The following is a 44,106-nucleotide window of genomic DNA, read 5'->3' on the forward strand; positions in this document are numbered from 1 at the left end:
TACTACATACCAGCCAGGGATCTCTTTGGGTTCACTATCATACGGCAAACCGACTTTTCCGCTTAAGATACTTGGTTCCGCCAGTTGATTCCCTTCGGAATCCTGATACTTCACAGTAACTGGTGCCGCATCACTACGCTCATACACGTACACCACTTCTTGTGGATCTTCTGTAAATGCCCCTGACGCATTGTCTGGTGTTTCTACTACATACCAACCAGGGATCTCTTTATATTCACTCTCGTAAGAATCTCCTAAAAATCCAGATAAAGTAATCGCTGTTATTAAAGCATTACCCTCTCGATCCACATACCTTACGATCACATCTCCTGCAGATGCTTCCCAAACATAAGTATCTGGAAAACTCCCGTCATAAGCTGACATAAATTGTGTACTGTTACTATAAACATTTTTCGTATTCTTTCCGACCCATCTTCCTGAGAAGCCAGAGCGATTAATGATTGGTAACCCCGTATTCGCATTATTCCTAGAAAACAGACTATTTTCACCCAGGTTTATTTCACTTAAACTTGTTGTTGAAGCAAATATATTTGAAAATGTTGTCAAACTTGAGGTATTCCAGCTAGAAATATCAAGCGAATTTAATCTAGTCATTCCAGAAAACATTTGTTGCATATTGGACACTCGTGATACATTCCAATCGGTCAAATCCAAGTTTGTGAAAGCAGTCGAGCGAAATAAAAACCCCATATCTACTACATTAGATGTATCCCAGTTTTCTGCACCCAGTAATGAGCTTAAATTTCTACTTCCATCAAACATCTGTTGAAGTCTAGTAACTTTACTTGTGTCAAAATTTGATAAGTTCAACGAAGTAAGAGCAGTGCTCATAAACATACTATTCATCAGTGTGACATTTCTAGTATCGAACCCAGACACATCGATAGATTCCAATTCTGACATAGAGCCAAACATTCTTGACATATTCGTTACACGGCTTGTGTTTAAACTTGAGAGATCTAAATTATTGATTTTAGCACTAAGAAACATCCCTTCCATGTTTGTCACATTGCTTGTATCCAAATTTTCTAACCCTTCAATTTCAGTAGCGGATAGTGATTGAAAGAGAAAGCTGCTATTGGCATTCGCAACAACTAGGCCATCAAAGGTTATTTTGGTAATAGTTGCTCGATAACTCCACCAAGGGCCATTATTAATGGCGGATACACCAAATCGCCCAGCACCAATGTGAAGCACTCCTTCTTCTGTTATATACCACGCTGAAGTCCCAAAGGTACCTGAAGCAATAGAAGTTGCCTCTCTATTCGGGGTCCCATCATAATCATCTAGGTAATCCTCATCTTGAATCAATGGATCTGAGCTCATGGTGGTTTCTTCTTCAATATCTTCTTTGCTTGATTGCTCACTGCTTACGATCGTATCTTGTGTACTTTCTGACGCCTCAGCGTACCGATTTCCCTCTGGAACAGCTACTAATTCTTCCCGAGACTCTGATTCTGTCTCCTCCAAACTTTGGTCCGTACCTTCCGAAACAAACGTATTCTCTGAGCTCTCGCTTTCACTTGCTTGGGCGTTACCCATTACAGGAAATTGAGCACCCAACATACAAGCAACTAGTATACAGCGTAATAGTTTATTCATTTTTTCTCCTTAATTAGTATCATTGTTTGTTGCAGACTCAAAAACTCCCTGGCTGATGTCATCATCTATTTTTATTATCAATGACAAGTACCGAAAAAGTCTATTTATTTAACCTGATAAGTACCCTTCATTTTGAACTAAATTTTCTCCAAATAATATACTACTTGAAATTTAAGATACTATGTAATCATTTTTTACCTGAACCCATGAAATAATTGACGGTTTCCATTCAGTCACATTAAGTTTATTAAGGGGTTTCTGTTATTATTTTTCTTATATACGTGTCAAATAATTCCTGTCTCTTATACACATCTAGATGTGTATAAGAGACAGATCATCATCTCCCTGGCTGATGTCATCATCTATTTTTATTATCAATGACAAGTACCGAAAAAGTCTATTTATTTAACCTGATAAGTACCCTTCATTTTGAACTAAATTTTCTCCAAATAATATACTACTTGAAATTTAAGATACTATGTAATCATTTTTTACCTGAACCCATGAAATAATTGACGGTTTCCATTCAGTCACATTAAGTTTATTAAGGGGTTTCTGTTATTATTTTTCTTATATACGTGTCAAATAATTCTAATTTAGGTATAAACTACTGATTCATAAGTATTTATTTAAATTAAAAATAGAGTCAAAAACTTTTAAGTTTCTGACCACGATTTTTATTTCTATAGAATTATTAATACATTGCCGATCTAATTGATATCCTCTTTGGTTGATAAAATGTAGGCAAAATTTTAAAAAAATAAACACACAAACAGCTGTAAAGTTTGTGCGCTTATTTTTGAAATTTCTTTGTTTTTGCCAGAGCTAACAAATTAGAAATGTACCGAACCTCATCAAAATGGTTACTGCCTACTTATATCGGTAACAAGATTTTCAACGGTTACTTTCTCGCTATCAAAATCCAAATTTTTGTACTGACCATCCCTATCAAAAATTAATAAGCTTGGTGTATATTCGATATTGTATTTCTCAATAAAAGTAGCTAGTTCGGGTGAATCATCGGCATCTACATCTAAGTAGTATACCGAACTATTTGCTTTAGCTACAGCATCGTGAAGCTTAGGAGCAAAAATCCGACAATATGGACAACTTTCCTTACCAACGTATACGATTATCTCTTTTTTTTCACTTAACAGTGCCAATAGTTTTTCTGCGTTAATTGAATTTAAATTGCTAATACTCTCGGTATAAGAGGTAGACAAACTTTCAACAGCAGGCGCATCGTTTTTTTTACACGAAACTAAAAAAAGAAATAAAAAACAGAGGAGACAACTAAAGACTTTACTTTTCATAGGCTAGGGTTTTAATGAATGCTAAAATACTATGTCTAGAAGTAAATCCAGAAATAACTATAGCAACCAGCAGTATGATTTCTGCAGGAATATTCGTATAGAAAATTAACAATGCAGCGACAACTAAATAAACAACAGTGAATAATAATTGTTTCAACCAAATCATTTAACTCACCTCACTTGGATTATTTCACAAATTTATATTTCACATAGGTTCGTCTCGAATAACCATCCCATTTAACCTTAGAACAATTGTACTCTTTTGCCTTATAACCCTGTTTCCCTTTTGAAATTAATGTATTTGATTGAACATTTGCAGAGTACATCATAGTTGCAGCTCCAAAAGCAAGGTATTTTCCGATGAGAGGAGTCATGCTGCTAACTGCCCCGGCAAATGTAAGCTTACCAGACATTTTTGAATAAGCATCCCCCATTTTCTTTACTTCACTAGCAGAAAATGTTTTAGTCAAAGTACACTTAGCTTTACTCATTCCGGTCCCTTCATAAAAGGAATCGGCAGAGACAGGTACAGCTTGAAAAATACCAAATAGTAATGAAAAAATTATAGCAAAACTTGTTAGTTTCTTTTTCAATAAAAACCCTCCTTGTAGAAATATAATAATTAAGTATATGTTTCATATTAAGGTAGTATTTTTATGTTTTCAACTAACAGTTTTGTAATGTTAACTGTTCTTTTCATTTTTCTTATTTATCTAAAAAAATAATATCATTGAAGGCTTCTTTTTGCTAAAATCAAGCTACTAAAAGAATTGTTGAATTAGGAGAAAAAGGAGTCAAAATTTTTAAGTTTCTGACCACATATAGTTTTTAGTTATATTCACTAAAAAATTCCATCCAACCTCTCATTGGTCAATTGAATCACTATTGGTAGAAACAAATAAATATTGTTCACCCATTTTAGTATAGATTAATTCCAGGCTCTCAAGAGAAACAGATCGATCTTTATAACCATATGGATCATTGACATATATTGTTTCTCCTTCGATTCCCGTTAGAATAACAGAGTGAACAAGAGGTGTAACTTTTATTTCCCCGGCCTTTGTATACCAAGAAATAAAGTCATTTTCCGTTGGTATCTGAAGCTCTAGTGTTGCAATAATCCAGATTGGTGTTCCTGATCGTAAAACATCTAGCAGCTGATCAAATGGCTTTTCTCTACCACTTATTACGTGATGTTTATTGGAAAAAATTTGCTTAGCTACCTCTGCGATCGGTTCAACATCTACGCCCATAGCACCATAACCTTTATATATGTTTCCTACGAAGCCAAGGCGTGGATCACCATGATGATCATTATCTATAAATAATGGTTGAAATGCCAAGAGCTCAATCAAATCTGATATATCGACTTGATAACCATAGTAATTTGCCAGCATTGTTAAAGCTGCAATCTCACAGGCATTTTGATAGTGAATAGGTTCAAATTGATTAATCAATGGAACATCTAGTCGAATATCATTCCGTAACAAGTGTTCATCTGAACTTAGTTCATCCCCTTCAGCAACTATTGTTGCGGTTAGTTGATCAGGAAATGGCGTGAGTCCATTTCGATAGTCAAAGAATAAAACAAAAATGATCGTTCCTATAGCACAACTTGTAATGACGAATCGTTTGAATTTGATCTTCATGCACGTACTCCTATTGATTGATCTGAATAAAAAGGTTGCCTAGAAAAGCAGTCTATCTATCATTCAAGAATATGATATACTGATAGAGAAACTTGTTGCCCTTCAGGTGTAGTACTGTTCGGTCGTGGTGACCCCAACAACTTTACAATTTCTTTTTGAAACGTTGGTTGTAAGGAGGTCTGCCAATGAATCACAGTGGAATGGGAAAGGTTACGTTCTGAAATAAAATGTTGCAAAACATTTTAGCAATCCTAACAATCATTAACTTGATTTTAGAGATTGCGAACAAAATAAAAAGCTTAAAGGAATAATCCTTTAAGCTATCTCATCTAACTACTGCCGAAACAGTTTTGTAAGAGGTGTTACCAGCACCTTTTACCTACACCTGAAGTATAACAAGTTTTTTTGTTTACGTCAAAAGTAACAATAGAATCTATCATCCAATTGTGTCAAATTTTTCTATATCTTTCAATCATAGCTTGCACTTTTTTGTATCCTTGACTCTTCAATTGAGTTTCCTTTTCTGTTAGATCCTCATGACATATGAAAAAACCAATCATATCTTTTACTTTTAAAATATCCTGTCGGTCTGTGACACAACAATACTCTTTTACTGATTTATCAACAATAATCGCATGGTCATTGTAAAAGTAAATTCTTTTTAAATCAAATTTTGAAGCCAATTGAATTCACCTCACTACGTCTTTTCATCAGTATCTACTAAAACAAACCGATTGGTGCCAGTGATTAGTTGATACCTTCGTTGACAAGTTTTACAGTGATAAAAATCAGTCGGGTACATAAACTCATACTTTCTTTCATTTACTTGTTGTGCGAGTTCTCCGCAATCGCATTTCACCCACTTTGGTGGCCAGTACAACCGTTTGTTGTATGGTGTAATCGGTACTTTCCATTGACCACCGTAACATTTTCTTTCTTGTGACAAGTCAACTGCTCCTTTCATTGAGATCCTAAACGCTTAACCGTTCTTTTTCTGTAAAGCGAATCCCTTCAGCGTAGCCTGAGTAGAACGCTTCATTGTTCTTTGCTTGATGGGAAGTATCTTTTCCAGGCACCAATCCCATTCGTTCGACTTCCTCTTTAACGATTTCAGGTACCTGCAAGGCGATTTCATAGCCGTTTGTTCGTACTTGATTCCTGAAGGTTTTAGACAATCCAACCAAATATCCTTCAATATAATCTTGCTTTAATTGCCACTTACGCTTGTATTTCCGTCTGATTTCGGGCAACTGTAGGAACTGTCTTGCGCAATAACCAGCACTTCCTCTGGCATACTCAAAGATGATTTGCGCAATCTGAACGTCTGATTCTATCCCCACAAAGCGCAATTCTATCGGAGAACCTGACACGTAATACGTGCGGACACGAAAGTTTTCTGCAATGATAGACGCTAGCCGATAGAGCCATTTTTGCGGACGTCCTTGGTAAATAACCGTATCAATCACTGCTTCTGATTTTTGCTCTTGCTTGTATTCAAATACGTCTGATTCATCGATATTGTGTTGTAGCATCAACTCTTGGGCTTTCGCTAAAGCAGACATCGACTCTTCATCGCTGGCATCATTCGCTAAGGCAAGCAATTTTACGATTTTCTGTTTGGCTTTTTCGTTCATTAACCGCCTACTCTCTTTCTATCAACCAGTACAAATTGCATTCTCGGTCATCTGAATAGGTGTAGCGTAAATGGTAACCGGCACTGCGTACCAGCTCTTTAAAGACATCAGTTGGACCATGATTATCCAGTGGTCCCTCTTTTTGCCAAAGTGGCACACGTAACGTATTTGCAACGTCCCTTGACAACGTTCCTTTGTCAATCAGGACATCTAGCACCTGATTCACCGTCAAATAGTTAATCTCTGATTCCATTAGTCACGTCCTCCTGATTATCAGTGATCAATGTTTCTTCTAGTGTAGGGTAGTGGGTTTGTTTCGCCGCAAAGGCTTCTGCTTCGCTTTTTGTTAGAAAGCTAGCAGCGACCTCTCCTCTCACATAAACCACGAATTGACCGTTTTCTTCTTTGATTTTGACCATTGGTATCGCTCCCTTGTCTTTTTATTTTAGTCTACCATAGTGATAGACATTGTTTGCACCTTTATTTTTTGCTATAATAAAGGTGCAAATACAATGCTAAATCGTTACCTGCTTATCTTAACTTCCGATTAAGATAAGCTTTTTTTGTGTCTTGAATGACTAGGCAACATACTTTTTCTCCTTTGTTTTGGCTCGTTCATTGACAATGTGTAACCACTGATTGACTGTTTCTAGTAGGTATTCATCTGGACTTTTGTTGTTTGAACCCGATATTTGCACAAGTTCTGAATCTTGATACTCAAGAGTGTAATACGGCTTATCTGGTTCAGACGCTTTACGGACAAATACTATTGTCGTATCTCCATCTGCATGTTCATCAATATAACTATTTGTCCCCACGCAATGCTCCAATTTTTTCCCTTCTTCTATTAACTCGTTGGCTTCTTTAGGTAAAATGAATTTCACGTCATTTAACGTCATTTCAAGAAAGGCTTCCTCGACTGCTCTTTTTTCAAATTCCTTTCGAATAACCTCTCGTTCCATCGCATTTAGTGTTTCTACGGCTTTGTCATGTGCCTTTTCAAGGTCTCTTGGTAGGCAATTCATTGAGTTGAGTGGAATATTTAAATCCCTAAGTGCATTGAAATAGTCACGATAGTAACCTATCTTCTTCTTTTGCTTTATGAGGTAATTTTGAAGAGTGATTGGCTTGACCTCTTTTGGTATCTTCTTTACATCATCTGCGCCCATAAACGCTTCAATACCCGCAATATATTTCGTTCCCAATGATTCTAGTGCTTGCTTTACTTGATAGGCTTGATAGCTTCGATTGCTGTTTCTAAAAAATACTTTGTTTCGCTTCAACCACTTCATCGTGATTGACCGCATGTCTAACTTTCTTTCTAGAATCTGCTTGGCTAACTCTAGTGCATTGATTCGTTGTGCATACTCAATTCGCTGTCTGTATTTGTAAATAAAAGCAATTTCACTTTCACTTATATCATCTAGTGAGAGATATCGTAACTCTGAAACAGACAGTAGGCGGTCAACCCATTGGTTATTATAAAGGGGCGGACGTTCGTGATAGGTGGCAAACATACTACCTATCTGAATCAATCGAAAATCATAGGCAAAATCAGAAACTGCACCGACTTTGATATGGTTATCATCACTAAAGTGTTCCAAATTCACTAATTTCACTTGAAAGTATTGCTTGCCTTTTTCAAATAAAGAACGGACTTCATAAGTTTGTATCTCAATCCGTTTACTGGTCGAGAGAATAATTCGGTAGTGGTCTCTGCGGTCGAAGAATGTTAGTCGAGCGTTCTTCGTGAGCCGTTTCTCATACGTTAAGAAATGCTTTCGTTCAGAAGCAACGATTGTCTGTTGTTTGTTTGCCCACTTATAGGTGGGCATATTGTAGTAACACCATTCAAAGAATGCCTTTGGTGGGTTCAAGCAGTTTTTGGCGTAGTCATTAGCGGTTTTCATCTTTCTCATAACATATCTAGCAAACTTAATTGCTCTCCTTCCATCATTTTTGGCTTAGTCTTCGTGCTGTTTGTTTCTTTTGTTGCTTTTTTCTTCGATTTCACTTGATTGATATTTTGCGGTTTCTTAGGCTCCTCTTGCTTTGTCTTGCTCTTTTGAACCATTTCTTTGGCAAAATCATTAGTAACTACGGTAACTGGTTTTTTAAAGTAGTGCGCTATCCATAAGTAAACCAATTCGTGATCGATAATGGCACACCCGCCGACTTGATACTGTACTGCTTGTGAGTAAGCATATTGGTGAGCCTTTTTAAGCGATTTTTCAGGGTTCAAAATACCTTGGTACAATGCAATGTCCTTTTGCTTACCTAACCATTCAAAAATCAATTTCTCGCTAGGTGACGTTTGTTCAGTCAGTTCGTTTGTTAATTTTTCAAGCGCTACACGTTTGATTCGATTCATCGTTTTCCCTCCAAATTTTTAAGATTTGTGTGCTTTTCTAACTGGTAGAAAAGCACACTCAAAATCATAACTTGCCTTCTTCTCGATACGAGTAGTAATCATCACTGCCAACGATGATGTGGTCTAATAATTCAATGCCCATTAGCTTTCCTGCGCGTACCAATCGTTCGGTCACTTGGTTATCTGCAAGACTTGGTTTCGGGTTTCCACTTGGGTGATTGTGGGCGATTAGAATGCGAGAAGCGTTTGACAATAACGCTCGTTGAAATAGATTCTTCGGTTCGACAAACGTTTGATTGATGGTTCCTTTATGAACGACTGAGTAACTGGTCAAGTTGTTTCTCACATCCAAGCAAAGTAGAACGAGGTTTTCTTGTGTGTCCAATCCGATTTCATTTTGAAGCCATGTCGCTATCGTATAACTTGAAGTGGTATTTAGTGGAACAAACTTTTCCATTGCACAAATTTCTTGATTGACTTTGACGATTTCATAAACTGTTTCCATATCATTCACTCGTTTCTTTCTTTTTTTGTTTTGGTCTTTACAAATCCATTTGAGTTAAGCGATTTGTGGGTGGCGAAAAAATTTGATTTGAAGAAATGTCACTGGGCATTTGTTTATACTCCTCCTTTCTCGTTGTTTGATCTTCGAACATTCGAGCATAGCTGATAGCGGTTTGGCGTGCTTAGCCCTTACACCTGAAGCAGGCGGAAAAAAAGGGAGTGCTGTAGGAAAAAGTTTTGCGCTTTTTGCGAAAGTTTTTCCGCCCCTTTTTTTCTGACTGCGTAAGGTGTATAAGCACTCTCGCCAATCCGATAGCAGCGTGATCGAGTGGTCGAAAACAACGAATAGGAGTTGAAACAACTGCCCAGCGCTCTGACATTTCTTCAAATCTAACAAAGATTCCGGAACGGAATCTTTCCACCTGCGGATCTCATTGCTTTAGCAAGGAGGTTCCGCTTCTCTTTTCTCTTGAACTTGTTCTTTTGACCTTGAGTGATCTATGGGTTTGTGGCTTTTCCTGTCTGATAATCGATCGTTACACCATTTTGAACGTTGTGGATCAAGATATTGAATTGAACGTCATTGTTTTCAATGCTTTGTGCTTCCATTTGAATCGCCCTGGGCAACAATTCTCGCTCTCTAAATATCGGTGTGACCCGATAGCGTACGTGGTTATTGGTTTTTCTCAAATAGTTGGCCACTTCATTTTCAAATTGAACCATGTGGATCTGGTTCAGCTGTTGAGTGCCGGTAAACAAATTTTTCCAGTTATCATTTTCACCGGTCATTTGAAAACCGATTAAGTGACTTCTATTATAGAGCCAAACATTATTTTCAAGCTTTTTCTGATTCCATCCTGTGGGATATACGTTTGATATGTCGCCTCGTTCTTCTGTAGGCATCATCGATCGGTGTAGCATTGCATTTGCGACACCGACACGATTTAGGGAATCGAGATCAGAAAAGGTTTGCCAAGACCCTGCATCGATCGATGCCTCTTCAGCTGTAAAACTTGGTCGGTTTCCATTTACTTGTATGACAACGTTCTGACCGTCATAATCAGGAAGATTTTCAATCTCTTCAGCTGAGATTTGTTCCTGGGACGTCCATTCATCGAAGAAAGCAGGCAACTGAACATCGACTTCTGATAAATCCACCAATGAAGCGGTGAATCCAAGTAAACTGATCAACGCTGCAAGGATAAATTTTGACTTGTGTTTCATAACAATCTCCTTTTATAAGTATTAGTGCATTAGTCATTTATTTTGGTGGATTGCGTAATCCTGTTTATTGAATAGCCCATTCTTCAATCTCCACTGAATCGTACTCCTCGTGTTCTTCTAAACTTTTTGCAGCTTCATAAGCGGCACTCCACTGTTTGTAGATTCCACAGATTTCCATTTCTCCGCCTTCAAAACCTTTTACAACATGTACTTTATTCATACTGGTTCCTCCATTGCTGTCATCTATTAATGGCGTAATTTAAAATCAATTTCGCTACTATAATTGAAACAGGAATAGATAATAAAGTTATAGATATTCTCCACCAAATATTTTTATAATAAAAAATCTCAATTTCATCTTTTACAATCGCAGCTCTTTTTCCGTACGGTAATGTTCTCTTGTTCTCAACCGATAGACCTTTTTTATTAATTAAGAATTCTACGACTTTTCCACTTGCAAAATATACGACAGGTGTAATACCTATTAAAACTAGTAATGATATTATTGAGAGTAGAATTTTAATAACCATATCCCCCATTCCATTATTTCTGTCAAATAGTTCCTTTTTCTATTTCCATATACAAGTCCATAGCCATAAACATATACTCAGGTTTAACCCATTTTTTAAAATCATCGAAATTTTTGAATATAGATATTTCGCTGTTACCACATTCCCTCCGTGGTAGTAAGGGATCATACGTATATCCTCTATAAATAAAATTTTCTTCATCACTATTATTTTTTATGAAATGAATCATCTCATTCTCCTTGAAAAAAAAGATCGTGCTAATTTCATTTTCATCTAAGTCATACTTTTTAACTGCGTGTAGCAGTATTACTGTATTTGAACTCATTGAGTATCTATCTCCTATTCTTTTATTTCTTCCTTTAGATGACTAGGCGTATCCCTGAGTATCTGCATATTTTTGCCAAATTCCTTCGTCATAATTACCGCAACGATAAATGGCACCTCTTAATCCGCTATCACAAAAAACATAAATCATCTTGGATTGATCCTTAAAGGACTGATAAATTTCATCTAAGGTAAATCGACTGACTACGTCATTTGGAAAGTAAACTCTCTCCAGTCCAATTTCGGTCTCCAAATATATATCTACTGAGCAGCCAACGCAATCAATTACGGTGTCTTTAATCTCTTTCATTTTTTCCTCCATTGTATCGATTATAGGTAACACTTTACTATCGTTTTTTATCTACTATTTTTCCTGTCTAAATAAATATTACCGTCATCACCAACTATTTCGACAACTTTGTCTTTTAAATAGTTACTATTACAAACTCTATATTCTCTGATTAATTGCTCAAGCTCTTTTAAATTTTTTGCTCTAGCTTCAACATCTACCGTGGCTTTGTGTCCGTTTCTATTTAATTCTGTAACATCTACACAAAATGATGTTTTATGAAACAGTTCTTTTAGCAGTTGCAAGTCCGCTTCACTTTTGCAGTCATAATGCAAAGTTTCGTTTGTAACAAGGTAAGTTCCATCTGACCAAATTTCTATACATAAGCTATCATCAACGACATCGTTGTACTTATTTTCATATAGTTCATAAGATTTTAGAATTATGGTTTTGTATTTATCTGTAATGTAATCAGTAAAATCTTCTATCGTTCCTAAAGTTTTTAAAAAAGATTCAGTACTTTTTATTCTTCCATCCTGATCTTCTTCAGCATGACCTTTCAGAGTTTTGTATGAATCAATTCCCTCGTTTTGTTCATCTGTAATCTGGTTAAAAACAGTACTTTTGTTAAACTGATCTGTCATTTTTCGTCCTCCTAGTTTGCTTAATTTAGATTTTGGCAAAGAAGAAGGAAGCTTTGCGCCCTTCTTCTTTCCGTAAAATCAATTAAAACAATGCGAGTTGTTCAGCACCTTCAGGAATGACCCAAACATCTGGTTCTTCTTTTTGTCTCCTTTTTGGTTCTATTGCTGGCTCCTGTTTCTTTCTCGTGATCCATGCGGGATTTATCATGTGAAACGGTGTGTACCAAGTAGACGTTTCCTCACCCGACATGGAATTTTTCACTTTACATACGGCGTTGATCCCGCATAACGAAAGCTGCACATAAGCCATCAGTAAGCAATTTTCGTCAATGTCTTCACACTCCACTCTCAGTTGTTTCTGGTAGTTATAACCACCGCTTTCCATTGCGACCGCAAAAGCGAGAACCATGCTACCAGCGCCAATACAAGGCTCATAGTAGCCAATCCAACCCTTTTCCTCTAGTAACGGCTCATTGTTGGAAAAAGTCATTCTAGCCATCAAATCTGCGATATGAGAAGGCGTAAAAAACTGGCCTGCATTTTTACTGTTTATGTTTAATTCCATGTAAATTACGCCTAGCCAATCTTGTACCTTGTATTCAAACGCCATGGTAAGCAATCCTAAGCAATCCCCAAGCAGACAAGCTTCTTCCCTCGTATATTTGCCGACAGTCGCTAAATAGGCGGCTTCTCGCTCCTCAAACTGCGCCTTATCGGCGCTGTTTGAGAAAGCATATGCCATCATATGCACCCAATCGAAGAAAACGGTAGAAATATTTCGTTTTCCTGATAGACTCTGTAATTTCGTAGTGATCATTTTTTGATAGTTTCGCTTGTCTTTCATGTTTTCCTCCAATAATTTCATTTGTTTTTTACGCCCTTTTTCTTGCGTATCAGAAAATAAATTAATCAAATGGCAAATCCAAACCCAAATATTCAGCTTCTTTAAACCACTCTTCATGCAATTCTAGATTCTCACACGACATCGTTTCCCAATTTCTTAAATAGGCGGTTTTTGTTTGGTATTTTGCGACATTTCCGATTGCAACGATATACAAAAATCGGTACCTCTTACCGTTTCGATACCACCCTCGGTCATACTTTTTGTCATAGTAAGTTAACTCTTCAGCCATCTGTTTCACGTCTCCTTTTTAGAAATATCAGTCAACCGCCGAAGCGGTTGACTATTTTATATCCTCTTACAAGCTGTTATCAATCGCGATTTCTCCCACTTCGTTGTAAGAAACATCGACTAGTTGGAAAAGATTAGAATCGTCTTCAAAACCAAAACTATCAATGAATTCAGTGAATTCTCCTCTTTTACTTTCAAATTCCTTGTATCGGTCACTTCCTTCCAACGCACCAGTCATGCTGATAAAAAAGGTCTGATAACCGATTGGATTGGTTACTAACGGTGTAACCGAATCCTTAAATAGTGCTTTTGCAAAGCCGTGTGCCTTCTTCACCTCATTTTTGAAACTTGGTAGCGCCGTAACAATCATTGCGTTATTTGTGATAAATTCCATTTAAAATCTCCTCCATTTTTTGTTTTATTATGAAACCCGATACAACTGATAATCGTCCATGAAATCAACGCCTAATGCTTTAAGTGCGTTTATAATGAAACCTTCAGGGACTTTTCCGTACTTAGGAATCGTTAACTCTTTTATGATTTCAGTGGAGCTGTAGTACATCCCTGCACCGATATCGTGTAGTGCCGAAGCTTGCTTATACGCTTGTTCAGCGTGTTTTTCAACCGCTTCACGATACATTTTGTATTCCGCCAAGGTCATATTCTGGTCTTTGCAATATTTTGAAATTCTCATTCTGTTTGCTCCTTTCTATTTTTTTTGGTCTTCAACAATCCATTTGAGTTAAGCGATTTGTGGGTGGCGAAAAAGCTTTGATTTTAAGAAATGTCATTGGGCATTTGTTTTTACTTCTCCTTTCTTCGTTGTTGATCTCGGACATTCGAGCATAGCTGATAGCGGTTTGGCGTGCTTTGAACTTACACCGGCGGTAGGCAGAAAAAAAGGGAATGCCGTAGGAAAAAGTTTTGCGCTCTTTGCAAAAGTTTTTTCGCCCCTTTTTTTCTGACTGGCGCTGGTGTATAAGCGTACTAGCCAACCCGATAGCAGCATGATCGATGGACGAAACAACGAACAGGAGTGAAACAAATGCCCAACGCCCTGACATTTCTTCAAATCTATAAAAGATTCCGGTACGGAATCTCACCTTCTGCGGAAATCATTGCCCTAGCAATGAGGTTCCGCTTCTGTTAGATTTTTTGTTTTTATGTATACGGTCAACCGCCAAAGCGGCTGACCTCCTTATTGTTCTCCTATGGTTTTATTAGAAAGGCAAATCATCGTCTGAAATGTCCAACGTTGAGCCTACGGGCATGTCTCCATCGCTTGGGAAGCCCGAAGACACTGGTTCATTGTAGTTCTGACGATTGGCTTGCTGATTGGATTGACTCGGTTGTGTGCTTTGACGTTGCTCGCTTGTTGCCTTAGATTCCAACAATTGAAAACTCTCTGCTACAACTTCAGTTACATAGACACGTTGCCCTTGTTGATTGTCATAAGAACGTGTTTGGATTCGTCCGGTCACTCCAAGCAATGTACCCTTGCGAGCATAATTAGCAAGTGTTTCCGCTGGCTTTCTCCAAATCACACACTGAACGAAGTCTGCTTCACGCTCTCCGGCTTGGTTGGTAAAGTTTCGATTGATAGCAAGGGTAAACGTCGCTACCCCTGTACCGTTTGCTGTGTAGCGCAAATCTGGGTCTTTTGTTAAGCGTCCTACTAAAGTTACGTTGTTTATCATAATTATTTCCTCTTTTCATCTGTTTTATTTTTAGTCATCTTCTGGGTGTTCTTCTTGCATTTTTTGTAACAATTTTAAAAATAGTTTTTCGTCTTCAGCCGAACCCTCGGCGTGGATTGGTAACCCACGCCCAAGGTTTTGACTTTCAGACTTTCCTTCTTGATTTGTTGGAGTATATTTAGCTGTCAAAGTTCATATTCACCTCTTAGTTTTTTGGCACACGGTGCGCATACATACCCAACGCCCCAAGCACCGCTTGGGTATTCGTTTAACATGTAGCGACATTCTTCACACTCGCCGTAATAAGTCGCTTCACTCTCAAAATCAATCAATTGTTTTAAGCGTGCCAAGTTGATTTCAATCGTTCTGAGCCGTTTCATACCTTGGTCATCTTCACGATACACGTCGCAATAGGCTACTGGTGATTCGATATGATTGACACCAATAACATCCCCTCTTGCAATCATTTCCTCTTGAAAGACAAAAGAACTTTTACATTTGTACTTTTTACCATCATTTATCATCATTTTTTTGTAAGAAAGGGTTATGAAACCCTTTCGTACGCCTCCTTTTCCGTTGTTTTGTGTTGTTCTTTGTGCAAGTCCTTCAGGGATTCGATTGCCTGCTTGATTCCCTCTAATTCGGTCAATGTATATTTTTCGCCTAACTCTATCCAATTTATTGGCATTTCAATCATTCCTTTCCTGATTCTTTGGCTTAGAGTTTCCCAAAATGTCCGATCGTTTCGAGGAAAACAAGGGCATGTGCTAAATCGTAAACGCTGTTTAAGGTGTGTCTGCGGTAATGAATCGAACTAGAACGGTCTTTCATCATCAATAAAATTGATTTGTCTTTGAAAAAGGCAACGGCTCTCATCGTTTCAGTTTCAAATATTTGTTCACCATCGTATGTGTCTAACTGTTCTAAATGCTGATAAATGACCTCTGCTTGCGCATATCTCGCTTGAATCGCTTGCTCTATAACATCGTCATCATAATCGCAAAACACGTACGTATTGCAGCCTTCTAATATTTCACCTTGTACTTTTTCGTCATAGCGAATGCTCCCCCACCGTTTTTGGATTTCATAACGAACTTTTTCCGTTTCAAGCGTTAAATCATGTAATGTTACTTTGATAGAAGTGCTACCATAGCCCACCATTTCAACCCGAATGCGTACCTTTCTCGTATCAATTCCTTGCTCTCTCAAACTCTTTTTGATATTTACTGCGGTAATTTCCATGTGAATCTCTCCTTATTGGTCGTTTTTGTTCCTGACAAGTTCATTTCAGTTAAGCGATTTGTGGGTGGTGAAAAAATTTGATTTTATTGACTGTCTGCAACGATTTGTTTAGAATTCTCCTTTCTTTGTTGGTTGATATCGATCATTTCGAGCTGAAGCTGATAGCGGGTTGGCGTGCTTAGCCCTTACACCTGTAGCAGGCAGAAAAAAAGGGAGTGCTGTAGGAAAAAGTTTTGTGTTCTTTGCAAAAGTTTTTCCGCCCCTTCTTTTTCTGAATGCGGAAGGTGTATAAGCACTCTCGCCAGACCGATAGCAGCTGCTCGATAGGAGCGAAACCGACAAACAGGAATGAAACAAATCCGTTGCTCTCTGACAGGCAATACAATCTAAAAAAGATTCCGGCATCGGAATCTTACGCCCTGCGGAAATCATTGCTTGTCAATGAGGTTCCGCTTCTCTTATTACTTGAACTTTGGTTTGATTCTTTTGACCTTTTAGAAGTGATCACATGGCTTCTTCCGTAGCGGCGGTGGCGGTTGGAGCGAAGGAAGAAATACGTCTATGAAACAAAGAAAAAACCAGTCCAAATGCCTTAGAATTAAGGATTTAGACTGGTTCATATGGTATAATAATAGTTGACAGTAAAGTTTAATGACGGTGGCTATCCATTGAAAGTGAGGTGGTGCGTATGAGCGTACTTCCAATATCTTATGAAAGGAGACGCCTTTTGTCTGCATACGAAACAATTCAGACCATCCTTGGCTTTGGTATGTTTACCATTGCTTTGATCAGTCTGGTTGTCAAGTTGCTTAAAAACGACAAAAAGAAATAGCCGTCACTTTAGCGAGCCGACTAGCTATTTCCTTTTGTAAATAGTAAGTTTTATCGTCACCGTTCTTTAAACGGTGCTGTCACAAGGGGAGTTGTTAGCGCAACTCCTCTTTACATACTTATTATACCATCAAACCGTTGAAAAAACTACATAAACGCCGAAACTGGAAAGCTTGTCTTTCCTTTTTTTGTTGCCCCGTAAGCGGTGGAGGCGGTCGGAGTGTCGGGGCAACAAAAAAAATCCACCTGAAAAGAAGAAAACTTTGTGTATGTCTTAGTAATAGATCAGGTGTCATCATTTAGTTACTTGGACTTTCATCAGGAATGTCAATCACTTTCTTGAAGCGTCGCTTCGAGTTTTTTAATCGATAGGTTACTTCCAGCCACTGACAAGACAGACTCTCATTTCTTTGTAAAGATTCTAAAATAATCACACCATTATCTGGTAAATAGCTCCGAAAAAGACAAGCATAAAGGCCTACGCGGTCATCGGAAATCTCCTCGGTTATATTTTCTAGTCTTTCTGGCAGATCCCAAATCGTATCTGCTCTTACAATCGGCTTCAAGTATTTACGCCATAAGAATACTGTGTTGACTTTTACAGATATCATAATCAATAAGCAGATAGCCACTCCAATCATGAGTTTACTTTCAGCCCCCTGATAAGAAATACTAACTAACCAGGATACAATGATTAAAATTAGACTAACCTTAATTGGTCTATCCATTTTACCTCCCTCCATTAGCATAATGACTGAAACCATAAAAATCGCTACGAGATTGACGATAAAAAAAGATAGTATTATGTTAATACCATTATTCATAGACTCAACGCTCACTAGCTCTCCATTTAACGATAGATCATTCATAGAAGCAAATGAAATGAGCTCTTCTTTTATTGTCGTACCATTAGAAGCTATAAGAAGTGTACACAAAACAATAATTATCTTGCGTGCGACCACGTTGCTGCTTTCTAATAAAATTCCCGGCCAATAGATTGATTTTAGTTTTTCCATTAATTTGTTTTCGTACATGATTGTATCCGCTCCTCTTTATTCATTTTTCGACTATCTGTACGCCCGTATAGGTAGTCAATGCTTACATTGTAAAAATCACACAGAATGATCAGCCGTTGACCCTTGGGATACATATGACCATTTTCCCAATTACTGACCGTACTTTTACTTACAGGCGGATCAAAAAGTTCACTAATATCACTCAACGTCAAATATCGTTCTTCTCTAAGAGAAGATAATCGCTGACTGAATATTGTTTTCTCCTTCCTTACCACTATTTTGGTGTCCTCCTTACTATATTTGTGTTTTTATTGCAATTAGGTTATACGCCATGTGAAGCAGAATTGGCATGGCGATCGTTCCACTTTTTTTCATTGTCCACGAATAAATGAGTCCATTTATTAAAAAGGGCAAAAAGTTCGTTTGCCCATGAAGAATGGCAAAAATGATACTAGAAATTCCTGCACTTATTTTCCAAGAAAAAACCTTTTGTAGCAGTGATACTAGGTATTTCCTGAAAATCATTTCCTCGGTCACCGGTACCCACGTAATGCTTCCGATCAAACTGAAGAAACTTGCTGAACGTGCGATATTTTCAAATGGCGGGACATCGAAAAAATGGTTAGCTGCAGACGTTGCGATCCACGAGGAGCCAACTAGTAATCCCAAACTGAAGACAAATAAACCCCAATTCAAATTATTTTTTAGATAGAACAATTCTTTCAGGTTTTTTCTTATGAATTTTGCGCTCATTTTCTTTAGTCGGCTTCTCCTTTCCAGTTTTTACAAAGGTTGTTACAAATTTCGAGGGCTCTCCTGGGCGATTGTGGGAATAATAATACCCATGAAGATTAGGAAGCCGCTTGATCTTATTTGGATTGATCACAAATTCGTCTACCACATTATTCGAACTTTCTCCTGTGTTTCCTTCCTCATTGCTACGACTGGTTTGCTTCACTTGTTTTTCTGTTCCAATGAATTTTGATAATTCATTTGCTGTATCATCGTCCGTACGTAGAATGACAAAATTAGTTAAATTCCCAAGAATCTGTTTCGTTAATTCTTCCGAAACTTTGTTCACATCAGCGATTACCTGCATAGCTACGATAGTTTTTACACTAAAGGACGCGGTTCTATTCAGTAAAGCTTCAAACGATTCATCAACGTAAACACCCAATTCATCCATTACTAACAATGCTTCTGTTTGGTCGTCTCTTTCAGCTTTTTGACTCAAAAACAATTTGTACTCTGCGACAACCAGCTTTCCTAAACTTCGTGCAAAATCACTGTATTTGAATTCATTTAAGTACACGACAACGACTGCGTCTTCCTCATAGGCTTGACGTAAAGTAAACCCATCTTGACCAAAAAGATAGCGGCCGTCTCCATCGTTAAAAATCGCTAAACGACCGATTGCTTGGACGACAGTATCTTTACAAGAAGCTAATACTTGTTTTGCTCTGCTGTACAATTCCTTAGAAATAATATCTTGACTATACAGTCCTTCAATTAAGTTTTTAAAATTTGAGGGATCAGAATACTTAATAATACTTTGAAAGCTATACTGAATGTCGGCCGCTCGCATGACACGTCCCATTACTTGCCAATAGGTAAGTGCTTGAATCCGATAATGTTCTTCGGACCACTCGGTTAAACTAGACAATAAATCTTTTAATTCTGTCTCAGTTATGCCTTTAAATGGATTGTACGGATTCGTTTTTGAAATTTCTGATTGATTAATGACATATAGCTTTCGATTGTATTTCTTTGCCAATTTTTCGGTGACTATATTCAAATCGTAGTTCGAAGTCCCCCCTTTACCGTCGATCACGACGGTAAATTGTCCTTCACGAATGGACTGTTCGATATAATGCAAAATAGTTGCGGTCTTCCCTGTACGAGTAGATCCGAAAGCACCAACGTGCCCCTTGTCATTAAAGTTGATCCCTCCTCGACTATTCAACATAACTTCTCTTCTTGTTTCCTGTTTGACAGTTTCGTGCATAAGAATTTCTGAAGAACTTTTCTGTAATAGCAATCCCAAACTGACGATCATCACCCCTATACCCCATCCAAACAAATTGATTCCCAAAATCCATTGAATTGTTGACGGTATGAAATGTTCTCGAAAATATCCGTCAGCTGTAACGTATGCCACCATACTTGCAAAGCCATCTTGGTTTGCAATGAGTTGGGTATAGATCAGGCTTAATAAGCCGATTGAACTTCGACTCATTTGTTTCTGATTCAAATAAAAAATACTTACCACAATTAGGAAAAAACCCAAGGTAAGTATCATCAACTTTGACGATTTTTTTTCATAGTATTCCTGAATGATCAAATACGAAAGCAAAGCAAGTGATCCTGGTAATGGAAAAAGAAATATTCCAATGCAACATAAGACGATACCTGCTTTTGATAATCGGCTTCGCCAAACAAAAACGACATCTTGATACATACATTCACCTTTCTTTTCGTTTAATAAGGGGTATGGAACAAGTCCATTTCCCTATGTTCAGAATAAGAATAAAACTCCTCAATGAGGGCATCGATAGGGGTAGTAGAAAGAGTCGCAAGACGCTTTGACGGTCTTTCTAAAACCTTCTCAACCTCTTCAAAAGTGAGCAGTTTAAATTGAACATCATCAATCCCAACATATTCTTTGGCTTCTACTAATCTGTTGTAAATTAAAGTCTTCATTTTGGGATAGATCCAAATTTGACCATACGCTCGATTTTTATTTGCACTTACATTTGTTTGTACTCGAAAGGCTTCTTTCTTCTCTTTCTCGTATTCAACTATCCACCAATCATTTCCGACTTTAAAAGTTAAGTCACCTTTTCGTGTCATTTTTTTATAACCACCATAATTATCCTTTTTGTACTCATAAGTTCTGAAGTCACGATCGGTAATGATTGAATGATAATCTAATTTTGCTTCTGGAAAATACTCCCGTAAAAAACAAGTACATGTTAAAACACCCAATTCATGTCGAACTGTTGCGTCACTTACTTTGCCAATACCAGATATTTCAAGCACTTCCTTACCTTTAGTACCTAACGAGTAAATTTGCGCCTCTCTTCCTTGGCGCAAGTCTCGTTTCAAATAGCCATTTAACTCTAACTTGCGAATTCTCTTGCGAACATATTCAATAGACGGAAAACCTAGTAACGAACAAAAATGTTTCGGCTGCGCAATCCTCCATCGATTGACAACTTCAAGCATCATCAAATCCCTATCGGTTAGTTCAAGTCGATTGTTCAGTTGCATATACTTTCTTCACCTTTCCAATAAAAAAAGAAAATAGTGAAACTATTTTCTCCCTTCTGCGGAAATCATTGCATTAGCAATGAGGTTCCGCTTCTTTCTATTCGAACAACATTTCTTCTCATACTTAAACTTAGCTAGCTGCACTCTTTTAGGTTCTCGATTCGAATCAAAACACATACTCAAATCCAACCATCGATTATATGATCTCATTCAGGTTTATGTATCGAACAAGACAACATGCCAATCTAACCATCAGTCATACAGTCACTTTTGGTTTTATGGTTTTAAGACAGCCCCTTCAAGATTTGGTGAAGGGGCGTTGGCGCTAGGGGTAGTTGTAAGTTCCCTCTTTCAACGATTGAAAGAGGGCGGAGGGAGTTAGTTCGAGACCCCCAAGACTGGGGGTAGGGGGTTGATCTTTTGACCTTGACCTTATCCCTTTATTTTCTCTCTTCCACACCCATTTTTATTTTTATATATCCTATCTTTTTATTTTTTTTGCCACTTTATATCATCTCTTATCTTAGCCGCCCGCCCCCGCAAATATGCTTTGTTATACCATGTTGCCGGTAATCAAATTTGCAAAATTTTATTATTGTTGGGTGTGGGGGGTTCTCGATCGAAGAGCGAGAACCCCCCACACCCAACAAAGGCGGTATAACAACGTTCTGCATAATTTGCGGGGGCGGGCGGCGGGTCCACGGCAAAGACCCAAGACCGGACCCCTAAATTACCTCAAATCAGATACCGGACCCAAGACCAGACCCTATATAGGACCCTCTAAAATAAAGGGAGAGTTAGTCAAGGTAATTGAAACCTTACTGTTGAATTTCTTCGATTCTTTTTTCTAGTAACTTAATACGTTCGCTTGCCTCATTTCTCAAATCTTTTTCTATTTCTAATTGATCATTTAGATTTGAAACGGTACTTTTTATCGCGGATATTTTACCTTCTGTTTCTTGTAAAACACTTCCTACTTGGAATCTTTTTTCTTCCGTCAATTGTTCATATTGATCTAAACGAAGGGCAATATCTTGATTAATTTCTTGACTATTTTTTTCACTTTCTTCGATTATTTTTGTCTGAATCCGGATATCATTTTGAATGGAATCGATTTGTAATTCATTTTCTTTGGTATTTAAAATTGATTCCTTTTTCAATTTTGATTGCTCTTTTGAGGCATAAAATCTCAAGGATTGATTCATGTCTTGTGTCGTATAATAAGAAATATCCAACCTTACAGTCGCTGCATCTGGTTCAATTCCTTCCGCTATTAATACAAAATAGCGACTAGTAACAGGAATAACTTTTACCTTTATTTGTTCCTCTGGGTTCTTATCTGTGACCAAATCAGCTTCTATTTTTCTTTGTAAATCATCGACGGATTGGGACGTTGGTTCAAAAAACAAATCCATTCGGAAGCTCTTTTCTTCTTCATTGAAGACCTTTTTAACAACCGATAAGGCTCCTTGTTGGACCAAATGTTCTTCAAATAATTCGACTTCTTGGTAATCCAAATCCGATTTTTGGGACATGCCATGCACAAAAACAATGATTATGGAAAGGAGAAAAACGAACAGCGTTTTGAAATATACTTGGCTCTTTGTACCAAAATATTTTTGCTTAAATTTTTTAATTGCCCCCATTACTCTCCCCCATTTTCAGTATCGTTAGTTCCGATTCGTGAAAGATTTCAATGTCATCTGTATGAAAAAAAGTGACCGTAATCGGATTATCTTTTTCTTTTTTTATGCTAGTAACACGCCCAATGTGTCCAATTAAATAGCCATTTGTTGTTTTAAATTCATCTGAAACAATGACGATATCGTTTACTTCCATTGCACTTTTTCCTCTCTATTCTGTGATCTTACTCTTGATTAGAAAGAATAACTTCGAACCCTATTTGATCAATTACCCATCCATCTGATTGAACCATTGAAACTGTCACAAGCATTTTTTGTGGTATATTATCGACCTTCATTGAAAGAATATTGATTACAGTTCCTTGGATATGATCAACAGTTTTTACGATCGATTCAGTTTCTAAATCTTCAATGTATGGTTGGAATACTTGGCCACTTTCAGGCATTTCTTCTTCCTCAAAAACAGATTCTGTGACTAACTCTTTCAGCTTGGCATTTCGTTCTCTTGGTTCTAAGTTTCCATAATATGCAGTAATGAATGACTCGTTTACTTTCTTCATTTCTCGTTCATATTCTGATTTTTGTTGCCACTCGATATACGCATTGTCTACATCTGATTCTGGGATCACTTCTAAACTTTCAGGTGTCGATTCTTCTGTTTTTTCTTCCCCTAGTATTTCTTCTAATAAAGATTCTTGCGTGCTATCTTCTGTAATTTGAGTGGACGTTTCAGAAGAAATGGTTTCCTCTGTGCGACTCTCAACGGTACTTGGCTCTTCTTCATTATCCGAGCGAAAGAATCCTGTCATAGCCAGTATCGCTAAAATAACTACACCTACACCTACGCCAATTCCTATGATCTTTTTCTCGTTTTCTTTCATTTATTTTTCCTTTCATCGACTGATTCCCAGAACCTCTGCTGGGTCTAATAAGCTTGCGGCTGTCAAATCTCGTGACGTGGATATTTCCAAATGAAGGTGAGCGCCGAAACTATTTCCAGTGTTTCCAACATGACCAATAATATCCCCTTGTTTCACCTGATCGCCGACTTTTACGTTGTTTGAAACATTGTGTGCGTACAGGCTACAATAACCATTGGCATGTTCGATACGGACGTAATTCCCCCAGGAATTATGGTATTCAGACGCAATGACGACACCATCAGCGATTGCCTTTATTGGTGTACCTTGCGGATGGCCAAAGTCGATTCCTCGATGGAATTGTTCTACTCCGCCCAGAATACGCATACCAAACCATGAAGTTATGTTTGGTGGACTCAACGGTAAAATGAACCCTTCGTTTCCGCCAACTTCACCTTGGCTTAGATACTGCCTAACCAAGTCAACATAATGGAAATTCCCCCCATTCCAATACAAATAGGGGCGTCCATTCGCTTCTGAAACAGCATTGACATAGCGATACGTACTTCCTAAAACATTGCCTAAAGAAGGAGCTACCACGTCCCTTGAATAGGCTTCTGCTAAATCGATCGTATGATTTTTCCCTCGTTGCGACACGTAGCCGATATAACTTGTCCCGAAGTTATAAGCTTGAACAACGGTCCATTTATCCGTACCTGCGGCTTCTGATAACTGTAATGCACTCGCGTAGTGTTTCACCCCTTGAGCGATCGAATCGGGTTCATTATCGATCGTGTTCATCGGCAATCCAGCACTCTCTGAAGACTGCATGATGTCTGGCAAACGTCCGCCCGTTTCAACTGTCGTGATAGCCATAAGAATTGGCACATGATCCACAATATCGTATTTTTGTGCTTCTCTGACAAAGTAGGATTCCCACTTTAATACATCCGCCGGTATATTTTGAGCGCTCCCTACCCCTTCATCTTTTGACGAGTTCGTCATGGAGACAATCATAGTGACCGACACAAAAATAAACACTAAAAAAAGACCGCCGGTAGTAAAAAACAAACTTCCGAAAGCCTTTAATGCAAGCATGAATTTTTCCCTTTTCGTTGCTTCGCCAGTTATGACTCGTAAAATTTTCCTAAACACAATGCCCTCCTTTCCTCAACTAAATCTGAGTATTAATGTCCCCCAGCAAATCGTATCAATTGTTTTTCATCAGGATCTGTTGTGATTTTATAGTTATTCGTTCCACCCAAATTGATAAATACTTCACCTTGTTCCATCATTGCCAAATCATTGTATTGCCCTTCAGTTAAAAGACTCCCCATCGCTTTTCTCATCGTGCCTGCAACGGAAGCATCTAACCCTAAGAAGAACTTACTTGAACACAATTCAAATACCTGTTTGATTTTTGAGATATAATCATCAGAAGAATTTTCAGGTAACAATTCTTGTGGAGATTGTGTCGCAAAGAAAGCACCAGCTGAGAATTTTCGCATTTCTTTTAAGAACTTCACAACTTGAGTAACCACGAATACAGTGTCCGGACTAAGAATCTCCTGACACTCATCTAAGAAGAAAGCAAAGAAGACGACATCGTCGATCTCGATTTCATTATTCGCAAGTGCGATTTTTTGTCGCCGACCGTTATTCAGTGCTTGATTCCAAACAATGTTCATAGCAGTAAACAATAGGCACTTGTAGATTTCTGTATCAAAGTGACCGATCGTTTCAATATCGAAAAACAATACCTGTTCATCATTCAAATTCTTAAATGATGTAGTACCATTGAATATCGAACCATACTGGTTGGTCATTGAATCTATGACTGATAAAAAGTTCTCCATTTCGACCATTTTTACGCTCGTCACTCGATCTTTGTAGCCATTATTGACGTATTCGTTTAAGAAGGCATTAAATTCACTCATGATTGGATACTGTTTGGGATCTAAACCAATGATATTAATATTCATTTGATTTTCTTTTGCCATATAATTGTCTGGTAGAAGTCCTTTTTCAATGTAAAAAGCGTCAAGTATCTTTCCAAAATCGAGAACATCAACTGAACGCATGGACGGATTCAAGAAGCGAATTTGATTGAAGAATTTCGCTCGATGTTGCAAATAACTATTGAGCTGATCGATCTTCGTTCCGGTATCATCCGTAATTGTGGCCAATGGTTCCAAGGGGTTTAGCATGCCGCCTCTTCCAGACAAATCAACGATTCTGCCCTTTTGGTGTCCGATCGTCTTTTTCCAGTCACCATTTTTTTCAAATCCGCGTATACACGTATTTCTACCGAACAGGCCCTCCTCAATCAGCTTGAGGAGAGTGGACTTTCCCATTCCTGGTTTTCCTAGAAGGATTGAGCTGAAGGATTTACGTACGCTGGTTACGTAAAAAGGATCATAAATGAACGGTCCACCTGTGTCTGTTTGACCCAAATACTGCCCTCTTGGATCAACTAGATACTTATGATTGAACGGGTAACTACCGCCGATTGCTGTTGTACCGACGGTAAGTCCTGCTCTTGCCCCAGGCATCTTCTGTTGCTCGGTGTAGCTTTGAGCAAAAGCAAGCCATTCGGTGAGCGGTTTTCCAATAAACGCCACAACTTTGTAGTCTGAAGCTTTGAGTGATTTTCTAAGGGTAGTAAATTCCTTATCTAGTTCCTCTTGTGTATCGGCGACTAAATAGATCCGGATATCAACTAATTTCGTTACCTCTCCCCCTTGCTTGATTTCTGAAGCATATCGTTCTAACGATCGATACTCAGCTGCGGCGTCGTTTCGATCAGTCTGTGTCCGTCCTTCTGTTGCTTGTTCGCGATATTCGTTCAAGGAATTGTTGATATCCTTCAAGGCTCGCTCTTTTTCTAAAGGGGCAATATCCACCTTCGTTACTGTATTCCGGTTTCCCATAAGGGCAGTAAGCCAAAAAGGTACTGGATTTTTCGGAAGCTCATAAACGTGCAATGTCGCATACACGCCGTCACCAGCGATAATTTTGTCTTCCGTCGGCTTAAATCCCCCCTGGGGTTGAATTCTAGAAATAAAGTCTAAGTCATAGCCCTTTTTTTCTAGATCCAATACTTCTTTTCTCGATAGCATAATTTCCTCCTAAATCGCTGTATTCATATTAAACAGTTTTGTAAGAATTTTTTCTGTCTGGCCTGCACTCACATCTCTAATTTTTAGAAGTGATCCACCTGAACGTTTCATTAACGTTTTGGCTAACATGATGTCTTTTTTTGTTTTTCCATAGACCATACAGTAAAACTCTAGATTAGATAGTTCCATTTCTACCCATAAAAGGCGCTGAATCTGTTCTCGACAAATCATCATTTGTGCCATGTTTTGCCTTTTTTTTGCTTGCATCAGCTTTTTATTCCAAAAGGTTAGATTAGAATCAATGTTTGTAGGAAACATCATGGATAAAATACTCATATCATCGTCATAGATCCGTGAGAGGTTTTCAAATTGAGACTGTGCTTGCTGTTGTTCTTGTGCGCTTAGTCCGTTGATATCTTGGGTAGAAACCTTCAAGAAAGCCAAATAGCTATCGTCGTCCTTTACCACGTCGTTTTGATCCATTCTCTTGATAGGGATTACTTCTTGTACAGAAGGAAGCTCCCCTTTTTTCAGGGGACGCTTTTTCTGACTTGTTCCTTGTTTTATCTTTGCCATTACGCTAATTTGCTCCTTTCTTATAGCTCTGAACGCCGTAGGTGGTTCGATCCATTTTAAGCAGACAATAAAGCGTGTAGAGGTTTCTATGCCCGCCATTGCTACTTGGTTTCGCGCATAAGAATATGCCTAAAGCAAATAACAAACATTCAATGACGATAAAATGCCCAATCGGCAGCTGAATGAAATCTTGAAGATAGAACATGCCGCCACAAAGCCCTAGAATCAAAGCGAGATCCAAAAAGTAGAACGCCTTCAGCCGGACTTCTTGTTTAATGTTTTTTTGGATTTTCATGTGTTGGTATTTATTCGCCATTTCTATCACCTCGATCATTATTTCTTGGTGGCAAATAATCTTCTGCATTCATGTTCTTCAGGCTGTCATTTGCACTTGCAAATCGTGTGTCACTTTGTTTCTTTTCTTCCCAAATTGGTTTCGCTTCAGATTCCTTATAAATTGTTCTATCTGTTGATTTTAAGGTTTCTGACGGCTTTATAGCTCCGTTTTCTTGCCTTATCGATCCTTGATTATCCTTTGTCGATTCAGTGACCTTAGAAACAGTTTCAGGGCGATTTCCTTCAACCTGTTCTTCTTTTCTTGCTAGGGTTGATTGTTCAGTCTGTACGACCTGTTTCTGCGAAGAATCCCCCTTGTTTTGTGCTACTTGAGGTGCGTCGACTTCTGTAGGGTTTTTCTTAGGTGCTTCTTCTGAACCCTGGCTAACTTTTTTCTTGTCAGGATTTTCAACTGCTGGATTCATTTTATTCTGAGGATCAGATTCGGTACTTCCTTCTGAATCAACCGACGGTTTACCATTCGTTTGTTCTTCATTTTCCAGGTTTTCAAGACGTTGATCCGATCCATTCATGTCGATACCTGAAGCGTCATTTATCGTTTTATCCTCTTTCGTTGGAGAATCTTGAACAATCACTTTTCCGTTCTCGTCTGTTTCTTCTCCATGAGCTTCAGAGGTTTCAGACAAATCATGCCCTTCAGTATTCAGCTCGCTATCAGAAACAGATTTCTCGTTAGCTGACTCTTGTACTGTGTTGTGTTCTTTTTGCGTACTATTATCCGCATCAGCTGTAATGGCTTTCCCGTCTTGATCAAGCTCGCCATTAGTTTTATCCGTATCTTTCGTTTCTTCATTTTTGGAAGTTTCTTGTCCGTCGATCGATTGGTTGAGATTTTCTTTTTCGTACTGCTCTTCAGGAATCGGACTACTGTTTTCCAAGGTCGTTGGTGGATTATCAAAGATTTCATCGACTTTATCATCAAGTTTATTGTCGATATGATCCTTAGCTTTATTGAATCCATCTTGAGCGCCCTCACCAATATTCTTCAGCATTTTCTTATCGCTATCTAGTTTATTAGCGACACCATTCTTGATTTTGCCACCTGTCGCACGTATTGTTTCCGGTGCATGCAACGCTGCTTCGCCTAAACCGACTGCAGATTTTCCAATGCCCATGGCCGCTTTCGCCCCATAGTATCCACCCACAATTGATTTGAACCCGCTTCGAACGCTAGTATCCACGCCTAAATATTTTCCAAACGTTCTTGGACCGGTCATTGCCATAGACACACCCACCAGACATAAAATGGCATAAGCGACTATATTTAGGTTCAATGTGGCAAGATACGTGAAGTAAATCGAAAATAAGCTGATTGAAAAACCAGTCAGCATGATCGTCACGAACGTATTTCCCATATCTTCAAAAATCCTTTTCACTTTTTGACCTGTTTCAATATCCATGGCCGCCAAAACTGGGAACAAAATTCGAGCGAAAACTAATTCCAAGATTGCTGCGCCAATAGTGAATCCTGAACAAAGATAGACAAATGTCATTGTCCATAAGGAAATCAAAATCGTTGAAGTATCTGCACTAAATCGGAATTTCCCATTATCAAACGTTGAAAACCAACCGTTTTTAATTTTGTCTGCATAAAGTGATCCATCATCATCTACCTTGATTTGGTAGCCTAAAGCTTCTGTGTTTTCTTCATTGCTTGCTGTTTTCTTTAAATCTCCGATATCACTAGGTAAAATCATTTCTGTTAAATCGGCATTTTTGAACGCATTCTCCGATAAATTCATTGTCCGGTCTTTTGTATCGTTGCTATCAAGCAATTCAAAGCCATTTCTCGATAAGTAAGTGAGATCCGCCATATTACTTTGCACAATATTGTAGGATAAGCTTGATCCAGTGCCATGTAAGTCTTTTGAAGCATCAAAAGTCGCTTTCGTGACATTCATAGCGGAGTTCATCAGTCCTGGTAGATAGATAATCAAATTCAGAAAAATAATCCCTCGAAGAAGGCTACCTTTTAAATCAACTCGATCGCTAAACATGTATTTGTAGACGATATAAAGGAGTGTAACCGTCAATACCGAAGCAGCCAAAATCCGCATACTGGTATAAACGGTCCCAATCATGCCCTCGTCAAGAAAGCCTGTGATCTTAAAAATCTGATCAATGACTTTTTCCGTATATACAGCAATATGATAGGATATTTTAATTAGCCACATGATAAACATATGCCAAATAGAACTGAAAAATCCTGCGTCTTTTATCCAATCGGAATAACGAAGTAGAAATTCTAAAGCTTGTTCTTCCATTCCTTCTCTCCTTTTTCAAGTGAAAAGACAACAAAAAAAGCAGTCTATAGTTAGATTGCTTTTTTTAACGATTTATTTGTCTAATCTTCTAATAGTAAATTTGCTTCTACCGCATAGTTTTCTTGGTATAAAACCAACGCTAGCTTTTCTTTTTGAACAGCTGATAATTTTTTTAGTGTATCCCAATCATTTTCCCGATAAAGATCAAAAATTTCTTCACTATCCCCGTTCAAGATAGCCACCTTTAACAACTGTAATTTATCAGTCGTTGGATATGCCTCTAAAAACTCATTCAGATGGCTTTTATCTCCTTGTGCAAGTAAATAATCGACGATGTCTTTTTTCTTCTCTGGGAACGTCTCTGCGGCTTCTAAGTACTGGTCTTCAATCAAATATTCTTCAAACGTTTGTGGTGGTGTTTCTTCCGTACTTTGTGTGGTCTGTGTCGATTGATTTTCTATCACTCCCATTAAGCGTTGCTCCATTTCACTGGTTTGCTTCTGGATCACTTGTGTCGTTTGTTCTTGAGCGGCATAGACATTATGAATCGTATAAAGTAACGTGCCAATGCCCCCGATCGTTACAAAAGTGATCGTCGCGACAAAGAATCCTTTCCACCAGGTATTTTTTGGTTGCTGAATTGGACTAGTCTCTGTCGGTTGAGGAAGTGTAGCCGGAGGGTTAATCTGAAAAGCTTTGATTGTTTCAAGTAATTGGGCCTGTTGTGCGACAAGGAGTTCATGGTTTTGTTTTTCCATACGTTTTGTGGAATCAACGGTTTCTTGAATCGTTTTTTCTTCCAGGGCAACTTTTTTCTCTTGGACTTCGATTTCACGCTCTTTAAGTCTCAATTCTTCTTGTTCCTTTCTTTTGATTTCCTCCGCTCGCTGCATTTCTAACCACCGACTATACTTTTGTTCAAACGTTGGTTGTTCGTCTTCTAAACGTTTTTTGAGCGCATTTAGATAATTCCCTTCATTCTTCTTAGCATTTGTCAAAGTCTCTGTCACGACCTTACGCATACTTTCAAATTGAGCGATTTTAAATGTTTCTAACGCTTGAAGATTGTCCAGCTCCATTTTTCGAGTTGCTTCTTTTTTGAAATGCTGGATATTGGTCTGTGATTCTTGTTCAATCATTTCTTGAATCTCTTTTTCAAGCTGTTCTTTTTCGGTTGCATAGCTATTGTTATGGTGGGCAATTTCTTGACTATGCTTTAATTTCAATTGTGCGAGTTCTTCCTCTTGTTTCACTCTTAGTTGATCGATCGTTTGTTTGTGTCTTCCTGAAATTGCTTGGATTCGTTTGGTTAGTTCTTGTTGCCAGCGACTCTCAACATTCGCTTTAATGGCGGCGATCTCTTTTTGAAGCGCTGAGGGATCACTTTGCTTTGCCTGCCGTTCATACTGTTCGGTCAATGTTAATATAGCCGTATTTAATAAATTACTTTTCGTCTCTACCAAGCTAGAAATGAGGGACGAATAAAAATCTTTTGTAAAAGATTTTTCAATAAATTCTTTTTGTTTCTTCTCGATAAATGTCGTTGGGTTGGACAAATTGAATTCAGACAAGACGTGGTTTAACCCATTTTTTACCCGTTCATCCATCTGATCGATCACCTGGTCTATTTCTTTGATCACCGGTGCTTCTTCAACTGATACATATTCCTGTAGAGAAGGAATCTTTTGTTTGTTTTCTTCTGGAATATTTGGTTCCATTTTTTTATCACTTGTTGCTTTTTGATCAATTCTTGGCTCTTCAGTTTCTTCAAGGGGTTGAAGCAGGAGTTCCTTTTCAGTTTCCTCTCCCTCTTCATAATCTGGAACATAGCTTTCTTCTTCTGGTTCCATGACTTCTTCAACTGATTCAGGTTGTTCTTCTTCAGCAAGTTCCTCCGTGACATCTTCTTTTTTCTTAAATGGAAGTTTTGATCCAATTGTTGAGAAAAGGTTCGCCTTAGTTCCTTCTGTTTCCGTTGATTCTATTGTAATAGGTTCAGAAAACGACAAGCTGATCTCATTTTCCATAATTTCTAAAGAGGTCCGCAAATTTTCGTCAGCTGTGCTTCGAATCTCCTTGATTAAATCCTGGCTTATCAAATCCGATAAGGTGTAGCCTTCTTCGTAGGAAATATCAAACTGAATCTCTTGCAAGTTTTCTTGATTCCGGACCAATAAGGTCATTTCACCTTCATACGCTTCATTTTCAATGACTTGAAAATACAAATCTTGCGCTTGTGGGAGATATAGCCACTTTTTCAACGGGAGGACTTTCCGTTTTTTTACTGTCTTAGGTACCTTAACAAACTTAAGTAAATACATTTTTTCCCCTTTCTTTCCTGTACTTCAATAAAAAGCAAACCAGCTAAGCCAAATACTTAGCTGGTTTGTTTTTAGAACTTTGCGGTACTTGTCATCCAGTTAATAACCGTAGTGATCCCTGCAATAACACCTACACCGACAAAGATTTTGAACATCTTTGTTTTAGCTACATCGGCAAACTTATCTGAGTACATATACATCAACATGGCTCCTACTCCGATCACTGCTGCTACTGCTGGTGCTAATGTCTGCGCTGCTGAGACTACTGTATTCAGAGAGTTGACCAAATTTGAAATTAAATCATTTTGAGGTAACACGACTAGGCTTAAGACTGTTGCTTTCATGGATATTCGACTCCTTCTTGTTCTACATTTTTATTTATTTCTCTAGTGTTTTTTTCTTTCTTTCGACGTTCCTTTAATTCTGTGGTGATCACTTCTAAGGCGGCTTCTTCAACAATTGAATTTTCCCACTGAAGATTTTTTCCTTCCATAATTTCCAGTTTTTTCGTTCTTAGGATTTCTTTCTTCCACTGATTAAAGTTCCTACCACTTTCTTCTAGTAGTTCCTTAGCGGAATCAATAATCAGGCTTGTCTTTTTTGCGGGCATTTCCTTCACTCCTCATTTACTCAATCGGTTCGGCACGAACCATTAATCGATAGTCTGTTCCCACTCGACTACCATCACAGGTTAGCAGTGTCAAATAGTGTGGTTCTTCAGGATCATCTAACATGTATTTCCCTTCAGATTGGTGTATCACTTTGCTCTCGACGACTCGATACGTCGCTTGCTTGTCAAAATACGTTAGATGGATCTCGTCCCCTTTAGAGACTTGTTTCAGCCCTCCTAGCAGAAGTCCACTATTCGTCATATAGTGTCCTAATAAGGCAAAGTTGCCTTTTCCGATTGCTTGATTCGGTTTCACCGTACCTACACCAATACTAATGTTTGCTTGAGTGATTCCTTCTAGTACCGGTAATTTCAAACCAATTGAAGGAATTACAATCGTTCCCACACCAAATTGAGAAACTTGATCCTGAACATTTACGTTCAATGTTCCTGGCTCTAACGTCTCTACGTCCATGCCCGAATAATCTGCTGGTCTAGCCTTGATCTCTTCTTTGTTTTCCATCACAGTCAACGCTTCAGCCTGTATTTCTGCAATGCTTGTTTCAAACGATCGTTGTTGTAGATATCCAATCAAGAAAAAAATAGACACAAAAAGAAATATACCTGCAGACCCTACCGCTATAAGGATTCGTTTTTTTCTTTTTGCTCCCGATCGTCCGATTTTGATTACCTTTTTCTTAGTAACGTCTCTCACCTCCTGGCTAATAGAAAAAGGCAAAACTGGTAATCAGCTTTGCCTTTAATTCAAGTATTTTATTTGAACAGCTTTGAAAATGTTTCTTGAATCCATGTCCAAGTTGTCACGCTGCCTGCTTGCGGGATTGCCGGCGCTTCTTCAGCTGGTTTTTCAAATGTGACTGTTTGCTCTTTATTTTGTAAATCAAAGTGATCACTCACAAGGTCTGTAAGATCCTCATCACTATACACCATGTGGGTGGCGACCAACTCGTCTCCATCTTTCATGGTGTTCGCTGGAATCATTACATCAAAGAGAAGGTCCTGTTCTTCTTCTCCTGTTGAAACAAAGGAAGAAATCACAGTATCAACCACTTCTTCTGTCTCTACATTGATAAATTGTGTCACGACAAAGTACTCATGGCATTCTTTGCCGCCTAAAGTCCAAGCATAATCCGTTAATTTGTTATCAACGGTTGGATCGACCACTTTTGCTCCTATTTCTGTTTCCGCAAAGAGCGTTTCGATTTCTAAATCCAAACGATTGTTTTCAACTTCAATAATAATCGTTTCACCATTATTTTCAGCTGAAATCTCAAAAGCATACTCTTCGTCATTTTCGTGATACCACTCAAGTGGTTTCGTTTCAACCAGCACATATTGACCGGTTGGTAAATCTTCAATAGCGATTTCGCCATTTTCATCGGTGACGTAGGTTCCAATTACCGTCCGCGTGTCGTCCTCTAACGTCGGTTCTTCCTCATCTGCGTCTTTATCGCCAGGTGTTTCGTCTGGTTCTTCTGCGCCTTCTGAGAGCGTTTCTGGTGCTTCTGGTGTTTCTACTTCAGATTCTTCAGCACCTTCTTCTTCTGGCGCTTGTTCCTCTTCACCTTCAGTTGTTTCGTCTTCCGGATCTGAATCGATTTGTTTGAACTCCCCAATGCGAATCAAATCAAATTCAACACCTTGTAGTGCTTTTTGATCCATACCGTCCGTCTTGATCACTTTTACATTGGCACGTGCCAGTTTGTTTAAAATCGCGTCGGACTCTTCTTCAGCGTCTTCTTGTTCTGCTTCCCCAGTTTCGTTCGAATCGTTGTCTTGTTCTTCAGAAGCATCAGCGTCTGCTTCTGGATCTTCTGAAGCATTTTCGTTTTCTTGATCAACGTCAACATCTGTTTCTTCAGTGTTTTCGTCTTTTTCAGCTGGCTCTTCTTCATTTGGCTGTTCAGGATCTTCTTCCGACCCTTCCATTTCTGTTTGCTTAGCAGATACATGAATATCATGTGTTTGCTCGTTAGTTTCTGGCTCATAAGTGAAGAAGTATTTCGCTTCATTCAATACGTGATCAGAACCAGCGTCTACTTCTTGAAGGTACATTTGAATCGTCTGATTTGGCAATTTCAAGCTTTTAAACGCAATAACACCTTCTTCTACGATGGTATAAGCCAACGTCGTGTCGGCTTCTAAAACAGTATCTCCGATTGTCAGTTCTTCTGCCAATCGTAAGGCAAATACTTGGCCATTGTTCGCTGCTTCGACATCGATCACTGCTTGACCCTCTGCCCAATCAACCACTACTTCTTGGTCCTTTTGGCCGTAAATATTGATATCTTGCAAGAAATTCTCTACTTCTAAATTGCTTGAAGTGATTTCTAGCGCCTGTCCGGCATACTCGATTTCAAAAGGAATTGGGTCTTCTAATAAGACGACACCTTTTGGTGCGCCAACTTCGACAAGCTCGTAGCTTCCGATATAGAGAATTGCATCAGTCACGAAACGTCCTTCTTCATCAGTCGTCCAAACAAAATCCTCGCCATCTTCTTGTAAGAACTCGTTGGCTGGATAACGAACCGTGTTGTCTCCTGTAACGATATCTTCCGTTGGGCGAATCTTAAACTCAAAGCCAACGCCTGCATGTTGCTCAAAATCAAATTGGCTATACTCGCCGTGTTCACTTTCTTGTGTTGAAATAGATACATTCGTTTCAACCGTTTTATTGACTTCTAATTGCCCCATTTGGTTCTTGTTGGTGATCACAACTAAGACAATCCCGTCTTCTTCTTCACCAGTGACTTCAAAGTATGCTGGTTCGTCAGCTAGGACGTATCCCTCGGGCGCCTCTACTTCAACTGCTTTATATTCTCCAAACGCAAATTGTGTTGGCAGTTGAAGAATACCTTCTTCATTCGTGTAGAAAACGGAATGTTCGACACCTTCAAAGTCTTTCATTTTCAATTGTTCGCCTGTCGTTTCTGAATAAATTTCGAAACCTGCTTTAGATCTGACAATCTCTTTGCCAGTTTCTTCGTCAACTTTTACAAAGCGAACCTTTGCTTCTTTTACCTTGTTTTCAATGACATAATGGAACGTTTGTCCATGTTCTGTGATCGTAACATAGAAGTCTTTGATTCCATGGTAACCTGTCGGTACTTTTGTTTCTGAAACGCGATACGTGCCATATGGTAGTCCATCAAATTTTACATGGCCAGTTGCATCCGTCACTTTTCGTGCGACTTCTTCTTTGTTTCCAAAGTCTTGATACACCGTAAACTCAACGCCTTCTAATACCAGGGGTTGGTCTGATTCGTCTTTTCCTGTGATCCAGTTCCAAGCGTTATTCCACCAGCTGTAGTTGCCGATTTTGATTAAGTCAAACCCACCAGTGATTACTTGGTTTTCTTTTGTAGCATTTGCTTCAACTGCGACTTCAGCTGTTTGTCCGGCATAAGCGATCGTGAAAGGTACTGGTGTATCATCAATCACGTATCCTTCAGGGGCTTCTACCTCAACAAAGTAATAGTTATCTAAAAGAAGATCACGAACGGTCAGCTCACCGTTTGCGTCTGTCGTATAGGTGCCTAGTTTTTCATCATCTGACGTACGGAACAAATCAAACTTCGCACCTTCAAAGGTTGCTTCCCCTTGTGGGACATCGTTCGTTTCTTTGTCACGTTTCTTCAAGACAACATTGCCTTTTTGTTCCTTATTTTCAATTGCTTGATCAACGTTTGTGATTTCGACCGTTTGTCCGGCATACTCAATTTCCACCGTCCATGTGTCTGTGTTCAGCACAAAGCCTTCAGACGCTTCGATTTCCTTCACTGTGTAGGTGCCTAAAGGCAAGTTTCTGCTTTTAGCAGTTCCATTAGCATCTGTCGTGATCGTATCTACTAAGTTACCATTGGTGTCTGTACCTTCGTAAATCTCAAAGACATTTCCTGCTAAAGTATAATTACCATTTGGCATATCTTTATTAAACTCGACACCGGATTTATCAATCGTGATCGTTCCTAGCTGCGCGCGATTATCAAACGTCGCTGTGGTCGTTTCATTCGCTCGAATCGTGATTTTTTGCGGTGTTTTATTTAAGACATACCCTGTTGGGGCTTTGATTTCCTCCATCGTTACTTCTGTGTCGTGCATCAAGTCACGCCATTCAGCGATCCCTTGTGCATTGGTCGTAAACTCTCTGGATTGGTTGTCATTTGTGGTAAAGCGGAAAACAGCACCAGCTAATGCTTCTCCTGTTGTTTCATCCACTTTTCGAACTCGTGCATGCCCTTCTTTTAAAACATTTATATTCAGGGTTGCCTGACCTGGGTCTGGTAAATGTAATCTTGAAAGGTCTTGTGCTACGCCATTTGTATAAGCAAAGGAAGTACCAATCCCAGAACCATTTGGATCAAATTGACTTAACCTAACCAGTCCAGATTCGTTAGAAGAAGCTGTTGCTGTAATAACTAAGTCATTTCCATCTTTGCGGACGTTTACGCCAGAAGTATTCGTGATTATAGAACCATTCCAAGACGAGAATCGATTATTGGAGTCAGATATTCTAGTTTCTTCACCCACTTTTACAGTAATACTTGTATTATGCCAAGAAGGTGTTTGTCTAAAATTAGCTATATCAGAATTAACTTTTGAAACAAAATTATCATATGTTGATTTTCCAAATACGCCGTAATTAATAAAACTACCGCCCATTTCATTCCATATCATCATCTGTGTCAAAGCATAATTTTGCATTGATCTCGATTGATAGTATCCAAAGTACCCAATTCGAGATAATCTAGCTGCTGTTTCCCCATTTAATACAGTATTAAGATCTAACTTCTGATCATAAAGTATTCCTGCTTCAGTAAATACACCTTCTTGAATACAAAACACATCTTCGTTGTCAATTTGCCAACGTATGATGATATCATGCGTATACCAAGAACCATCAGGAGTATACCTAGCAACATCAGCGTTCATCCGACCATTTTCTGACAGACGATAAGAAGTACTTCTTGCGAAACTTTCTTTCTTCAGATCTTGCCATTCTTTTGATTGTTCAGCCAGCTCTTCTTGTTCAGAGTATGAACCAAGCGAGTGTAAGTCTTTTTCACCAATAAAGAATTGTTTCATGTCATCAGGGACTTCTCTTACCTCGACGTTTGGTCCATCATTTGCATTTTGACTCTCGCCGGTCTTGATTGGCCCGATAAAGTCTTTATTATCTGCATCTGTTACACTTTGTTTGTCGTTACCCTGATTACTATTTTTGTTTTGATCCTCAGATTCTTGTGTTGCACTAGCATCTTTAGAACTTTCTGATATCCGATCAACCACGGATTCGGCAAAAATCTCTACTGGTAAACTTGTAGTGATCACAAATGATAAGACAAACAGACTAATTATCTTTCGCCATTTTTTTATTTTCATAATATCCTCCTCTTAAATAATAAAAAAAAGACAAATGATTGCTCATTCGCCTTTGTAAAAGCTATTTATTCAGAGGGACTACGACATTTATTATACATTGTCCACCCCACAAAAAAGAGAAAAGCAGTTGCTTTTCTCTTAGCTATCTATATTTTATTGTTTTTAGTCAAAATTAACTGTATAACCAATGATATCTCCATTGGCATTTAATGCTGGATACACTACAAAATGAGTGAATTCAACAAATTTTCCTTCTGCCCACAACGCATACGCGGCTGCGTTAGCTTCAGCAACTGTTGGTTTGAAAATACCGCTATTTCCTAAATTAACTGGTGTATTGGCATCTGTTTCTCCCCCACCAGAACCGTTGTCTCCTCCTGAGCCGTTATCTCCACCACCATCTGTTGGAGGTGTAGTTTCTTCGCCACCTGATCCGTTGTCTCCACCAGAACCATTATCACCATCTGTTGGAGGTGTTACTTGGTCGTCTTTGGCAATTTCAAATTCAATATAGATGTAGTCACCATCAGGATGTACTTCATAGCCTTTAATGCCATTCGGATAATTTTCTCTAACCCACTGAGAGGCTTCGTCTGTATTATTGAAAGGTCCTACACGGAAACGAGTGAACATTGCATTCTCGCCTACAATAGTAACTGTGACCTCGCGATCTGTTGATTCCCCATTGTCACCACCAGTTGGAGGTGTCGTTGTTCCATTATCACTTCCAGAGCCGTTGTCTCCGCTTGCCGGAGGTGTTGTAGGATTGGTGTTGCTACCAGAGCCATTGCCGTTGTTAGACGTGTTAGAACCACCACCGATTGGTTTCGTTGGATCATTTTTATCTTGGTCTTGGATCACTGCTTGGCTAATCGTATTTCCATCAGAATCTTTCAAAGAAACGACGTTTCCTTCAAATACCAATTTGTTGCCTGCAAAAATCAAATCAATATTACTGATATTATTCCATTGTGCTAAACGTTCTACTGTAATATTAGTAGCTTCACTTATGGCACTAAGTGTATCTCCCCATACGATTGTGTACTCTTTGCCGGTAATATCAGCCTTGATTTGTTCGACTGAACGTGGCGTCCATTCTGCTGCTTCAGCCTTCTCCGTATGAATAGCTAAAGCCATTCCACCAACTGTGATTCCGACAGCTAACACTTTTAATAATTTCATTTATTCTTCCTTCTTTCTTTGTGTTTTTATTATAAGTTTATGATAACAAACTAACTATGATATGTAAATAGTTATTTGAAATTTTTTCTCAGTTCAGTATAATAAGTTTATTATTACAATATTAGTAGGAGGTGGATCTATTGAAATTAGAAACTTTAGAAGATGTACAATCCTGGGCAAAAGAAAACCTGATAACTCGGAATGAAGCAGCAAAGCTTACGGGTCAAAGTTACGCGGCCTTTTCGCAAGCAATTAATCTAAAGTATGTTCTTCCTTTTTTAGAGTATGGTACAGGAACAAGAACGGTAAGGTTATATTTAAAAAGTGATATAGAAACTTACGCTAAAAGAATTGAGGCACGTAAAAATTCATTATCTGGTCAACCCAAGAAAGGAGAATAGCTAGCTTGAAGAAAAAAATATTTTACATTCTACCAATTCTCTTTATTGGTATCAGTTGTCTTTTGATTTACCAAACTCGCAATACCAGGAATGAATACCGCGAAACTGTAGAAAGCTCGAATATAAATGAGCTTTCTGCTTTTGACCAGCTACAAATGGCTTTAAACAAAGACCTGATTGACTTAGGTGAAGCATTGATTTCTTTTGTTCACTTTGAGGACGCAAATGCTGCGACAGTTTCAACGAACGAAGAGGAGTTTACTTTCCCTCTAACGATTGTTGATCGTGAAGCAAATACTTTTAGCCTAGCCGATATTATTGCTAGTCCAGATACATTCGTTATAGGTGATACTTTTGGTTTAGCAACTGATGCATCAAACTATTTCTATTACTACAGACTTGATTAAACAAATGATTTTTAACTGAAATTTGCCAAGGAACTCTTTCAGCGTGTAAGTCTTAAGAGAGATTCGCACTGAAAGAGACGCAACAACAATGGAAGTGATCAAACAAAAAGGCAATTCTTGTTTTGACACATTGGTAAATGGATTATTTAAGCTGTTGTCCCTGACAAATCTCAGCCAAGAATCAAAACAGTCTATAACTTCTCAGCTTTTTTCGACTGTGTTCGCTTTTCCTCTCGGCAGACAATCCCCTTTTTTCCTACATAACAAGAATAGAGTTTTCCTTTTTCTAGAACCATCGGTTCACCAAATATGTTATAAATTGCGTTTTCTTGCATGGTAACACCTTTTTCTATTGGTAAAATATTTTTCAAAAAACGTCTATTAATTATAAAAAAATGACTATTTTATTGAATTTATATATTAAGAATACCAAAAAGCTACTTTTCTTTCTACTAATATCCAGATAATAATCAAATAAGTTTAATAGCTAATGTTATATATAGAGAAAGAACTAAATGCCATAAGAAGAAAAGGAACGCTGGCATACGAATGAATCCTGCAAGGCTATAACTCCAAAAAGAAATTGATCCCATTATTACTATTAGAAAACCAACAATACATACTCTCCAAAACCATGTGGCAATTAATGCAAGTGTCCGGTCGTTTTGTTCAATAGCTTCTTTTGAATACATTGTTACTCCCTCTCTCCTTGTTCTATCGCATTTTTGTCTCATTAAATCTCTTTGACTGAAAACCATTGATGACCTCTTCATTAGAAAAAGTGGACGGGTAATCCTGAATCCCATTGAATGATTGGTTTATACTTCCTAAATGCCTCATTGGACTGTTTCCCCTTACTCAATTTAGGGTAGATCTCCGCTTCACATTCTTGAAGATCCTTTAGCATTGATTCCATAGATTTCCCTGTTCCAACCAATGCCAGCATTTCTTTATCTGGATGGTCGTACGTCCAAGTACTGTAAATGATTCCCTCTTCACTCGGTGATAACGTCAGCTGTACCTGCCAACCATCTTTGACATAATCTTCTAATTTTTTCATGAGAGTTTCCTTTCTTTGTCTACTAAAAATCCAGCAGCTGCTTCGGGTCACTAAGGAATAGCCGTACATTTTTTTTAGATTTATAAATCTTCGAAATGTCATAACATTTCTTTGTTTCTAATATTTGAATTCCCTTGCCAGAACGGAGTTCATGAATATCTACTGCACCACTATTGAAAATCGGATATCCAATTGCAATATAGTAATCTCCTTTATCAATAAAACTACTCGTGTGACCTGCTTTATATAATTTACAGTGTCTCTTTCTAACTACACAATATGCCTCTTTTTGTTCCATAATTTGTAATCTTCCCTTTCTGATTAGTGGTAATAAAAAAAGCGAATGGTTTTCCCATCGCTTTTTGTACAGTTATCTCTTAAATATGAGAATGTCTGGTGTATATCTCACGATCGTTTCTGTGATAGAAATTTCGTCGTCAATCTGTTTACGAATATACGAGACTTCGAATTGATCAGTAAGACTAAGCTCTCGACGCAAATTCAATCCTCGCAAATTATTCCAAGAGCCCTTTTTCTTTTGTATTCCAATATATTCAGTCAAGCTAATCATTTTCCGTCTACCTGTTTCCATAAATGAAATTAATTGCTGAACTTCTGTCATATCGTATCTCCTTGAGAGTTTTTATTTTCCAGCGCGGCAATCTCTTCTAGTAAACTCGATAATTCTCCTTCTTTACAACTGAAACTTTCTTGTCGATTTTCTAGTGCTAGGAATAATCCCTTATCAGTTACACACTTTAGCCGAATGTTTAAATCATCTGTAAACCAAAACCCTGCTGAAACGTAGAACCAGATAATCGCTAGTAATAATACTATAAACAAATCTGTAAACTCATTTGCTAATTCATACATAAATAAAATCGGACTATCATGTGTTAAATCGATAATATTAAATTCCCTGATAGCTTTTAAAAACATGGGCAAAAGCTTCCATAATCCCATAGGAAACAAGACAATTGTCCAAATAACCGGTAAAACACTAATCGAATTTCGTAAAATCAATCGTAGTCTCTTATTAACCGGTTGATCAATTAACTTACTCAAAAATTCTAATTCTCTATGAACAATCTCTATCTCACGTTCAATACGTGATTTCTGTTCTTCTAGTTTACTTATGGAGTATTGACTTTCAGAGATATTTTTCTGCCTTAAATACTCATTCCTGAAGTCGGCAATTTTGAGTTCAATCTTCCCTTTATCATCAACCTTTTTTTGATTACCTTCCTTTTTCATCCCCTGTCTCCTTTACAGCGATTTACATGAACAATTTAAAAATCAAGTATCTTTCCCTTTGGACCGCCTCTATTTAAAAATAAAAGAGAAGAAAAAATAGCTGATCATTCTTCCTGAACGTGAAATCAATATTCGATTAAAAAATATTTTTACTCACAAATGATTATTGGAATCACTTTTAGGCTTAGTGAGAACCTGCCGGTTTAGGATTCCGAGCTACCTCTTCTACTTTTTCACTACCAGTAATGCCCAGCCCAGACATCCATCTGCAAGCTGTCTGCCAGGAATCCATAGAAACTTCAACGCTTAAAGCTATCCAATAGTCGCTTTAAGCCCTGTCCTTTGTGTGAATAGCGACGTGTTATAGACAGTCAGACTCCCACGTCTTTTTTGCTATTCTTGTGTATTCTCATTTCAAAGGACACGCAAGTGTTCACTTGCAAGTAGAAATACTTTTTAATCTAGTGTTGATCCTTTATGACCGGATTTTATAAGGTTTTTCCACTAAGCACAGTGGGGCCCAACGATTGTAGCGCTTGGCAAAAACTATTTTGCCAGGAAGCGTGGCCGTTCGAATCTCATCGAATTTTTTGATCAGAGCTTCAATCTCTTTGGTTTGAGGATTTATTATCCGGCCGTCGCCCATATTAATCCATGTTGTTTGGTCAAATAACCGGATAGACAACGCGCGATTCTCTATGTCAGACAACGAACAGACTGAAGTCACAGCTCGGATTTTGGATTTTCTTTTTGTAACAGCCATTTATACCAGTCCTTTCTCAGGGAATAATTTGAAATACACTTTCCAGTAAACCATCTTTACGCTGATAATCACGCTTTACTCGGTTCGTATGCCGTAATAGTGCCAAAAAGCTAGGAATATTAACTTCAGGAAGCCTATTTTCTCGTCGTTGCTGTTGAAGCTGCTCTATCGTAAAGACTTTTCCGCTATTTTTATTAAGAAACTCTTGAAATTCCTGCTGATCCAGTTTTTCCACCTCCAAAAAATTGACGAATTGTGTTAAATTGTTTTCAGGCAAACAAAAAAGGGTGCCACATGACCTAAATCACGTGGCACCCCTAACTGCTCAACTATTTCCAACGAGATATTTAACAAGAAAAGTCTACAGTCGTCCCCATTTGGGCGTGACGAAGAAGCTATTCTATGCTAAACTAAACCTCGTTGGGCGTAGCCCAACAGAGGGGGTATGCACCATGATATTAGAGCGTCGATTCATCTAATATTCATGCATACATGTGCTCAGGTGTAGGAGCCTGATCGCATGTCGCATCCCCTTTTTTGATTGTCTGAAAGTAATATCTCAGTTTACACAATCAAAAAAACTATATTTAAAC

General features: G+C 38.3%; 57 protein-coding genes. 3 read left to right on the forward strand and 54 right to left on the reverse strand.

Annotated features, from left to right (window positions below; translation table 11 throughout):
- The 28 genes from A5882_RS19970 to A5882_RS19280 all read right to left on the reverse strand — a co-directional run.
- Window positions 1-1,623 (reverse strand): BspA family leucine-rich repeat surface protein (locus A5882_RS19970; RefSeq protein ID WP_176462071.1); only part of this gene is annotated, 1,623 nt, incomplete at its 3' end.
- 863 nt (window positions 1,624-2,486) lie between these two features.
- Window positions 2,487-2,936, reverse strand: coding sequence for a thioredoxin family protein (locus tag A5882_RS19170; RefSeq protein ID WP_086373527.1), 450 nt, complete (start codon window positions 2,934-2,936; stop codon window positions 2,487-2,489).
- Entirely contained in the window at window positions 2,926-3,102 is a 177-nt protein-coding gene (locus A5882_RS19975; protein ID WP_176374328.1) for a hypothetical protein, read from the reverse strand. The genes A5882_RS19170 and A5882_RS19975 overlap by 11 nt, the downstream gene beginning before the upstream one ends.
- A 19-nt stretch (window positions 3,103-3,121) precedes the next feature.
- On the reverse strand, window positions 3,122-3,529 hold the full coding sequence (locus A5882_RS19175) for a hypothetical protein (RefSeq protein ID WP_086373528.1): 408 nt from the start codon (window positions 3,527-3,529) through the stop codon (window positions 3,122-3,124).
- A 270-nt stretch (window positions 3,530-3,799) separates the two neighbouring features.
- The gene (locus A5882_RS19180; protein ID WP_254908564.1) at window positions 3,800-4,585 is read right to left on the reverse strand and encodes a C39 family peptidase; all 786 of its coding nucleotides are present in this window, start codon (window positions 4,583-4,585) and stop codon (window positions 3,800-3,802) included.
- Between the two features lie 449 nt (window positions 4,586-5,034).
- Window positions 5,035-5,268 carry a hypothetical protein gene (locus A5882_RS19185; RefSeq protein WP_086373529.1) on the reverse strand — a complete coding sequence of 78 codons (234 nt, stop codon included), beginning with the start codon at window positions 5,266-5,268 and terminating at the stop codon, window positions 5,035-5,037.
- 14 nt (window positions 5,269-5,282) lie between these two features.
- The gene (locus tag A5882_RS19190) at window positions 5,283-5,531 is read right to left on the reverse strand and encodes a hypothetical protein (protein WP_086373530.1); all 249 of its coding nucleotides are present in this window, start codon (window positions 5,529-5,531) and stop codon (window positions 5,283-5,285) included.
- 25 nt (window positions 5,532-5,556) lie between these two features.
- The gene (locus A5882_RS19195) at window positions 5,557-6,219 is read right to left on the reverse strand and encodes a DUF2786 domain-containing protein (RefSeq protein WP_086373531.1); all 663 of its coding nucleotides are present in this window, start codon (window positions 6,217-6,219) and stop codon (window positions 5,557-5,559) included.
- Between the two features lie 7 nt (window positions 6,220-6,226).
- Window positions 6,227-6,472 carry a hypothetical protein gene (locus A5882_RS19200; RefSeq protein ID WP_074934733.1) on the reverse strand — a complete coding sequence of 82 codons (246 nt, stop codon included), beginning with the start codon at window positions 6,470-6,472 and terminating at the stop codon, window positions 6,227-6,229.
- Window positions 6,456-6,638 (reverse strand): hypothetical protein, encoded by a 183-nt coding sequence (locus A5882_RS19205; protein ID WP_086373532.1) that lies wholly within the window; start codon window positions 6,636-6,638, stop codon window positions 6,456-6,458. Before A5882_RS19205 ends, A5882_RS19200 begins: the two co-directional genes overlap by 17 nt.
- A gap of 159 nt (window positions 6,639-6,797) precedes the next feature.
- Window positions 6,798-8,138, reverse strand: coding sequence for a PcfJ domain-containing protein (locus tag A5882_RS19210; protein WP_086373533.1), 1,341 nt, complete (start codon window positions 8,136-8,138; stop codon window positions 6,798-6,800).
- Window positions 8,135-8,590 (reverse strand): Cas9 inhibitor AcrIIA9 family protein, encoded by a 456-nt coding sequence (locus A5882_RS19215; protein WP_086373534.1) that lies wholly within the window; start codon window positions 8,588-8,590, stop codon window positions 8,135-8,137. The genes A5882_RS19210 and A5882_RS19215 overlap by 4 nt, the downstream gene beginning before the upstream one ends.
- 64 nt (window positions 8,591-8,654) lie before the next feature.
- On the reverse strand, window positions 8,655-9,095 hold the full coding sequence (locus A5882_RS19220; RefSeq protein WP_086373535.1) for a JAB domain-containing protein: 441 nt from the start codon (window positions 9,093-9,095) through the stop codon (window positions 8,655-8,657).
- 497 nt (window positions 9,096-9,592) lie between these two features.
- The gene (locus A5882_RS19225; protein ID WP_086373536.1) at window positions 9,593-10,318 is read right to left on the reverse strand and encodes a DNA/RNA non-specific endonuclease; all 726 of its coding nucleotides are present in this window, start codon (window positions 10,316-10,318) and stop codon (window positions 9,593-9,595) included.
- Between the two features lie 64 nt (window positions 10,319-10,382).
- Entirely contained in the window at window positions 10,383-10,538 is a 156-nt protein-coding gene (locus tag A5882_RS19980) for a hypothetical protein (RefSeq protein WP_176462073.1), read from the reverse strand.
- Window positions 10,539-10,557: 19 nt separating this feature from the next.
- The gene (locus A5882_RS19230; protein ID WP_139843271.1) at window positions 10,558-10,848 is read right to left on the reverse strand and encodes a hypothetical protein; all 291 of its coding nucleotides are present in this window, start codon (window positions 10,846-10,848) and stop codon (window positions 10,558-10,560) included.
- A 22-nt stretch (window positions 10,849-10,870) separates the two neighbouring features.
- Window positions 10,871-11,173 (reverse strand): hypothetical protein, encoded by a 303-nt coding sequence (locus tag A5882_RS19235; RefSeq protein WP_086373538.1) that lies wholly within the window; start codon window positions 11,171-11,173, stop codon window positions 10,871-10,873.
- A gap of 42 nt (window positions 11,174-11,215) precedes the next feature.
- Window positions 11,216-11,482: a hypothetical protein gene (locus A5882_RS19240; protein ID WP_086373539.1), complete on the reverse strand. Its 267-nt coding sequence runs from the start codon at window positions 11,480-11,482 to the stop codon at window positions 11,216-11,218.
- A gap of 47 nt (window positions 11,483-11,529) precedes the next feature.
- The gene (locus tag A5882_RS19245) at window positions 11,530-12,105 is read right to left on the reverse strand and encodes a hypothetical protein (RefSeq protein WP_254908565.1); all 576 of its coding nucleotides are present in this window, start codon (window positions 12,103-12,105) and stop codon (window positions 11,530-11,532) included.
- Between the two features lie 82 nt (window positions 12,106-12,187).
- A complete protein-coding gene (locus tag A5882_RS19250) occupies window positions 12,188-12,949 on the reverse strand; it encodes an N-6 DNA methylase (RefSeq protein WP_086373540.1) in 762 nt (253 codons plus the stop codon).
- A 61-nt stretch (window positions 12,950-13,010) separates the two neighbouring features.
- On the reverse strand, window positions 13,011-13,238 hold the full coding sequence (locus tag A5882_RS19255) for a hypothetical protein (protein WP_016620936.1): 228 nt from the start codon (window positions 13,236-13,238) through the stop codon (window positions 13,011-13,013).
- Between the two features lie 66 nt (window positions 13,239-13,304).
- Window positions 13,305-13,631: a hypothetical protein gene (locus A5882_RS19260; RefSeq protein WP_086373541.1), complete on the reverse strand. Its 327-nt coding sequence runs from the start codon at window positions 13,629-13,631 to the stop codon at window positions 13,305-13,307.
- Window positions 13,632-13,658: 27 nt separating this feature from the next.
- Window positions 13,659-13,931 carry a hypothetical protein gene (locus A5882_RS19265; RefSeq protein ID WP_086373542.1) on the reverse strand — a complete coding sequence of 91 codons (273 nt, stop codon included), beginning with the start codon at window positions 13,929-13,931 and terminating at the stop codon, window positions 13,659-13,661.
- Window positions 13,932-14,457: 526 nt separating this feature from the next.
- On the reverse strand, window positions 14,458-14,934 hold the full coding sequence (ssb, locus tag A5882_RS19270; RefSeq protein ID WP_086373543.1) for a single-stranded DNA-binding protein: 477 nt from the start codon (window positions 14,932-14,934) through the stop codon (window positions 14,458-14,460).
- Window positions 14,935-14,964: 30 nt separating this feature from the next.
- Window positions 14,965-15,123, reverse strand: coding sequence for a hypothetical protein (locus A5882_RS19985; RefSeq protein ID WP_176462074.1), 159 nt, complete (start codon window positions 15,121-15,123; stop codon window positions 14,965-14,967).
- Window positions 15,120-15,401, reverse strand: coding sequence for a hypothetical protein (locus A5882_RS19275; protein WP_086373544.1), 282 nt, complete (start codon window positions 15,399-15,401; stop codon window positions 15,120-15,122). Before A5882_RS19275 ends, A5882_RS19985 begins: the two co-directional genes overlap by 4 nt.
- A 77-nt stretch (window positions 15,402-15,478) precedes the next feature.
- On the reverse strand, window positions 15,479-15,622 hold the full coding sequence (locus tag A5882_RS19990; RefSeq protein ID WP_167389037.1) for a hypothetical protein: 144 nt from the start codon (window positions 15,620-15,622) through the stop codon (window positions 15,479-15,481).
- 29 nt (window positions 15,623-15,651) lie between these two features.
- Window positions 15,652-16,176, reverse strand: a complete 525-nt coding sequence (locus A5882_RS19280) for a hypothetical protein (protein WP_086373545.1) — start codon at window positions 16,174-16,176, stop codon at window positions 15,652-15,654.
- Between the two features lie 688 nt (window positions 16,177-16,864).
- Here A5882_RS19280 and pepG1 point away from each other — a divergent pair.
- Complete coding sequence (pepG1, locus tag A5882_RS19285) at window positions 16,865-17,008, forward strand: type I toxin-antitoxin system toxin PepG1 (protein ID WP_074934757.1); 144 nt, start codon at window positions 16,865-16,867, stop codon at window positions 17,006-17,008.
- 298 nt (window positions 17,009-17,306) lie between these two features.
- Here pepG1 and A5882_RS19290 read toward each other — a convergent pair whose 3' ends face one another.
- The 19 genes from A5882_RS19290 to A5882_RS19380 all read right to left on the reverse strand — a co-directional run bounded on the left by A5882_RS19290 (window position 17,307) and on the right by A5882_RS19380 (window position 39,628).
- A complete protein-coding gene (locus tag A5882_RS19290) occupies window positions 17,307-18,041 on the reverse strand; it encodes a hypothetical protein (RefSeq protein ID WP_086373546.1) in 735 nt (244 codons plus the stop codon).
- Window positions 18,023-18,298 (reverse strand): helix-turn-helix domain-containing protein, encoded by a 276-nt coding sequence (locus tag A5882_RS20285; protein WP_176462075.1) that lies wholly within the window; start codon window positions 18,296-18,298, stop codon window positions 18,023-18,025. The genes A5882_RS19290 and A5882_RS20285 overlap by 19 nt, the downstream gene beginning before the upstream one ends.
- Window positions 18,299-18,317: 19 nt before the next feature.
- Window positions 18,318-18,776 (reverse strand): CPBP family intramembrane glutamic endopeptidase, encoded by a 459-nt coding sequence (locus A5882_RS20290; RefSeq protein ID WP_086373548.1) that lies wholly within the window; start codon window positions 18,774-18,776, stop codon window positions 18,318-18,320.
- Complete coding sequence (locus A5882_RS19305; protein ID WP_176462077.1) at window positions 18,721-20,259, reverse strand: type IV secretory system conjugative DNA transfer family protein; 1,539 nt, start codon at window positions 20,257-20,259, stop codon at window positions 18,721-18,723. The genes A5882_RS20290 and A5882_RS19305 overlap by 56 nt, the downstream gene beginning before the upstream one ends.
- Window positions 20,260-20,501: 242 nt before the next feature.
- Window positions 20,502-21,293, reverse strand: coding sequence for a hypothetical protein (locus A5882_RS19310; RefSeq protein WP_086373550.1), 792 nt, complete (start codon window positions 21,291-21,293; stop codon window positions 20,502-20,504).
- Between the two features lie 818 nt (window positions 21,294-22,111).
- Window positions 22,112-22,939: a hypothetical protein gene (locus A5882_RS19315; protein ID WP_086373551.1), complete on the reverse strand. Its 828-nt coding sequence runs from the start codon at window positions 22,937-22,939 to the stop codon at window positions 22,112-22,114.
- Entirely contained in the window at window positions 22,926-23,132 is a 207-nt protein-coding gene (locus A5882_RS19320) for a hypothetical protein (protein WP_086373552.1), read from the reverse strand. Before A5882_RS19320 ends, A5882_RS19315 begins: the two co-directional genes overlap by 14 nt.
- Before the next feature lie 28 nt (window positions 23,133-23,160).
- Window positions 23,161-23,817, reverse strand: coding sequence for a hypothetical protein (locus tag A5882_RS19325; RefSeq protein ID WP_086373553.1), 657 nt, complete (start codon window positions 23,815-23,817; stop codon window positions 23,161-23,163).
- Between the two features lie 12 nt (window positions 23,818-23,829).
- On the reverse strand, window positions 23,830-24,951 hold the full coding sequence (locus A5882_RS19330; protein ID WP_086373554.1) for a lysozyme family protein: 1,122 nt from the start codon (window positions 24,949-24,951) through the stop codon (window positions 23,830-23,832).
- Between the two features lie 32 nt (window positions 24,952-24,983).
- Window positions 24,984-26,915 (reverse strand): VirB4 family type IV secretion system protein, encoded by a 1,932-nt coding sequence (locus A5882_RS19335; protein WP_086373555.1) that lies wholly within the window; start codon window positions 26,913-26,915, stop codon window positions 24,984-24,986.
- A 9-nt stretch (window positions 26,916-26,924) separates the two neighbouring features.
- The gene (locus A5882_RS19340; RefSeq protein ID WP_086373556.1) at window positions 26,925-27,491 is read right to left on the reverse strand and encodes a hypothetical protein; all 567 of its coding nucleotides are present in this window, start codon (window positions 27,489-27,491) and stop codon (window positions 26,925-26,927) included.
- Between the two features lie 4 nt (window positions 27,492-27,495).
- Window positions 27,496-27,807: a DUF5592 family protein gene (locus A5882_RS19345; protein WP_086373557.1), complete on the reverse strand. Its 312-nt coding sequence runs from the start codon at window positions 27,805-27,807 to the stop codon at window positions 27,496-27,498.
- On the reverse strand, window positions 27,797-30,112 hold the full coding sequence (locus tag A5882_RS19350; RefSeq protein WP_086373558.1) for a pLS20_p028 family conjugation system transmembrane protein: 2,316 nt from the start codon (window positions 30,110-30,112) through the stop codon (window positions 27,797-27,799). The genes A5882_RS19345 and A5882_RS19350 overlap by 11 nt, the downstream gene beginning before the upstream one ends.
- 80 nt (window positions 30,113-30,192) lie before the next feature.
- Window positions 30,193-32,373 (reverse strand): hypothetical protein, encoded by a 2,181-nt coding sequence (locus tag A5882_RS19355; RefSeq protein WP_139843273.1) that lies wholly within the window; start codon window positions 32,371-32,373, stop codon window positions 30,193-30,195.
- Window positions 32,374-32,504: 131 nt separating this feature from the next.
- Window positions 32,505-32,777, reverse strand: coding sequence for a hypothetical protein (locus A5882_RS19360; protein WP_086373560.1), 273 nt, complete (start codon window positions 32,775-32,777; stop codon window positions 32,505-32,507).
- Complete coding sequence (locus tag A5882_RS19365; RefSeq protein ID WP_086373561.1) at window positions 32,774-33,043, reverse strand: hypothetical protein; 270 nt, start codon at window positions 33,041-33,043, stop codon at window positions 32,774-32,776. The genes A5882_RS19360 and A5882_RS19365 overlap by 4 nt, the downstream gene beginning before the upstream one ends.
- Window positions 33,044-33,059: 16 nt before the next feature.
- Window positions 33,060-33,653: a class A sortase gene (locus A5882_RS19370; RefSeq protein ID WP_086373562.1), complete on the reverse strand. Its 594-nt coding sequence runs from the start codon at window positions 33,651-33,653 to the stop codon at window positions 33,060-33,062.
- Between the two features lie 164 nt (window positions 33,654-33,817).
- Window positions 33,818-38,446: a SpaA isopeptide-forming pilin-related protein gene (locus A5882_RS19375; RefSeq protein WP_086373563.1), complete on the reverse strand. Its 4,629-nt coding sequence runs from the start codon at window positions 38,444-38,446 to the stop codon at window positions 33,818-33,820.
- 162 nt (window positions 38,447-38,608) lie between these two features.
- The gene (locus A5882_RS19380) at window positions 38,609-39,628 is read right to left on the reverse strand and encodes a LysM domain-containing protein (protein ID WP_086373564.1); all 1,020 of its coding nucleotides are present in this window, start codon (window positions 39,626-39,628) and stop codon (window positions 38,609-38,611) included.
- 131 nt (window positions 39,629-39,759) lie between these two features.
- Between A5882_RS19380 and A5882_RS19385 the strand changes: the two genes are divergently transcribed.
- Window positions 39,760-40,029 carry a hypothetical protein gene (locus tag A5882_RS19385; RefSeq protein ID WP_086373565.1) on the forward strand — a complete coding sequence of 90 codons (270 nt, stop codon included), beginning with the start codon at window positions 39,760-39,762 and terminating at the stop codon, window positions 40,027-40,029.
- 5 nt (window positions 40,030-40,034) lie between these two features.
- Window positions 40,035-40,436, forward strand: coding sequence for a hypothetical protein (locus tag A5882_RS19390; RefSeq protein ID WP_086373566.1), 402 nt, complete (start codon window positions 40,035-40,037; stop codon window positions 40,434-40,436).
- Window positions 40,437-40,906: 470 nt separating this feature from the next.
- On the opposite strand, the gene A5882_RS19395 is transcribed toward A5882_RS19390, so the two are convergent.
- The 7 genes from A5882_RS19395 to A5882_RS20045 all read right to left on the reverse strand — a co-directional run bounded on the left by A5882_RS19395 (window position 40,907) and on the right by A5882_RS20045 (window position 43,790).
- Complete coding sequence (locus A5882_RS19395; RefSeq protein WP_086373567.1) at window positions 40,907-41,194, reverse strand: hypothetical protein; 288 nt, start codon at window positions 41,192-41,194, stop codon at window positions 40,907-40,909.
- Between the two features lie 14 nt (window positions 41,195-41,208).
- A complete protein-coding gene (locus tag A5882_RS19400; protein ID WP_086373568.1) occupies window positions 41,209-41,496 on the reverse strand; it encodes a hypothetical protein in 288 nt (95 codons plus the stop codon).
- Between the two features lie 22 nt (window positions 41,497-41,518).
- On the reverse strand, window positions 41,519-41,794 hold the full coding sequence (locus tag A5882_RS19405; RefSeq protein ID WP_086373569.1) for a hypothetical protein: 276 nt from the start codon (window positions 41,792-41,794) through the stop codon (window positions 41,519-41,521).
- A gap of 72 nt (window positions 41,795-41,866) precedes the next feature.
- Complete coding sequence (locus tag A5882_RS19410) at window positions 41,867-42,118, reverse strand: hypothetical protein (RefSeq protein WP_086373570.1); 252 nt, start codon at window positions 42,116-42,118, stop codon at window positions 41,867-41,869.
- Complete coding sequence (locus A5882_RS19415) at window positions 42,115-42,750, reverse strand: hypothetical protein (RefSeq protein WP_086373571.1); 636 nt, start codon at window positions 42,748-42,750, stop codon at window positions 42,115-42,117. The genes A5882_RS19410 and A5882_RS19415 overlap by 4 nt, the downstream gene beginning before the upstream one ends.
- A 475-nt stretch (window positions 42,751-43,225) precedes the next feature.
- A complete protein-coding gene (locus A5882_RS19420) occupies window positions 43,226-43,513 on the reverse strand; it encodes a hypothetical protein (RefSeq protein WP_086373572.1) in 288 nt (95 codons plus the stop codon).
- Between the two features lie 16 nt (window positions 43,514-43,529).
- On the reverse strand, window positions 43,530-43,790 hold the full coding sequence (locus tag A5882_RS20045; protein WP_086373573.1) for a hypothetical protein: 261 nt from the start codon (window positions 43,788-43,790) through the stop codon (window positions 43,530-43,532).
- Between the last annotated feature and the right edge of the window lie 316 nt (window positions 43,791-44,106).

The organism is Enterococcus sp. 4E1_DIV0656, from assembly GCF_002140695.1.
GTDB classification, from domain to species: domain Bacteria; phylum Bacillota; class Bacilli; order Lactobacillales; family Enterococcaceae; genus Enterococcus_D; species Enterococcus_D entomosocium.

Excerpts from the sequence above, each read along its gene's own strand:
- A5882_RS19415 (WP_086373571.1), bottom strand. The coding sequence starts at position 42,750 with ATGAAAAAGGAAGGTAATCAAAAAAAGGTTGATGATAAAGGGAAGATT.
- A5882_RS20290 (WP_086373548.1), bottom strand. The coding sequence starts at position 18,776 with ATGAGCGCAAAATTCATAAGAAAAAACCTGAAAGAATTGTTCTATCTA.
- A5882_RS19325 (WP_086373553.1), bottom strand. The coding sequence starts at position 23,817 with ATGAAAGAAAACGAGAAAAAGATCATAGGAATTGGCGTAGGTGTAGGT.
- A5882_RS19195 (WP_086373531.1), bottom strand. The coding sequence starts at position 6,219 with ATGAACGAAAAAGCCAAACAGAAAATCGTAAAATTGCTTGCCTTAGCG.
- A5882_RS19290 (WP_086373546.1), bottom strand. The coding sequence starts at position 18,041 with ATGTACGAAAACAAATTAATGGAAAAACTAAAATCAATCTATTGGCCG.
- A5882_RS19420 (WP_086373572.1), bottom strand. The coding sequence starts at position 43,513 with ATGGCTGTTACAAAAAGAAAATCCAAAATCCGAGCTGTGACTTCAGTC.
- A5882_RS19320 (WP_086373552.1), bottom strand. The coding sequence starts at position 23,132 with ATGGAAGTAAACGATATCGTCATTGTTTCAGATGAATTTAAAACAACA.
- A5882_RS19205 (WP_086373532.1), bottom strand. The coding sequence starts at position 6,638 with ATGGTCAAAATCAAAGAAGAAAACGGTCAATTCGTGGTTTATGTGAGA.
- A5882_RS19245 (WP_254908565.1), bottom strand. The coding sequence starts at position 12,105 with ATGACAGATCAGTTTAACAAAAGTACTGTTTTTAACCAGATTACAGAT.
- A5882_RS19990 (WP_167389037.1), bottom strand. The coding sequence starts at position 15,622 with ATGCCAATAAATTGGATAGAGTTAGGCGAAAAATATACATTGACCGAA.
- A5882_RS19980 (WP_176462073.1), bottom strand. The coding sequence starts at position 10,538 with ATGAATAAAGTACATGTTGTAAAAGGTTTTGAAGGCGGAGAAATGGAA.
- A5882_RS19365 (WP_086373561.1), bottom strand. The coding sequence starts at position 33,043 with ATGCCCGCAAAAAAGACAAGCCTGATTATTGATTCCGCTAAGGAACTA.
- A5882_RS19360 (WP_086373560.1), bottom strand. The coding sequence starts at position 32,777 with ATGAAAGCAACAGTCTTAAGCCTAGTCGTGTTACCTCAAAATGATTTA.
- A5882_RS19260 (WP_086373541.1), bottom strand. The coding sequence starts at position 13,631 with ATGGAATTTATCACAAATAACGCAATGATTGTTACGGCGCTACCAAGT.
- A5882_RS19220 (WP_086373535.1), bottom strand. The coding sequence starts at position 9,095 with ATGGAAACAGTTTATGAAATCGTCAAAGTCAATCAAGAAATTTGTGCA.
- ssb (WP_086373543.1), bottom strand. The coding sequence starts at position 14,934 with ATGATAAACAACGTAACTTTAGTAGGACGCTTAACAAAAGACCCAGAT.
- A5882_RS19310 (WP_086373550.1), bottom strand. The coding sequence starts at position 21,293 with ATGCAACTGAACAATCGACTTGAACTAACCGATAGGGATTTGATGATG.
- A5882_RS19215 (WP_086373534.1), bottom strand. The coding sequence starts at position 8,590 with ATGAATCGAATCAAACGTGTAGCGCTTGAAAAATTAACAAACGAACTG.
- A5882_RS19375 (WP_086373563.1), bottom strand. The coding sequence starts at position 38,446 with ATGAAAATAAAAAAATGGCGAAAGATAATTAGTCTGTTTGTCTTATCA.
- A5882_RS19400 (WP_086373568.1), bottom strand. The coding sequence starts at position 41,496 with ATGAAAAAATTAGAAGATTATGTCAAAGATGGTTGGCAGGTACAGCTG.
- A5882_RS19225 (WP_086373536.1), bottom strand. The coding sequence starts at position 10,318 with ATGAAACACAAGTCAAAATTTATCCTTGCAGCGTTGATCAGTTTACTT.
- A5882_RS19280 (WP_086373545.1), bottom strand. The coding sequence starts at position 16,176 with ATGGAAATTACCGCAGTAAATATCAAAAAGAGTTTGAGAGAGCAAGGA.
- A5882_RS19275 (WP_086373544.1), bottom strand. The coding sequence starts at position 15,401 with ATGATTGCAAGAGGGGATGTTATTGGTGTCAATCATATCGAATCACCA.
- A5882_RS19345 (WP_086373557.1), bottom strand. The coding sequence starts at position 27,807 with ATGGCGAATAAATACCAACACATGAAAATCCAAAAAAACATTAAACAA.
- A5882_RS19250 (WP_086373540.1), bottom strand. The coding sequence starts at position 12,949 with ATGAAAGACAAGCGAAACTATCAAAAAATGATCACTACGAAATTACAG.
- A5882_RS19395 (WP_086373567.1), bottom strand. The coding sequence starts at position 41,194 with ATGGTTTTCAGTCAAAGAGATTTAATGAGACAAAAATGCGATAGAACA.
- A5882_RS19240 (WP_086373539.1), bottom strand. The coding sequence starts at position 11,482 with ATGAAAGAGATTAAAGACACCGTAATTGATTGCGTTGGCTGCTCAGTA.
- A5882_RS19170 (WP_086373527.1), bottom strand. The coding sequence starts at position 2,936 with ATGAAAAGTAAAGTCTTTAGTTGTCTCCTCTGTTTTTTATTTCTTTTT.
- A5882_RS19230 (WP_139843271.1), bottom strand. The coding sequence starts at position 10,848 with ATGGTTATTAAAATTCTACTCTCAATAATATCATTACTAGTTTTAATA.
- A5882_RS19405 (WP_086373569.1), bottom strand. The coding sequence starts at position 41,794 with ATGGAACAAAAAGAGGCATATTGTGTAGTTAGAAAGAGACACTGTAAA.
- A5882_RS19380 (WP_086373564.1), bottom strand. The coding sequence starts at position 39,628 with ATGAAATTATTAAAAGTGTTAGCTGTCGGAATCACAGTTGGTGGAATG.
- A5882_RS19210 (WP_086373533.1), bottom strand. The coding sequence starts at position 8,138 with ATGAGAAAGATGAAAACCGCTAATGACTACGCCAAAAACTGCTTGAAC.
- A5882_RS19180 (WP_254908564.1), bottom strand. The coding sequence starts at position 4,585 with ATGAAGATCAAATTCAAACGATTCGTCATTACAAGTTGTGCTATAGGA.
- A5882_RS19335 (WP_086373555.1), bottom strand. The coding sequence starts at position 26,915 with ATGCTATCGAGAAAAGAAGTATTGGATCTAGAAAAAAAGGGCTATGAC.
- A5882_RS19200 (WP_074934733.1), bottom strand. The coding sequence starts at position 6,472 with ATGGAATCAGAGATTAACTATTTGACGGTGAATCAGGTGCTAGATGTC.
- A5882_RS19410 (WP_086373570.1), bottom strand. The coding sequence starts at position 42,118 with ATGACAGAAGTTCAGCAATTAATTTCATTTATGGAAACAGGTAGACGG.
- A5882_RS19265 (WP_086373542.1), bottom strand. The coding sequence starts at position 13,931 with ATGAGAATTTCAAAATATTGCAAAGACCAGAATATGACCTTGGCGGAA.
- A5882_RS19975 (WP_176374328.1), bottom strand. The coding sequence starts at position 3,102 with ATGATTTGGTTGAAACAATTATTATTCACTGTTGTTTATTTAGTTGTC.
- A5882_RS19305 (WP_176462077.1), bottom strand. The coding sequence starts at position 20,259 with ATGAGTCGAAGTTCAATCGGCTTATTAAGCCTGATCTATACCCAACTC.
- pepG1 (WP_074934757.1), top strand. The coding sequence starts at position 16,865 with ATGAGCGTACTTCCAATATCTTATGAAAGGAGACGCCTTTTGTCTGCA.
- A5882_RS19315 (WP_086373551.1), bottom strand. The coding sequence starts at position 22,939 with ATGGGGGCAATTAAAAAATTTAAGCAAAAATATTTTGGTACAAAGAGC.
- A5882_RS19350 (WP_086373558.1), bottom strand. The coding sequence starts at position 30,112 with ATGGAAGAACAAGCTTTAGAATTTCTACTTCGTTATTCCGATTGGATA.
- A5882_RS19255 (WP_016620936.1), bottom strand. The coding sequence starts at position 13,238 with ATGGCTGAAGAGTTAACTTACTATGACAAAAAGTATGACCGAGGGTGG.
- A5882_RS19340 (WP_086373556.1), bottom strand. The coding sequence starts at position 27,491 with ATGGCAAAGATAAAACAAGGAACAAGTCAGAAAAAGCGTCCCCTGAAA.
- A5882_RS19235 (WP_086373538.1), bottom strand. The coding sequence starts at position 11,173 with ATGAGTTCAAATACAGTAATACTGCTACACGCAGTTAAAAAGTATGAC.